Here is a 54,186-nt window from a genome sequence, read left to right on the forward strand (position 1 = left end):
AGGGACTACGGTGAGCATGGGCGTGCCTTCCCGACCGACGCGCCAACGTCGGCCTTGCTTGAGGATCAGCAGATCATCGGGAAGGTACGCCCCTTCCCAACTCATCCACAGATTTCAAGCATTGCTCCGGCTCGGGGTTGTCGACGTGTGGGGAGGCTCCTATGTCTGCCGTACCTTCGGACGAAGTCTTCGAAGTTCCTGCTGCCTCTCCGCTCCACCTCGTCAGAGGATCCGCGCCCGGCCTGTTCTGGTACCTCACCGAGCCCACCCGCTGCGCCCTCGACGTGGGCGAGTTCGTCGCCACGCGGTCGATGCTCAAAGGAGCGCCCGCCGGTGACGGCCATCCCGTGCTGGTGTTCCCCGGTCTCGGGGCCGCCGACTCGTCGACGGTGATGCTGCGCCGATTCCTGTCCGGTTTGGGCTATCGGGTGGTTCCGTGGGGCCTGGGGCGCAACATCGGCCCGACCCGGCGCGCGGTCGACGGAATGCACGCCCTGGTGAAGAAGGCGTCCTCCGAGCACGGCGGCCCGGTCTCCATCGTGGGCTGGTCGCTCGGCGGGATCTTCGCGCGCGAGATGGCACGCGACCACCCGCACCGGGTGCGTCAGGTGATCACGCTCGGCTCGCCGTACAACATGTCGGATCCCGTGCAGTCACGGGCGATGCCCGCCTTCGCGTTGTTCTCGCGCCTGCACATCCCGCGCGAGGAGTTCCCGCCGCTGGAGTCGACCAGGCCGCCGATCCCGGTGCCCGCCACGTCGATCTACTCCAAGACGGACGGGATCGTGTCGTGGGAGTCGTGCATCGAGGAGCCGGGGCCGCGGCGGGAGAACGTCCAGGTGTCGTCCTCGCACCTGGGATATGGCTTCAACTCGAGCGTTCTGTGGGTCGTGGCCGACCGGCTGGCGCAGGCGGAGGGCACGTGGGCGCCCTTCGCCGCGCCGCCGGGGATGGCCCGCCTGTACCCGCGGGCCGCCTGAGGCCTACTTCGTCATCGGCTTGCCGTTCGCCGTGACGTTGGTGAACTTCAGGCCGTCCACGTTCTTGACGGTGTTGGTGGTGGAGCCGACACCGTTGAACTTGCTGTCCCGGACCTCCAGGCCCTTCACGTGCTCCTGCGGCAGCCCGGACACGTCGAGGACCTTCGACGCCTTGGTGCAGCTGGAGTTCGAGATGACGAACGGCCCGAACTTGGGAACGTTGTTGCCCGTCTGCGAGTTGTAGGTCGTCGTCACGTAGACGAACGCGCGCGCGAAGACGCCGGACACGCTGTCCAGGTTGATGTTCTGCGAGAAGCCGCCGCGCTTCGTGTTCGACTTGACGTACAGGGCGAACTTGGTGGCGTTGACGCAGTTCAGCTTGTAACCGTAGACGTTGCGGATGCCGCCGGTCTGCTCGGAGCCGCACGTGATGGCGCCCCAGTTGCCGTTCATGCGGCAGTTGACGACGACGATGTTCTGGCACGGGACGTTGAGCCGTCGGCCGTCCTCGTCGCGGCCCGACTTGATGGCCACGTTGTCGTCGTGGGCGCCGAGGTCGCTGTTGGAGATCACGACGTGGTCGCACGACTCCGGGTCGCACGCGTCGGTGTTGTTAGCGGCCGTTGACGGGTCGGTGTGCACGTCGTCGACCGTGACGTTCTTGCAGAGCGTGGGGTGGATCTGCCAGAACTTCGGGTTCTTCAGCGTGACGCCCTGGATCAGCACGGTGTCGCACGAGTAGGGCTCGATGAACGTCGAGCGCATGTTCTTGCCCGAGCCGGGAACCACGCGCTTCTCGGGCGGGGTTCCCTTGGCCACCAACGACTCCAGGTACGAGCGGTCGCTGCCCTTGTTCCACGAACCGGTGGCGCCCGCGTCCAGGGTGCCGCGGCCGGTGATCGCGATGTTGGTCTGCTTGTACGCGTAGACCATGGGGGAGCGGTTCATGCACTCGATGCCCTCGTAGCGCGTCAGCACGGTCGGGAACTTCGAGGCGTCACCGGAGAACTTGAGCAGCACGCCGTCCTCCAGGTGGAAGTCGACGTTGCTCAGCAGGTGGATCGCGCCTGTCACGTAGGTGCCGCGCGGCACGATCACGTGGCCGCCGCCCGCCGCGTTGCAGGCGGCGATGGCCTTGCGGAACGCTTCGGTGTTGTCGGTCTTGTTGTCACCCTTGGCGCCGTACGCGGTCGCGTCGAAGTTCTTGTCGGGGAACGACGGGAGCTTCGTGTTCCGCACGATCTCGTTGGCGGCCGGCCAGGGCAGGTCGGGCACAGCGACCGCGAGGGCGGCCGGGGTCAGGACCGGGGTGGCGATGGCGGCCACGACGGTGGACATCATGAGCAGCCGACGGGTGATCCTGCCGTCCATTCGACGTCCTCTTCCTCGAGGCGAACGGCGGCGTTGGAACAAGACTGTAAACGTTTGCGGCGCGCCTCACAACAGCCGGAAAGCCGCCAGGGCGAGCTTCACCCGTGCCAGGTCGGCGACGTCCAGGACCTTGCCGATCTGCTCCAGGCGGCGCGAGACGCTGCTGTGGTGCAGGTGCAGCAGGTCGGCGGCGCGGCGCAACGAGCCGGTGGCGCAGTAGGCGTCCAGGGTCTCCAGATCTTCGGCGGACAGCGCGGCGACGGCGGCCACGTCGGCGTTCGCGCGCAGGCTCGCGACGGGCACCTCGACGACCGGCTGACGACGTGGTCGGCCCGGCACTTCACCGAGACTCCCTGGTACAACCGCGCCAAGGCCGTCCAGGCGTGGGAGCACTACCTGGGCGGGCAGCCCGCGACGCCGTACGCGGCACCCGCGCGCGCCGAGGACCTGTCGGACCTGCCGCCCGCCTACGTCGCGACCGCCGAGTTCTGCCCGAACCGCGATGAGGACATCGCCTACGCCATCAGGCTCATGCAGTCGGACGTGCAGGTCGAGCTGCACCAGTGGCCGGGCACGTTCCACGGCTCGCAGGCGCTGCTGTCGGCGGACGTCTCGCAACGCCAGTTCGCCGAGATCGGCGACGTGCTGCGCCGGGCGTTCGCATGAGGGCCGCGCTGGAGGCGATCCACCACGCCGGAGTTCCCGGCGTCTGGGCGGAAGTGCGGGACAACGGCCACGTGTGGCGCGGCGCCGCGGGCGAGGCCACGCCGGACATGCGGCACCGGGTCGGCAGCGTCACCAAGACGTTCACCGCCGCCGCGATCATGCAACTGGTGGAACGCGGCAAGATCGGCCTGGACATGCCCGTGCACGGCGAGGCCACCGTCCGGATGCTGCTGAACATGACCAGCGGCCTGGCCGACTACCGGTTCCTCGCGTTCCCGTCGCTGCTGGAGGGATCCGCGCAAAGCCTGGAGGACAACCAGTTCCGGCACTTCTACCCGCGCGAGCTGATCGAGCTGGGCACCGGAGCACCCGCTGTCCCGCCCGGTGTGTACTCCAACACCGGCTATCTGTTGCTGGGACGGCTCATCGAGTCGGTCACCGGCATGACGGCAGAGCGGTGGATCACGCGCAACGTCATCGAACGCGCCGGGCTGCGCAACACGATGTTCCCGACGGGGACGCGGATCGAGGGCCCGCACCCTCCCATGTACGAGGCGTTGTTCGGCCTGCTCGACCCGCCGCGTGACTACAGCGTCTACGACATGTCCTGGGTCGGCGTGTCGGCGTCGCTGATCTCGACCGTGGAGGACCTCAACCTCTTCTTCGCCGCACTGCTCGACGGCAAGATCGTGTCGCCGGAGTCGTTGGGGGAGATGCAGAAGACCGGTCCGGTGGTCGCCTTCGACGGCTCGACGATCGAGTACGGGCTCGGGCTGCACCGGCACGGGGACTTCTGGGGGCACGACGGTTCCGTGTGGGGCGGGGGCACGTGGTCGTTCCACAGCGTGGACGGCAAGCGCCAGGTGTCGCTCGCCGTCAACCTCCAGCGCTGGAACAACAAGGCGATCGACGAGGCGGTAGCGGCCTTTCAGCGGAAGGCGTTGCACGACCGGACGGTGCCACAATCGACCGATGGACGCCGATGACTTCCGCCGACGGCTCGTCCCGGGTGCCGATCTCCGCGGAATCACCTTTCCCGCCTACGACGACCTGGCCGGTGTAGATCTGCACGGTGCGGACCTCCGCGGCGCGGACCTCCGTGCGGTCAGCAGGTACGGCGACTGCAACGTGGAGCTCACCAACGCCAACCTGTCCGGTGCGGACCTTCGCGGGGCATGGCTCGGAGCACCGGACTTCGAGGGTGCCAACCTCAGTGGCGCCAACCTGTCGGGGCTCGACTTCAGGCGAACGCAGTTCGGTGAGGCGAACTTCAACAGGGCGGATCTCACCGGGGCCGACCTCACCGGGGCCGATCTCAGCCAGGCCGTCCTGACGTCCGCGGACCTGCGCGGCGCGAACCTCGCGGGTGCCGCGCTGCCCGACCTCTCGGCGCTCGACGGTGCCCGCTTCGACTCGTCCACGCGGTGGCCTCGGACCATCCCCGCGGCCAACGTGAACGAAGCGGACGGCACCTACGTGATCACCGCACCACCCCCGCCCGCGAGGGAGCCTCGGCGCACCCGCCGCGGGTCTCCTGACGAGACCCGCAACTCCATGACCTGGTAGTCAGCTGTAGATGGTGACCGTCAGCCGCGGGTTGGAACGAAAGTCGATCGGCTCGTAGGCGACGCGGGCGAGAGGCATCGAGCCGGCCGCCGCCGTCAGCGTCGTCTCGATCTCGTTGCGCTCGTCCTCGGTCAGGTACGGCCAGAACGAGCTGTGCCAGATCACCGTGTACGTGCCGCGCTCCTCGGGCGGCACGAGGTTCTCCCGCAGCCACCGCCCGGCGGGCGACCGCGCGACCTTCACGCCGACCTTGGCTGCGACCTCGATGGCGTCGTCGAGGTCCCACCGCAACGAGTCGTGCTCCGGCGGGATGAACGAGTGCAGGATCATCGCGTGCTTGGGGTCGCTCGGGTCACGCGGCTGCAGATCGCAGCCCGCCCGGTCGACGATCTCCAGCTCGGGCGGCTGCGGCCCGACCGCGGCCAGTCGCACCGGCGAGTCCTTGTCGCCCCACTCCCAGCCGAGGCCGAACCAGCGGTAGCGGTCCAGGATGAGGTTCAGCCCCGCGCAGGCACCGAGTTCGAGCAGCCGGACCTTGGGCGCCCCGATCATCGTCAGCCCGCGCAGGAGGAACCCGGCGGTCTTGGGTTGGTGCTGCTGCACCGTGCGGTCCAGCGCCGCCAGGATCTCGCCCGCGTTCTCGACAATCGCCCGCCGTGCCGCGAGCCACGCCAGCAGCGCCGTGGAATCGGACTCGCCCGCCATCGCGGCGGCGTGCGCGCTGGCGAACCGCTGGCTCAGCTCCGGCGCCTTTCCCGACAGCATCAGCAACCGCACACCCGCGAGCGCCTGGATGCCGAACAACGGACTGTGCACGGCGCTGTGCGAGCAGAGCAGCTCGGCCACCGGCCCGCCGCGGTCGAGCTCACTCGCGAGTTCCGAGAGGATGCGTGCCGACACGGGCGCGCTGGTGCGCAACCGCACCGCGAACGTGCGCAGTGTGGAGGCGCCGATGCCTGCCGCGGTCACGCTTCCCCCCTTCTTCGGCAAGGGACCTTACAAGGGCGTGAACGCATTCTTCCCATCCGAGACCGGGCGTGGCGCCAGAAGACGGTGGGTATCGTGCGGCCTGTGAGCGAGTTCCTGGAGCTGTCCGCGGCCGGTCCGGTCGCCACGTTGACGATCAACCGGCCGGCCAAGCGCAACGCGATGAGCTACGAGATGTGGTCCGCGCTGCCGGGGCTGATGGCTGAGGTTTCCGCTGATGAGCGCGTCAGGGTGCTGGTCATCCGGGGCGGCTCGCACTTCTCCGCCGGTGCCGACATCGCCGAGTTCTCGACGTTGCGACGGGGTGCTGCCGGGGCTGCTCACTACGGCGAGGCGGTGCACAACGGGGAACGCGCCGTTGCCCAGCTGGACAAGCCGACGATTGCCGCGATTTCCGGATTCTGCGTCGGCGGTGGGTGTGAGATCGCCCTCGCTTGCGACATTCGGGTGGCGTCTTTGGATGCGCAGTTCGGCATCACGCCCGCAAAACTCGGCATCGTTTACAACTTCACGTCCACCAAGGCGCTCGTCGACGCGGTCGGGCCGGCGTGGGCGAAGCAGATCCTGTTCTCGGCCGATTTGATGGACGCTTCGACGGCGCTGCGGATCGGGTTGGTGAACGAGGTCGTGGAGTCTTTGGACGCTCGGGTGAAGGAACTCTCCGAACAGATCGCGGGGCGTGCGCAGGTGTCCGTGCGCGGGGCCAAGAAGATCATCAACTCGATCACCGATGGTGGGCACGAGGACGACTTCGTGCGGGCGCTGTACGCGGAGGCCGCCTCCAGTGCGGACTACGAGGAGGGCGTGTCGGCGTTCCTGGAGAAGCGGCCGCCGAGGTTCTGATGGCTTCCCCTGTGCCACAGCCGACTTCGCGTGAGCCGCTGCAACCGATGCCGCGCAAGGTGATCGCTCTCGTGGCGACCGGAATCGCTCTCGTCACCATCGTGCTGGTGGTCGTGCTGTGGTGGTGGGGTACGGCCGGTCTCTCCGGCAAGGAGCTCGTCACCGCTCGGCTGGACGCGTTGCGCACCGGGTTGAGCATCGGGATCGGTGGTGGCGGGGTCTTCGCGTTGTACCTGGCGTGGCGGCGGCAGCACGCCACCGAGGTCGGGCTGGTGCAGAAGGAGCTCGACCAGGCCGATGTGGCACGGGCGTACGAGCTGCAGCGTGAAGTGGCCGAGCACAACCGCCTGCATGCGGAACGAGTCGCCGCGGCCACGGAGAAGGACGCCGCCGACCGGCGGGTCACGGAGCTGTACACCAAGGCGAGCGAGCAGCTCGGCTCGGACAAGGCGCCGGTCCGGTTCGCCGGTATCTACGCGCTGGAGCGGTTGGCGCAGGACAACCCCGAACATCGTCAGACCATCGTCAACCTGCTGTGCGCCTACCTGCGGATGCCCTACCCACCGCCCGGCGACGAGAACGACGCCGACCACCGCGAGCGGGTTCAGGAGTTGGAGGTCCGCCGCACCGCCCAGCACGTTCTCTCGTCCCACCTGCGCCCTGCGGCCGGTGTGACGTTCTGGGGCGAGGCGCAGGAAGTGAACCTCAACGGGGCCACCCTGGTCGACGTCGACTTCAGCGGCTGTCACTTCGGCGAAGCCGACTTCGGCGAAGCCGTGTTCGTCGGTACCGCGAACTTTGTGGGAGCCGCGTTCACCCGGCTCGCTTCGTTCAACCGCGTCGTGTTCGAGGGCTTCGCGCAATTCGTGGACGTCAAGTTCGACGCGGTTTTCTTCGTGAACGCCACCTTTCACGGGACCAACTTCATGAACGCCGCGTTCCGCCTCGCGCAGTTCGACGGCGCCAGGTTCCGCGCGGCTGTGCGTGCCGAAGTCGCCGAGGTCCACCATCCTCGCCATGGAGGAAGCGACCGCCCAGGCGACTACTTCAACACCGCCCACTTCCGGGAGCTGGGGAACTTCCGGCGGGCGTCCTTCGACGCCGGCGTCGACTTCAGCGATGTCACCGGCAGCGGACTGGAGTTCGGCGGGGCTTGCTTCGGGGGAGTCACGAAGTTCAACCGCACGACCATCCTGGCCGAATGCCTGGTGGATGACGGCGCTGGTCAGTTCATCCACGCCCAGGTCTCAACCGGCGATGTCGCCACCCGCTCGACCTGGCCCGAGAACTGGGTTGTCGGCGAGGACGGTGTGATCACAGAGCGGCCGGTTGAGACCTCGGCGAGCGACTAGAACACCTCGGCGGCGATCGTCGTGTCCGGCCCGTGGCCCGTGTGCACCACGGTGTCGCCGGGCAACGTCAACAGCTTCTCCCGGATGGACTTCTCGATCGTCGGCCGGTCCGAGAACGACCGCCCGGTGGCCCCGGGCCCGCCCTGGAACAACGTGTCCCCGGTGAACACCGCCCCCAGCGAGGGCACGTAGAAGCACACCGCACCAGGCGAATGCCCGGGCGTGTGCAGCACGTGGATCTCCTCGCCCGCAACGGTCAGAACCTGCCCGTCCTCCAAGGCCTGGTGCGGGATCACGCCGGTGTGCGTCAGCGACCACACGATGTGGTCGTCCTGGTGCAGGGCGAGAGGCGCGCCCGTGGCGTGGGCGAGGTCCGGGGCGACGCGGACATGGTCGTCGTGGGCGTGGGTCAAGAGAATCGCCACGACGCGACGGCCATCAACAACCTTCAAGATGGCATCGACGTCGTGCGGCGCGTCGATGACGACGCACTCCGACGAGTCCCCGATGACCCACACGTTGTTGTCGACGTCGAAAGTCTCGCCGTCCAGCGAGAAGGTGCCGGACGTGACGGCGTGGTCAACACGAAGCGCCATCAGAAGACCACGACCGATCGCAGCACCTCGCCGTGGTGCATCTTCTCGAAGGCGCCCTCGACGCCGTCCAGCGAGATCTCCTCGGTGACGAACGCGTCCAGGTCGAAGCGGCCCTGCTGGTACAGGTCGACGAGCATCGGGAAGTCGCGTGAGGGCAGGCAGTCGCCGTACCAGGAGGACTTCAGCGAGCCGCCGCGCGAGAAGAAGTCGATCAGCGGCATCTCGAGCTTCATGTCCGGCGTCGGAACGCCGACCAGGACCACGGTTCCGGCGAGGTCGCGGGCGTAGAAGGCCTGCTTCCAGGTTTCGGGGCGGCCCACGGCGTCGATCACCACGTCGGCGCCGAAGCCGTCGGTCAGGTGCTGGATCTCGGTGACCACGTCGTCGACGTCGCGGACGTTGATGGTGTGGGTGGCACCGAAGCCCTTGGCCCACTCCAGCTTTCGCGGGTCGGTGTCGACGGCGATGATCTTCGCGGCGCCGGCGATGCGGGCGCCCGCGATGGCGCCGTCACCGACGCCGCCGCAGCCGATCACGGCCACCGAGTCGCCGCGGGTCACTCCGCCGGTGTTCATGGCGGCGCCCACGCCGGCCATGACGCCGCAGCCCAGCAGGCCCACGGCTGCGGCTCGTGCGGAGGGGTCGACCTTTGTGCACTGTCCTGAGTGGACCAAGGTCTTTTCGGCGAACGCGCCGATGCCCAGTGCCGGCGAGAGCTTGGTGCCGTCGGTCAGCGTCATGGGCTGGGAGGCGTTGAACGTCGAGAAGCAGTACCAGGGCTTGCCGCGCTTGCAGGCGCGGCAGGTGCCGCAGACGGCGCGCCAGTTCAGCACGACGAAGTCGCCGGGCGCGAGGTCGGTGACGCCGGAGCCGACGGACTCCACCACGCCCGCGGCCTCGTGGCCCAGCAGGAACGGGAAGTCGTCGTTGATGCCGCCCTCGCGGTAGTGCAGGTCGGTGTGGCAGACGCCGCACGCCTGCACGCGAACCACGGCCTCGCCCGGACCGGGATCGGGCACCAGCACCGTGGTCAGCTCTACCGGCCGACCTTTTCCTCTGGCGACAACACCTCTGACCTCTTGCGCCACGCTGCGACTCCGTTCCTACCTGATCAAAGTCGTGCCTTCGAACTCGCCGAGCTCTTCCCGGTAGAACTCAATCCCTACACCGTTGGGGTCGCGGATGTACAGGCTGTCCTCGACGCCCCGGTCGGGGCCCAGGTACTCGATGCCCGCGTCGTCCAGTTTGGCCTTGATCTCGTCGAACCGCTCGGGGGACGTGGACAGCGCCAGGTGCTGCACGGCGCCGATCGTCTCCATGAACTCCGGGTGGTCGTGACCGGGGAAGTCGAAGAACCCCAGCAGGTTCTTGCTGCCGAGGTCGAAGAAGAAGTGGCTGGAGCCGCGGTAGTCGCGGTTCTCCACGAGCTCCACCAGCGGGAAGCCGAGGAACTCCTGGTAGAACTTGATGGTCTCCTCGACGTCCTTGCAGATCAACGCGATGTGGTGGACGCCGCGGGTGGGTGAGCCGCCGCGCTCGTCGAGCGGCTTCACGTACTTGTCGCGCAGCTCGTCGCGCTTGGACCTGATCGCGTCGAGCTCGGCACCCTCTGGCTGTGGCATGCGAGTGAGAATAGTTTAGTTTTCAAACTCTCGCAGGCTAACCAGCGACGCCCTCGAACTCCAGAACGCGCTCTTCCTGAAGCAGTGTGGCCTGCAGATATGCCAGGCTCGTCTCACGATCCAGACGAGTGTCGCACTCGAACCGCGCCAGGGAAAGATCACCCGGTTGCCGCGCGTAGACCTTCAGCGACGTGATGTCGTGCAGGCCGAAACCGTCCTCGATTCCCCACTGCCCGAGGTTCACCGCGCTCATCAGTTGTTCGGCGTCGTCGAGCGACGGTGCGGTGAAGAAAAGCCTGCCGTGCGCGTAGACGCCACGCGCGCCGCTCGGTGCGATGATCGTGATCGGGGTGCCCGCGCGGCAGGCCAGGAAGTGGAACGCGATGCCGCCGCCGCGTGAGCCGATCACCGTCGCCGCGGGCAGGCCGCTCCACGTCACGGGTCGTTTCGCGAACGCTTCGGCCTGGCCGAGCAGGAACTCGCGGTAGCTCTGCGGGTTGAGGTCCTGCAGGTAGTTCCACATCCGGAAGATGTGGTGGTAGCCGAGCTTGCCGGCGAGCTCCAGCGCGGCGCGGAACGCGAGCCGCCCGGCGTAGGTGTACTCGTCGCACGGGGGAATTCGTCCCGCGCAGAACAGGTATTCGCCGTCGTGGGCGTAGGTGATCGCCTTGTGCTCACCGGATTCGACGCCCCGCGAGCTGGTCCAGACCTCGGCGAAGCCGCTCCGCTCGTCGGCCAGGTGCACGGTCAGTTCCGGGTGACCGGCCCGCAGCACCGGGTTGAACGACGTGCCGGCGAACCGCACGACGCCCAGCCGGGAGCGGGCCGCGTCGTCCGGAACCGCGGTCAGCGGCTCGAACCTCGAGGAAAGCGCACGAGCCCGCAGCTGACGAGTCATCACTGGCCCTTTCGCAGGCAACCGGGCCAGATTAAGTCGCCAAACGATTGGTGTGTACCGCTGTGTCTCGTTTGGATGTTCGGCGGAACCGGTTACGGGTGCCGATCAATCCTCTTCGTCGCCGGGCCATTTGCCCGTCAGCTTCTGATATCCCTTGGCTCCGCCGCGGTCGATCGCGGCCTTGACCAGGCCGAAGATGGCTCCCTGCAACGCCGCGGCCAGCAGGACCTCGCGCCAGGTGCGGTTCCTCATCGTCGCGCTCGGCGCTTCCTTGTCGCCTGCCACGACTTTCCACACCTGTCCGAAGATGGCGGTCGCGACGAAGCCTCCCAGCGCGCCGAACAGCATTCCCAGTGGGCGGTAGAGCAACTTCATCCATTCCTCCTGGAAATTTTCCAGATGACGAGGACAAGTGCGATGAGCACTGCCGCGATGGCCGCCGGATGCCGGCGCGCCTTCTCGACCTGCTCCGCCACCGGCTCCGGCAGCGACTCGATCGCCTCGCTGGTGGCCCTGGTCATCCTGACCTTGGTGTCGCGCGCCTGCTCCTTCACCCTGCCGGGCACGTCGGCCTTGTGCGCCAACGCTTCCACGGTCTCACCGAGCTCGCGGCGGGTGCGCTCGACGTCGCGCTGCAGCTCTTCCCTGGGATCGCTCATCGGTGCGCACGCTCCTTGATCGTCGCGATGTCCTCCTGGACGTTGTCCATCGCCTGCCTCGGCACCGGCGGGGTGGCGCGCCGGACCTGTGAGCGGCCCATCAGCGCCACGACACCCGCGATCGCGAAGAGGACGGCCGCGACGATCAGTGCGGACGCCCACGCGGGTAGTACGAGGTTCAGGGCGAGGATGATGCCCGCGACGACGCTGAGCCCGCCCCACCACGCGAACACGCCGGCCGCGCCGAACATCCCGGCGCCGACACCGGCGTGCTTGCCCTTGTCCTTCAGCTCGGCGACCGCGAGACGGATCTCATCGCGGGCGAGCCTGCTCACCTGCTCGGACAGCTGGTTGACCAGCTGTGCGGTCGACGTGTCGGTGTTCATGCACGTCAGGTACCCACAGCTGATCTGGGTCAATCAGCCCTGCTGGGCTTCCTTCACCTTGGCGTGGACCTCTTCCATGTCCACGTCACGCGCCTGCTGGATCAGGCTGTCCAGCGCGTTGCCGGGCAGCGCACCCGGCTGTGCGAACAGCACGACACCCTCGCGGACGATCATCAGCGTCGGGATGCTGCGGATGCCGAACGTGGCCGCCAGCTCCTGCTGCGCCTCCGTGTCGACCTTGCCGAACACGAGATCCTCGTGCTTCTCCGACGCGGCCTCGTACGTGGGCGCGAACGCGCGGCACGGGCCGCACCACTCGGCCCAGAAGTCGACCAGGACGATGCCGGATCCGCCGACCACCTCGTCGAAGTTCTCCGTGGTCAGCTCGACCGTCGCCATGTGGTCCTCCTCGTTTTTCTGGGGGTACCCACTCCAACGGAGCAGACGTCAACGGAATTCCCTGGATGCGCGCGGCCACTCACGACTTCAACTTTTTGTGGACGTGTTCAACTCAACGTTGTACGGTCCCCGCCATGATGCCGCGCCTGCTCGTGACCTCGCTGCTCGTACTGGGGCTCGCCGCCTGCGGGTCCACGTCTGACCCCGCGCAGACGTCCACGCCGCCCTCGTCGGATCTGTCGTCGGTCAAGAAGGACGACAAGCTCGCCGCGCTGGTGCCGCCCGAGATCGCGTCGGCCGGCAAGCTGCGGGTCGGGTCGAACATCCAGAACCCGCCCAACAACTTCTACGACCAGGACGGCAAGACGCCGATGGGCTCGGAGGTCGACCTGATCAAGGCGATCGCCGCGAAGCTCGGGCTCAAGGCCGAGCACAGCGACATGGCGTTCAGCTCGCTGATCACGAGCCTGGAGACCAAGCGCGTCGACGTGACCATGGCGGCGATGAACGACACCGCCGAACGCCAGCAGAAGATCGACTTCGTCGACTACTTCACCTCCGGCATCACGATCATGGTGCAGAAGGGCAACCCGCAGGGCGTCAAGGGACCGGACGACCTGTGCGGCAAGGGCGTGGCGGTGAACCTCGGCAGCTCGCAGGAGCAGTTCGCCAAGGAGCAGAGCCAGAAGTGCCAGGCCCAGGGCAAGCCCGAGGTGCAGCTGAGCGTCACCGACAGCGACACCGGCAACCAGAACCAGCTGCGCACCGGCAGGGTCGCGGCGATCCTCAACGACCTGCCGACCGCCGTGTACGTCGCGAAGACCGCCGGTGACGGCAGCTACTTCGAGGTCGTCCAGCTCCCGCCGATCAACGGCGGCCCGTACGGCATCGGCGTCAACAAGGAGAACGCCAAGCTGTCCGAGGCGATCAAGGGCGCCCTGCAGTCGCTCATCGACGACGGCACCTACGACAGGATCCTCACCACCTGGGACATCAAGCAGGGTGCGATCGCGAAGGCCGCCATCAATGGCAAGTGATCTCGCCCAGAACGACCTCCGGGAAGAACTGGTCGTCGTGCCGCTGCGCCACCCCTGGCGGTGGTTCAGCGGCGCGCTGATCGTGCTGGTCATCGCGGGTCTCGGCTGGGCGATGGCCGAGGCGCAGATCCAGTGGGAGGACGTGCCGGGGTTCTTCACGCACCCCGTGATGCTCGAAGGCCTGCTCAACACCATCGTGCTCGCCGTCTGCGCGCAGGGCGGCGCGATCGTGCTGGGCGTGGTGATCGCGCTGATGCGGCTGTCGGCGAACCCCGTCGCGCGGTGGTTCGCCGTCGGCTACATCTGGCTCTTCCGCGGGCTGCCGGTGCTGCTGCAGATCCTGATCTGGTTCAACCTCGCGCTGGTGTTCCAGAACATCAGCATCCCGATGCTGTTCTCGGTGCCCACCAACGTGGTCATGACCGCGTTCGTCGCGGCACTGCTCGGCCTGGGGCTGAACGAGAGCGCCTACATGGCCGAGATCGTCCGCGCGGGCCTGAGCAGCGTCGACTCCGGCCAGACCGAGGCGGCCAAGTCGATCGGCATGACACCCATGACGACGCTCAGAAGGGTCGTGCTGCCGCAGGCGATGCGCGTGATCATCCCGCCGACCGGCAACAACTTCATCAACATGATCAAGGGCACCTCGATGGCGTCCGTGATCGCCTTCCTGGAGCTCATCCACGCCGCGAACAACATCTCGTCGCGCAACCTGGAGATCATGGAAACCCTGTTCGCCGCCGCGGCCTGGTACCTCGTGATGGTGTCCGTCGCGTCGATCGGGCAGCACTACCTGGAGCGTGCTTATGGCCCTCGTTGAGGCGATCGGGGTGCGCAAGTCCTTCGGCCACACCGAGGTGCTGCGCGGGATCGACCTGGAGGTCGAGCGCGGCGAGGTCGTCTGCCTGCTCGGGCCGTCCGGTGCGGGCAAGTCGACGTTCCTGCGCTGCGTGAACCACCTGGAGACCATCGACGCCGGCCGGATCTGGGTCGACGGCGTGCCGGTCGGGTTCCGCGCGGCCGGAGGCAAGCTCCACGAGCTGCGCGAGCACGAGGTCGCCCGGCAGCGGCGCGACGTCGGCATGGTGTTCCAGCGCTTCAACCTGTTCCCGCACCGCACCGCGCTGGAGAACGTCATGGAGGGCCCGGTCCAGGTGCTGCGGCGCGACCGCTCCGAGGTGCGGGCGGAGGCGTTGGCGCTGCTGGAACGGGTGGGCCTCGCGGAGAAGGCGGGCGCGTACCCGGGCCAGCTGTCCGGCGGCCAGCAGCAACGTGTCGCGATCGCGCGCGCTCTGGCGATGAAGCCCAAGCTGATGCTGTTCGACGAGCCCACGTCCGCGCTGGACCCGGAGCTGGTCGGCGAGGTGCTCGACGTCATGACCTCGCTGGCCCGCGACGGCATGACGATGATCGTGGTCACTCACGAGATCGGCTTCGCCCGCTCGGTCGCCGACCGCGTGGTGTTCCTCGTCGACGGCGCCGTGGTGGAGAGCGGCACACCGGCCGACGTGCTGGACAATCCACAGCAGCCGCGCACGCAACAGTTCCTCGCAAAGGTGTTCTGAGTTGACCGACTCCTCGTACCTCGCCCAGTTCCGTGAACCGGAGGGGTACCTCGACTTCGCCCGCTTCGGCCCGCCGTCGATCCCGGTGGTGCAGGCCACCTCGCGGCTGATGGAACAGGCCTCGCTCGCCGGGCCCTCCACAGTGGACACGCTGATGCGCGAGGAACAACGGGTGAAAGCCGCCGTCGCCCGGCTGTGCCGCTCCGACACCGACCACGTGGCGCTGGTGCCCAGCACCTCGATCGGCCTGTTCCAGGCCGCGTTCGGGCTGTCCGGGACCGTCATGTACTCGGAGTCGGAGTTCCCGGCCAACACCTATCCGTGGGTGCGGGCGGGACTCCCCTCGATCGTCTTCGAGGGTCCGGTGGCGCCGGCCGCCGTCGCGACCCGCCTGACGCCCGAGGTGTCCGCGCTGTCGGTGTCCGCTGTGGACTTCCGCACCGGCTACCGCGCGGACCTGGCGGCGTTGCGCGAGGTCGTCGGCGACCGGCTGCTGATCGTCGACGGCATCCAGGGCTTCGGCGTGGTCGACGAGCCGTGGGAGTTCGCCGACGTGCTGGTCGTCGGTGGGCAGAAGTGGCTGCGGGCCGGGTGGAGCACGGGTTTCGTCGTGCTGTCGGACCGGGCCTTGGAGCGGCTTTCGCCGGTGCTCTCCGGGTGGACGGGCGCGGTCGACGCCGGGCTGTTCGACAACTCGGTGCACGACGTGGCCCCGGACGCCGCCTCCTGGAACATCACGAACCTCTCGCCGGTCGTCTCCGGCGCTTTCGCGGAAGCGTTGGAGCTGGTCGAGCTCGCCGGGGTCAGCTCGCTGGAAGCGGCGGTGGCGGAGGTGGTCTCCGAGCTGGAGGAGATCGTGCTGTCGTGCGGCGGCAAGATCGTGTCGGCTCGCGAGCGGCGGGCCGGGATCCTCGCGTTCACCATGCCGGAGGCGGCTTCCGTGGTCGGGGAGGCCTTGAACGCCTTCGGAGTCACCGCGACCGTGCGGCCCGAGCACGTCCGGTTGTCGCCGCACGCCACGACCACGCGCGGGACGCTGGAACGGGTGCGGGCCGCGTTGAAGTCGCTGTCCGGGCCCTCGGTCTCCGAGGTTCCGGCGGCGTTGTCGGCGCTGGTGCCGACGGTCGACAGCCTCGCGTCGGCGCTGGGACCCGACACCGAGGTCGTCGTGCACGACCTGTCGCGGCTGCCGAACTCGATCATCGCGATCGCGGGCTCGCTGACCGGGCGGCAGGTGGGCGGGCCGATGACCGACCTGTTGCTGGGGCTGGTCCGGCGCGGCACGACCACCGACATGCCCGGCTATGAGACGTACGCGCCCGATGGGCGGGCCATCTGGTCGTCGACCACTTTCGTGCGCGATGCGGCCGGTGTGGCCGTGGGGTGCTTGTGCGTCAACAAGCTGGCGGCGCACGAGGCTTCCGGGCCCGTCGAGTCGTTTCCACAGGACGTGGACACGCTGCAGCGGGTGCTGGTCGAGAAGGCGATCGCCGATGTCGGTGTGCCGGTCGAACTGATGAAGAAGGTGCACAAGTCACAGGTCGTGCGCGTGCTGGACGAAGCCGGGTTCTTCCTGATCCGCGACTCCGTCGACCATCTAGCGGGTGTCCTGGAGGTCACCCGCTACACGATCTACAACTACCTCAACGAGAACCGAGGTACCTGATCAGGCTTGCCCAAGCGGGGGACGAGAACGCGAGCACGTCGCCACTCGCGTTCTTCGAGTCCCGCACGAATGCGTCCTGGGCCAGCGACACCTCCACACAGGCGCCGCTTTCGCTGCCACCGCTGTAGCTGCTCTTACGCCAGGTCCGCTTCTCCGTCATGAGGTTCCTCTCGAAGTCGGCTGACGTACTCCGCCAGCTTGCGCTTCGATTGTTCCTCATCCAATGCCAGCTCATCCAGTCGCTTGAACAGGCTGGTGGTGCGATCGACGGCGAGGCTGTCCTGCGCGAACACCTGGGCCAGGTCGGTTTCGCTGTAAGCGAGCGTGGGCGCTTTGTCGAACTCCAGCAACGCACAACCCGCCATCAGAGTGATGGCGTCGTCGGGGACGATCCGCAGAATGTGCGTGTTGAAGAGCATGCGGAGGTACTGGTCCTCCATGACCTTGTCGCTGCCGACACGTGTCTGCAAGACGCGTTCGAGGACGTAGAACCGGCATTCCGGCCTGTTGACACGGCGCAGGATCGACTGGCGGTCCATGCGGAACTTGACGCACCCCGCGATCTTTTCCTCGGGTACGAGGCCAGCTTTGCGGTACAGGGCGTCGGCGTACTCCCGAGTTTGGATGAGGCCGGGGACGGCGAGCACGTCGACCCACGTGATCTTCGTGGCCATCGACTCGGCCATGGCCAGCGTGCGCAGATCGTCCGGGACTTGCGCGATGTACGGGTCGAAGGCGTTGCGGTACCGGGTCAGGAAGTCGTTGAAGTAGTCGATGTCCTTGCCGCACGCCGTGAGATATTGGACCAGGTCGATCTCGCTCGCGCGCGCCTTGCCGTGCTCGATGTTGGACACCTTGCTTGGATCCCATCCAAGCAAAATCGCGAACTTGCGGCCGTTGAGCGTGGAGCACCGCTCGCGCAGGAGGCGCAGTTCCTCGCCGAGATCCCGGCTGTAGGCGGTGGATGTCGTCGCGGTCATGTGTCAACGCTATGGGTTGTTTCCGGTTCAAGGTACGGGCTCGTTCGGGTGAAAACGTCGCTTGTTCAAACAGACGTCCGCCGCTTACCGTTCGAGGTGTGAGAGCGCTCTCAAAGGTGAGATGGCTGGCCGGACTGGCCGCCGCAGCGATTGCCCTGTCGTCATTGGCGTCGTCCACCGCCGCGTCCGCGGCCGAGGACTACACGCAGAACGTGACGGCGCTGGACTCCACTCAGGCGAGGATCGACTTCACGCCGACGACCCCTGCCCTGTACGTCGACGTGCACTACTTGATCACCGGTGTTCCGCAGCAGAACTTCCGCATGACCAACAACGGCGGTGTCTGGCAGAAGACCGTCGGTGGGCTGTCATCGGGCTCTGTCATCGAATACTGGTTCACCTACGAGAAGAGCGGACCTCAGTACGACACGCCGCACTTCACCTACACACACGGCAGCACGCAAGCTCCCGTGGCCACGCCAACCTTCAGTCCGCCGGGTGGGGCGTACACGTCCGCCCAGACCGTGACGATCACGACGGCCACCGCCGGCGCGTCGATCCGGTACACAGTGGACGGTTCCACGCCGACCGCCGGCTCTCCGCTCTACACCGGGCCGATCTCCGTGCCCACCAGCCGCACGATCAACGCGATAGGCATCAAGGCCGGGCTCGCGAACTCGTCGGTGGGCAGCGCCACCTACACGATCGGCACGCAGCAGGGCTGCGTCCAGTCCGACAACCCGAACTTCGGGCCGAACACGCGCATCTTCGACCCGTCGATGTCCGCTGCGAGCATCCAGACGCAGCTCGACGCGGACTTCAACATGCAGAAGGACACGCTGACGGCGCAGATGGCGCCGCGCCGGGTCGCGCACCTGTTCAAGCCGGGCACGTACAACGGCATCCACGACGACGTGGGCTACTACACGTCCGTTTCGGGTCTGGGGCGCAACCCCGGAGATGTTCTGATCAACGGTGACATCACCGTGGACGCCTTCAACGAGTCCGACAAGGGCGTGGCGCTGCAGAACTTCTGGCGCTCCGCCGAGAACATGGCGGTCAACCCGAGCAACGGCACCAACCGGTGGGCCGTGGCGCAGGCGGCACCGTTCCGCCGCATGGACATCCGCGGCAACCTCGCGCTGTACCCGGCGTCGTACGGCTTCGCCAGCGGTGGCTACACGGCGGACACCCGCGTGACCGGTCAGACGGCATCGGTCTCGCAACAGCAGTGGTACACGCGTGACTCGAACTACGGCAGCTGGAACGGCGGCGTGTGGAACATGGTGTTCTCCGGGACGCCGGGCGCACCACCGACCACGTTCCCGAACCCGCCGTCGACGAACCTGGCGACCACGCCGGTCTCGCGTGACGTGCCGTACCTGTACCTCGAAGGCAACCAGTACCGGGTGTTCCTGCCTTCGTTGCGCACCAACGCTTCCGGTGCGTCGTGGATCAACGGTGGCACGCCGGGCACGTCGTTGCCGATGAGCCAGTTCTACGTCGTGAAGGCCGGTGACACCGCGTCGACGATCAACGCGGCGTTGGCGCAGGGCTGCAACCTGTTCTTCACGCCCGGCATCTACCACGTGAACCAGACGATCAACGTGACCCGGCCGAACACCGTGGTGCTCGGCATCGGCTACGCCACGATCGTGCCGGACAACGGGGTCAACGCGATGCAGGTCGCGGACGTCGACGGCGTGCGGATCAAGGGCATCCTGTTCGACGCCGGGACGACGCGATCGGACGCGTTGCTGACGGTGGGGCCGGCGGGCTCGTCGGCGTCGCACGCGGCGAACCCGACGACGTTGCAGGACGTGTTCTTCCGGGTCGGCGGGGCGATCGCGGGCAAGGCGACCAACAGCCTGGTCGTCAACAGCCACAACACGATCATCGACCACACCTGGGCCTGGCGCGCCGACCACGGCAACGCGGGCACCTGGGGCTGGACCGAGGCGGTCGGTGACACGGGCGTCGTCGTGAACGGCAACAACGTGCTGGCGACCGGTTTGTTCGTCGAGCACTACCAGAAGTACCAGGTGATCTGGAACGGCCAGGGCGGGCGGACGATCTTCTTCCAGAACGAGATGCCCTACGACGTGCCGAACCAGGCCACGTGGATGAGTCCGAACGGGCTGGCCGGCTATGCGGCCTACAAGGTCGGCGACAACGTCACCACGCACGAGGCGTGGGGGCTCGGCAGCTACTGCTTCTTCAACGTCAACCCGTCGGTGCGGGCGCATCACGCGTTCGAGGTGCCCGACCGGCCCGGCGTGCGGCTGCACAACCTGCTGACCGTGTCGCTCAACTACCAGGGAACGATCACGCACGTGGTGAACGAGGTGGGGGCGGTGACGCCGCCGGGCACGGTGCCGGTGAACGTCGTCAGTTACCCGTAGTGCGGAAATGCGGCCCGTCACCGAGGTGGCGGGCCGTACCCTCGCGTGGTGAGCAGGACGACGACGGTCTCGGTGGAGGACCAGGGCTTCTGGGTGTTGGACGACGCCCTCGCCGTGTGGCTCGGTTACCTGATCGACCAGGCCGAGCGCGTGGCTGACCCGTGGCTGGCGGAGCGCGCCGAGGACTGGCGGGGCACCCCTGGAATGCCTCGACGTGGGGGAAGTCCTTCGTGGGCTGACCCCGGAACAGTCGCGTCTGCTGCTGGAGATCTCCCTCGAGGCACGACGGTGCGCCCGCGGGGCCGGTGACGTGCCGCGTGATTTCACGCGAACTGGAAAGGACCACGTCGAGGTCGGCCGGATCCTCGAAGTGGCCGACGGGTTCGTGGAACTGCTGGACGGCACGTTTCCCGCCGACCCGCCAGGGGGCGCGTGGTTCCTGGGCACCGGCGAAGGCTGGGCTGTGATGCGATACCACGGCCACTGCCTCAACAAGCCGCGGTTCGCGGAGTGAGAGGCTGATTTCGTTTCGCGCGCGCGGCATTGCATGATGCGTGCCATGTCGATCGAGCGGGGCGCAGAGTTCGCCGAGTTCTGGACCGAGCGGCACCTGTGCACGCTGTCCACCGTGCGTCCGGACGGGACGCCGCACGTGGTGCCGGTGGGCGTGACCCTCGATCGTGAGAACGGTGTGGCGCGGATCATCACGCACGGCGCGTCGTGGAAGGTCAAGCACGTCCGCAAGGCCGGGTACGCCGCTGTGTGCCAGGTGGACGGTCGCCGCTGGTCCACGTTGGAGGGTCCCGCTGTCGTTCGCGATGACGTGGAATCCGTGGAGGACGCCGTGCGCCGGTACGCCGAGCGGTACCGGCAGCCGCGGGTCAACCCGGAGCGCGTGGTGATCGAGATTCAGGTGCAGCGTGTCACCGGAACCGTCTGACGTCGTCGTCGTCGGCATCGGGGCCGACGGGTGGGACGGGCTGTCGCCTGCCGCGCGGAAGGCCGTCGCGGGGGCGAAGGTGCTGATGGGGTCGAAGCGGCAGCTGGACCTCGTGCCCGGGGAGTTCGAGCGGGTGGCGTGGCCGTCGCCGCTGGTCCCGGCCTTGCCCGCGCTGTTCGAGAAGTACCGCGACGTGTGCGTGCTGGCGTCGGGCGACCCGATGTTCCACGGCATCGGCACGACGTTGGTGCGGCTGCTGGGCTCGCGCGTCACCGTCATCCCGCACCCCTCGTCGGTGTCGCTGGCCTGCGCGCGGCTCGGGTGGGCGTTGAACGAGGTCGAGGTCGTGTCGCTCGTGGGCCGCTCGCCCGACCTGCTGCGACCTGCGCTGACGCCCGGCCGCCGAATTTTGGTGCTGGGTGGTGATCCCGCGACCGTTGCGGAAATGGCTGGGCCGATTACAGTGCTCGAACAGTTGGGTGGGCCCGCCGAGCGGGTCTACCAGTGGTCCGGAGAGAGTGCGGATCCGTTGTGCGTCATCGCTGCCGAGTACGCCGGGAGCGCCTATTCGCGGGTGCCCGGGCTGCCGGACGACGCTTACGAGACTGACGGCCAGTTGACCAAACGTGAGGTGCGGGCTATTTCGCTGTCGACGTTGGCGCCGTTGCCGGGGCAGCTGCTGTGGGACGTGGGTGCCGGGTCGGGGTCGATCGCGATCGAGTGGGCACGGACGCATCCGACGTGCCGGGCGATCGCGGTGGAGCAGGACGTCGTGCGCGCTGAACGGATTCAGCGCAACGCCGCCGCGCTCGGCGTGCCCGGGATCGAGGTTCATCTCGGCCGCGCGCCCGAGGTGCTGGAGGGACTGGAGAAGCCCGACGCGATCTTCATCGGTGGCGGGCTGACCGTGCCCGGTGTGATGCAGACGTGCTGGGACGCGCTGGGCGCCGGCGGGCGGCTGGTCGCGAACGCGGTGACGCTGGAGTCCGAGGCCGTCGTGGCGCAGTGGTACGAGCGGCTCGGCGGCGACCTGGTGCGGATCGCGGTGAACCGCGGTTCGTCCGTCGGCAAGTTCACCGGGTGGCGGCCGCACATGCCCGTGACGACGTGGAGCGTGACCAAGTGACCGTGCACTTCATCGGCGCCGGGCCCGGTGCCGCTGACCTGATCACCGTGCGCGGGCGTGACCTGATCGCCGCTTCGCCGGTGTGCCTGTACGCGGGGGCGCTGGTGCCGGTCGAGCTGCTGGACTTCTGTCCCGTCGGCGCGCGGAAGGTCGACACCGCCGAGCTGACGCTGGACGAGATCATCGCTGAGCTACAGGCGGCTCACGAGCAGGGCTTGGACGTGGCGCGGCTGCACTCCGGGGATCCGGCGGTGTTCAGCGCGATGGCCGAGCAGATGCGCCGGCTGGACGCGCTGGAGATTCCGTACGACGTCACGCCAGGCGTGCCGGCGTTCGCGGCCGCGGCGGCGTCGTTGCAGCGTGAGCTGACGGTGCCGGGGGTGGGGCAGACGGTGATCCTCACGCGGACTTCGCAGCGCGCGACGCCGATGCCGGACGGTGAGGACCTGGACACGTTGGGCCGCAGCCACGCGACTCTCGTGCTGCACCTGGCCGTGCAGCGGGTCGAGGACGTGGTCGCGGAGCTGGTGCCGAACTACGGGCCGGACTGCCCGGTCGCTGTGGTCGCCTACGCGTCCCGTGCCGATGAAGTGGTGCTGCGCGGGACGTTGGACGACATCGCGGACCAGGTGCGGGCCGCCGGGATCAAGCGGACCGCGGTGATCATCGTCGGGAACGTGCTGGGGGCGACCCAGTTCCCCGACAGCCACCTGTACTCGGCCACTCGCGTTCGATGATCCTGATCCTCGGGGGGACGGGAGAGGCGCGGGAGCTGGCTCGGCACGTCCCCGCGATCTCGTCGCTCGCCGGCCGGGTGAGCAACCCCAAGCTGCCTGAAGGCGAGGTCAGGGTCGGAGGGTTCGGCGGGGTGGACGGGCTGACGCAGTGGTTGCGGGACAACGACATTCACGCCGTCGTCGACGCCACCCACCCGTTCGCGCGGCAGATCACCGCCAACGCGTTCGAGGCCTGCGCGCGAGCCGGGGTTCCGTTCCTCGTCCTGCGCCGGCCCGGTTTCACGCCCGCCGAGGGATGGCATTGGGTGGACAGCGTCGCCGATGCCGCGCGGCACCTGCCGGGGGAGCGGGTGTTCCTCACGACCGGGCGTCAGGATCTCGCGGAGTTCGCCGGCTGCCGGCAGTGGTTCCTGGCGCGGATGGTCGAGCCACCGGAGCCGCCCATGCCGCAACGGATCGAGGTGCTGCTGTCGCGCGGTCCGTTCACTGTGGACGGTGAGCTGGAGCTGATGCGGTCGCGGGAGATCGACGTGCTGGTCACCAAGGACAGCGGCGGCTCGATGACGTCGGCCAAGCTGGAAGCCGCGCGGCAGCTGGGGATTCCGGTGGTGGTCGTGCGCCGGCCGCCACTCCCGCCCGCGCAGGTGGTGGCGACCGTGGAGGAAGCTCTCACGTGGCTGGAGAACCCCAGGACGGGCGCCAGGCCTTCGGCGTGAGCGGTGGCAGGTTCCGCAGGTGGTTGATGATCGGCCGCAGTCCCGGATGCGCGTGCTCCGGGAGCAGCAGCGACAGCGGGTAGACGAGCACCGGGTCCACGATCGGGATGCGGCGCAGTTCGTAGCTCGCGGGCCAGACGTACCGGTCGCGCGCGCCGACGAAGGTGGCCACGTCGGCGGACTCCGCGAGGGTGTCGAGGAGCACCTCGTCGCCGAAGTGCGGGCCCGCCCCGTCCAGGCGCAGGTCGAAGGCGGTGACGAGCTGGTCGTAGAACTCCGCCCACTCGCTGCGGGGCGCGATTCCCGGCACCCAGATCCGGTGCCCGCGCAGCTGGGCCGGGGTCAGCGTGCGGGCGGAGGCCAGCGGGTGCCGAGGGCCGACGAGGAGCTCCAGCGGGGAGTCGAAGGCGTGGATCATGCGCACGCCGGGCGGCAGCGCGGCCGGATCGGTGACGGTGCGGAACGAGGCGTCGACATCACCTGCCTGGATGGCGGTGACCACCGTGCGCGGGTCGTTGGCCTTGAGAGTCACCACGTCGAGGTGGACTCCCGGATGTGATCGCCAGTAGTCGTGCAGCACGACGGCCTGGGCGCTGCGGAAGCCCAGCACGTCGACGCGAAGGGCGCGCGAGCCCGGCGTGACCGCGGTGACGGCGCGGTCGGCGCCCGTGACGATGCCGCGCGCGTGCGGCAGGAACGCCTGCCCGTCCAGCGTCAGCTCGACACCTCGGGCGGTGCGGGTGAACAGCTGGACGCCGAGCTGCCGTTCCAGCGTGGCGATCCGCTTCGAGACGGCCTGTTGCGTCACGCCCAGCTCGTCGGCCGCGTGTTGCAGCTGCCCGAGCTCGGCCGCGCGGACGAAGGATCGCACTGCCTCGGTGTCCATGGGGACGCAGCCTATGCATGCCCAACCGATCGTTGTGGCTCGCCGGGAGACGGTTGTTTGATCTTGCCGCGGTGCAGGGGATGTGATGCGGCGCATGCGATTGGGGCACAACTTCCGGTGGTTGTGGTCGGCTTACGCCGTCAGCACTTACGGCACGTGGATGGCGTTCGGGGCGTTGCCGCTCATCGCGGTCCAGGTGCTGCATTCAACGGCGTTCGCCGTGGCGCTGCTGGAAGCGGCGGGGCTCGCCGTCGCGGCGGTCGTCGCGTTCCCGCTCGGGCCGTGGGTCGACCGCAGGGCCAAGCGGCCCGTGATGATCGCGATGGACCTTGCCAGGTTCCTCGCGATGGCAAGCGTCCCGCTCGCGTACTTCTGCGGCTCGTTGTCGTTCGGTCAGCTGCTGGCCGTCTCGGTCGTCTCCGGAACCGCGAGCATCGCCTTCACCGCCACGTCCGGCGCGTACCTGAAGCACCTCGTCCGCGGCGACCAGCTCCTCGTCGCGAACGGGAGGTTCGAGGGCACGAGCTGGGTGGCGACCGCGGCCGGTCCTCCACTGGGCGGTGCGCTCGTCGCGGTGCTCGGCCCGGTCGTCACCGTCCTCGCCAACGCGCTCAGCTACCTGCTGTCCGCGCTCGGGATCCTGCGCCTGCGGGGCAGTGACGTCGCCGCACCCGCAGCAACACGGGAATCCGGCTTTCTGGCGGGCTGGCGGTTCATCGTCGGCGACCGCGCGCTGCGGCGGCTGTTCCTCAACGCGATCCTGGTGAGCGGCCTGATCATGGCGACCGTGCCGGTGCTGTCCGTGTTGCTGCTCGGCCAGTACCACTACCCCGCCTGGCAGTACGGTCTGGCGTTCGGCCTGCCGGCACTCGGCGGCTTCGCCGGTGCCCGTCTTTCCGCCCGGCTCTCCGCCCGCTACGGCCGGCACCGGGTGATGATCGTCTCCGGCTGGTCGCGCTCGTTCTTCCCGCTCGGGCTGGCGCTGGTCCAGCCCGGCCTGCCCGGACTCCTCACCGTGATCGTCGTCGAGGGCCTGCTGATCACGTGCATGGGCGTGTTCAACCCGATCCTCGCGACAGAACGCCTGCGCCGCACTCCCGCGGACCGCGTCGCGCAGGTGCTCACGACGTGGAGCGTCAGCAGCAAACTCCTTCAGGCCGCCCTGATGGTGATCTGGGGCGGCCTGGCGACACTCACCAGCCCGCTCACCGCGATCACCCTCTCGGGACTGTTCCTGCTCGCGACCCCGTTGCTGCTCAGGACGGGTAGCGGCGCGGCGTGAACACCACGCCCGCGTCCGTCACGACTGTCTGCGACGAGCCGATGATCAGCAGGCAGCGCATGTCGATCGTGTACGGGTCGAGGGTCTTCAGCGTGGCGACGCGGATCTCCTCCTCGGGGCCGCCCACGTCGCGGCCGACCACCACCGGGGTGTCCGGGGCGCGGTGCCGGAGCAGCAGGTCGCGCATCTCGTGGACCTGGTGCGTGCGGGCCTTGGACGCCGGGTTGTAGATGGCGATGACGAGGTCGGCCTTGGCGGCGGCGGTGAGGCGTTCGGCGATGACGTCCCACGGCTTGAGGCGGTCGCTCAGCGAGATGACCGCGTAGTCGTGCCCGAGCGGCGCGCCCGCCTTGGCCGCCACGGCGTTCGCGGCGGTGACTCCGGGGATGATCCTGACCGGCACGTCCGGTTGTTCGGCGGCTGCTTCAAGAACCGCCGTGGCCATCGCGAAGACGCCGGGGTCGCCCGACGACACCACCGCGACCCGCCTGCCCTGGCGCGCCAGGTCCAGGGCGAAGGCGGCGCGTTCCGACTCGACCTGGTTGTGGGAGGCGTGCTTGGTCTGGCCGGGCCGGTCGGGGACGCGGTTGAGGTAGGTGGTGTAGCCGACGAGCTCGTCGGCGGCTTCCAGCTCCTGGCGGGCTTCCGGCGTCAGCCAGGCGGTGGCGCCGGGGCCCAGGCCCACGACGGTCACCTCGCCCTTGCGCGCCTTGGGCTTGGAGTGACTGGGCAGCAGCGCCAGCGAGAAGTACGGGACGGTGTCCGGGTCCACGTCGGCGAGCGGCGAGGTCTTCTGCCGGCCCGTGGTGGCGCGCTCGACGTACCAGGCGTTGCCGAGCCGGCCGGAGGCTTCGAGGGCTGCCTTGACGTTGCCGAAGGTGCGGCCCAGCTTGAGGATCGCGGCCGAGTCGGTGTCGGCGAGGCGGGCTGCCAGCTCGGCCGGCGGCAGGGTGCCGGGCAGGATCGTGAGGACCTCGTCGCGTTCCACGAGCGGGGTGCCGAGGACGGCACTCGCGCCGCTGACACTCGTCACGCCGGGAACGACCTCCCACTCGTAGCGGTCGGCGAGGCGTTTGTGCATGTGCATGTAGGAGCCGTAGAAGAACGGGTCGCCCGCGGCCAGGACGACGACGTTGCGGCCGGCGTCGAGGTGAGCGGCGAGGCGGGCGGCGGCCTCCTCGTAGAACTGGTCGATCTCGCCCTGGTAGTCGTCCGTGTCCTCGGTCGTCACCGGGTAGACGAGCTGTTCGGTGATCTGACCTTCGCGGAAGTAGGGCTCCGCAATGGTTCTGGCCACTGAGCGGCCGTGGCGGGCGCTGTGGAACGCGACGACGTCGGCTTCCCCGATGAGCCGCGCGGCCTTGACCGTCACGAGTTCCGGGTCGCCAGGACCCAGGCCGACGCCGTAGAGCTTGCCCGTCATTCCTCTTCGCTCGCAATCGCGTTGATAGCTGCTGCCGTCATGGCGCTGCCGCCGCGCCGGCCGTGCACCACCAGGTACTCCAGATCCGTTGCGGCCAAAGCTTCCTTGGACTCCGCCGCGCCGATGAAGCCCACCGGGATGCCGAGGACGGCGGCAGGCCTCGGGGCGCCCTGCGCGATCAGGTCGAGCAGGTGGAACAACGCCGTCGGCGCGTTGCCGATCGCGATCACCGCGTCCTGGAAGCGGTCCGCCAGCAGTTCCAGCGCTGCCGCGCTGCGGGTGTTGCCGATGCGCTTGGCCAGCTCGGGCGTGCGCGGGTCCTGCAGGTAGCACAGGACCTCGTTGTCCGCGGGCAGCCGGCGGCGGGTCACCCCGGCCGCGACCATGTTGGCGTCGCAGAGGATGGGCGCGCCGTCGAGCAACGCGGCGTGGGCGTGCCGCACGACGTTGGGGGAGAAGGCGATGTCGTGCGTCAGGTCGGTCATGCCGCACGAGTGGATCATCCGCACGACGACCCGCGCGACGTCCTGCGGGAAGCCGGCGAGGTCCGCCTCCGCGCGAATGGTCGCGAAGGAGCGGCGGTAGATCTCCGCGCCTTCCTTGATGTACTCCGTCACCTGGTCTCCTCGTAGCCGTCGCCGGTCGCGACGAACTCGATCACATCGCCGGTGGGGCGGCCACACCGGCGTGAGCAACCCGACCAGTGGACCGGTTGGCCACGAGAAATGTCAGACCTGCTCACTAGAGTTGAAATTGGGGGAACCCCGGCCGGAGCGTGTGTGTGGTGGGCCGCGTCTACCCAAGCGCGCGCGTCGGCCCGTACGTCGCTGAGTGACTTCGCGCAGCCGGGGCGGCCGGTGCAGGCGCTCACGCCGTGCCAAGGGGAGGCCGGGTCGGTGATCAGGCCGGACGTGTCGGTACCCGCCGGCACGACGAGGCTGCGCCACGGCGTCAACCGCACCGGCACACCCGCGAGGAGATGCGCATCCAGCCGTCCCAGCGGCACACCCGGTGTGGTCGGCGAAGGTGCGACAGGCGTCACAGCCGGAGTGATCCGCGATCCGCCGGTGGCACCGAAGTGTTCGGTGATCTTCCGCACACCGCCGTCCACTTCGGACAGGCGCCAGGCGGCCCCGCGCATCTCCTGGAAGAGACGGGCGGCGGTCACGAGAGCGTCCACGGGGTCCTGAACACGCACACCCGTGTCGGTCCCTGCGAGCAGCAACACGTCGTCGACCAGCCCGAAGTCGCCGCCGAGGCCGCTGACCGACGCGCCAACCGTCACCAGGAAACGCCCGGGTAGCGAGGCCAGCGCGGGGTCCGCGCACAGGGCCGCGTCCAGCGCGTCGACCAGGGCCTGGTTGGCCTCCAGCGGCGCCGCGATGATGTTGCGGATGCGCTCGTGCGTGTCCGAAGGCAGCAGGCCTGCCGCACGCAGCCGCGCACCCAGTTCCAGACCGTCCGCGAGGCCCCTGATCTGGAGGTTCGCCCGCGAGGTCAGCTCCAGCGAGCCGGTGCCGAGTTCCAGGGCGGCGAGCCGCACGACGTCCCACTGAGCTGCCGTGAGGGTGCCGCCGGGGACCCGGATGCGCGCGAGGCCGCCGTCAGCCGCCTGGTGCAGCTCGACGGCGCCTGGGCAGGCATCCGGGTGAGTACGCATAGGTCGGACTGTAACCCGCCGGTTAGGGTGAGCCCGAACGACGAAGCGCAGGAGGAAGCCGGTGTGAATCCGGCGCGGTCCCGCCACTGTGACCAGCGAACCGCTGGGAGTCAGGAACTCCGCTTCGTCTGTCACCCGCAACCTGGGGCGAGGACCCCACGAGGGATGGAGCCTGCGTGATCCTGCTGCTGTCGACCTCCGACACCGACCTGCTGTCGGCCCGGGCGAGTGGCGCCGAGTACCGGCTCGGCAACCCCGCGCGACTGACCGTCGACGACCTGCCCGCGCTCGTCGAGGGCGTCGACCTGGTCGTGGTGCGCATCCTCGGCGGGCGGAGGATGTGGGAGGAGGGGCTCGACTGGCTGCTGGCCTGCGGGCTGCCCGTGGTGGTGCTCGGCGGTGAGCAGCAGCCGGACGCGGCGCTCATGGAGCTGTCGACGGTGCCCGGCGGTGTCTGCGCCGAGGCCCACCTCTACCTGGCGCACGGCGGGCCGGTGAACCTCACCGAGCTGCACAAGTTCCTCGAGGACACGATCCTGCTGACCGGGCACGGGTTCGCGGCGCCCGCCGCCACGCCCACGTGGGGTGTGCTGGAGCGCGAGCCCGCGCAGGACGGCCCGACGGTCGCGGTGCTCTACTACCGGGCGCATCACGTCGCGGGGAACACGGCGTTCGTGCACGCGTTGTGCGACGCGATCGAGGCCAAGGGCGGGAAGCCGCTGCCGGTCTACTGCTCGTCGCTGCGCACCGCCGAGCCCGAGCTGCTGGAGACGCTGGGGCAGGCCGACGCGCTCATCGTGACGGTGCTGGCGGCCGGTGGCACGAACCCCGCCAAGGCGAGCGCAGGCGGGGACGACGACGCGTGGGACGTCGGGGCGCTGGCGGCGCTGGACGTGCCGATCCTGCAGGGGTTGTGCCTGACGTCGAGCCGCGAGTCGTGGGACTCCAACGACGATGGACTGTCCCCTTTGGACACCGCGACGCAGGTGGCGATCCCGGAGTTCGACGGCCGGATCATCACGGTTCCGTTCTCGTTCAAGGAGATCGACTCCGACGGCCTCACCGTCTACGTGGCGGATCCCGAGCGGGCGCTGCGCGTCGCCGGCATCGCGGTCAGGCACGCGCGGCTGCGGCACGTCCCGGTCGGTGAGCGCAAGATCGCGGTGATGCTGTCGGCGTACCCGACCAAGCACTCCAGGATCGGCAACGCGGTCGGTCTCGACACGCCCGCCTCGACCGTACGGTTGCTGAAGGCCATGCGGGAGCACGGCTACGACATCGGCACCGAGCTGCCGGGCGTCGACGAGCAGGACGGCGACGCGTTGATCCACGCGTTGATCGCCGCCGGTGGGCAGGACGCGGACTGGCTCACGCAGGAGCAGTTCGAGAGCAACCCCGTGCGCATCGCCGCGGCGGAGTACCGGGAGTTCTACGAGACGCTGCCCGAGGACTTCCGCGAGTCGATGCAGGAGCACTGGGGCGACGCGCCCGGCTCGCTGTTCGTCGACCACTCGCGGTCCAAGGACGGCGAGATCGTGCTGGCGGCGCTGGAGTCCGGCAACGTGGTCGTGATCGTCCAGCCGCCCCGCGGGTTCGGTGAGAACCCGATCGCGATCTACCACGACCCGGACCTGCCGCCGTCGCACCACTACCTCGCGGCCTACCGGTGGATCGAGTCGAGGTTCGGCGCGGACGCCGTGGTGCACGTCGGCAAGCACGGCAACCTGGAGTGGTTGCCGGGCAAGACCGTCGGCATGTCGGCGTCCTGCGGCACGGACGCGGCGCTGGGCGATCTGCCGCTGGTGTACCCGTTCCTCGTCAACGACCCCGGTGAGGGCACGCAGGCGAAGCGGCGCGCGCACGCCACGCTGGTCGACCACCTCGTACCGCCGATGGCCCGCGCCGACAGCTACGGCGACATCGCGCGGCTGGAGCAGCTGCTCGACGAGTACGGCAACATCTCCGCGATGGACCCGGCCAAGCTGCCGGCGATCCGGGCGCAGATCTGGACGCTGATCCAGGCCGCGAAGCTCGACCACGACCTCGGCCTGGACGACCGGCCGCACGACGCGGAGTTCGACGAGTTCCTGCTGCACGTCGACGGCTGGCTGTGCGAGGTCAAGGACGTCCAGATCCGCGACGGCCTGCACGTCCTCGGCGAGGCGCCGACCGGTTCGGTGCGGGTCAACCTCGTGCTCGCGATGCTGCAGGCACGTCAGATGTGGGGCGGCCAGGTCGCCGCGCTGCCGGGCCTGCGCGAAGCACTCGGACTCACCACGACGACCCGCGAAGACGTCGACGCCGTCGAGGAACAGGCTCGCGCGCTCGTCCAGGCCATGGAAGACGCGGGCTGGGACGCTTCCGTGGCACGGACTCTGCACGAGTCGGCCGACGTGCAGAAGATCCTGGAGTTCGCCGCCGTCGAGGTCGTGCCCCGGTTGGCGCGCACCACGGACGAGATGACGAACGTGCTGCACGCGCTGGACGGCGGCTACATCCCGGCCGGTCCGTCGGGCTCTCCGTTGCGCGGCCTGGTGAACGTGCTGCCGACCGGCCGCAACTTCTACTCGGTCGACCCGAAGGCCATCCCGTCGCGCCTCGCGTGGGAGACCGGTCAGGCGATGGCCGACTCGCTGCTCGCCCGGTACCGCGAGGAGAACGACGGCGAGTGGCCGCCCTCGGTCGGCCTGTCGGTGTGGGGCACGTCGGCGATGCGCACGGCCGGCGACGACATCGCCGAGGTGTTCGCGCTGCTGGGCGTGCGGCCGGTGTGGGACGACCAGTCCCGCCGCGTCACGGGCCTCGAGGTCATCCCGCTGGAGGAGCTGGACAGGCCGCGCGTCGACGTCACGGTCCGGATCTCCGGGTTCTTCCGCGACGCCTTCCCGCATGTCGTGTCCCTTTTGGACGATGCCGTGCAGCTGGTGGCGTCACTGGACGAGCCGGCGGACCGGAACTTCGTGCGGGCGCACATGGTCGCGGACCTGGCGGAGCACGGCGACGAGCGCAGGGCTACGCTGCGGATCTTCGGCTCCAAGCCGGGCGCGTACGGCGCGGGCGTGCTGCCGTTGATCGACAGCCGCAACTGGCGCGACTCGTCCGACATCGCCGAGGTCTACGCGGTGTGGGGCGGCTACGCCTACGGACGCGGCGTCGACGGTGTTGCCGCGCGCGAGGACATGGAGTCGGCATACCGGCGGATCGCGGTGGCGGCCAAGAACATCGACACCCGCGAGCACGACATCGCCGACTCGGACGACTACTTCCAGTACCACGGCGGCATGGTCACGATGGTGAAGGCGCTGACGGGCAAGGCACCCGCGGCGTACGTCGGTGACAGCACGCGCCCGGAGGCGGTGCGCACGCGGACCCTGACCGAGGAGACCTCACGCATCTTCCGCGCCCGCGTGGTGAACCCGCGCTGGGTCGGGGCGATGCGGCAGCACGGGTACAAGGGCGCGTTCGAGCTGCAGGCGACGGTCGAGTACCTGTTCGGGTACGACGCCACGACCGGTGTCGTCGCGGACTGGATGTACGAGAAGCTGACCGAGACCTATGTGCTCGACCCGGAGACCCGCAAGTTCCTGCAGGCCTCGAACCCGTGGGCGTTGCACGGCATCGCCGAGCGGCTGCTGGAGGCGGCGGAGCGCAAGATGTGGGAGCACCCGGAGCCGGCGACTCTCGACGCACTCAGGTCCGCCTACCTTGAGACCGAGGGCGACCTGGAAGACGGCGCCTGATCCTCAGGCCTGATCCAGCCGAACACAGCAATGTCCTGGTGACGGGTCGAGGTGAGCGGTGTGACTGCTCGCCTCGATCCCGTCCAGCAGCCCGCTGACCAGGCACAGGTTCATCCCGCACACCAGCTGGGTGTGCTTCTGGGCGAGGCTGTGGAACGGGCAGTTGCCCAGCAGGACCGAGTCCCCCTCGGCCTGGGGCTCGAACCCGAGGTCCTCCAGCACCTGCACGACGTCGCCATCCGCCTGCGTCGCCAGGTCCTCGCCCCACTCGTACGCGCGCCGGTTCAGGATCTCGCGCGGCGGCTCCCCGGTGCTCTCCGCCTCGAGCAGTGACTCGGTCAGCAGGTGGCTCGCGGCCTCGTACCGCCGATCGGGCAACGACACCTCGATCTGCTCGTCCGACCGCCGGTACAGCTTCGCCGGCCGTCCGGCGCCGGGCCCGGTGCGTCCGGAGCGCCGCTCGTGGACCACGTCCAGCAGCCCCATCTCGACCAGCTTGTCGAGGTGGAACCCGGCCGTCGTGCGCGGCAGACCGATGGCCTCGGACGCCTCGTCCTTGCTGATGGGCGCGGTTTGGCGCACCACGAAGTCGTAGAGCTTGCGCCGGTTCGGCTCGTCGAGGGCCGCGACGGCGGCGACGGGGTCGGCCATCTCTAAAACCTACTTCGGTTGACGAAAATCTGCCAGTGGTTCTAACGTTAGCGAACGTTGTCGTTAGAAGGAGGAGTCATGGTAGTCCTGACGCGCACGGATCCCGCGACGCAGGCGTTCGTGCTGTTGCGCACGGTCTTCACGGTGGCGCCGATCCTGTTCGGGCTGGACAAGTTCTTCAACCTGCTCGTGGACTGGCCCGTCTACCTGGCGCCGTGGGTCGACTCGATCGTGCCCGGCAGCCCGCAGGCCGCGATGTACATCGTCGGCGTGATCGAGATCGTGGCCGGTGTGCTGGTCGCGCTGCAGCCGAAGTGGGGCGGGCTGGTCGTCGCCGCCTGGCTGCTCGGCATCATCGTGAACCTGCTGACCCTGCCCGGCTACTACGACGTCGCGTTGCGCGACGTCGGTCTGCTGGTCGGCGCGCTCGCGTTGTCCAGGCTGGCCAGCCGATGACCGATCCCGTCATCGACACGGAGGCGGCCCGGCATGCGGTGACCGACCTGCTGAAGGCGCTGGGAAAGGACCCGTTCTCGGTGCACCTGGCGGACACACCGCGCCGGGTCGCCGAGGCGTACGCGGAACTCCTGACGCCGAGGGCCTTCAACCTCACGACGTTCCCGAACGACGAGGGCTACGACGAGCTCGTGCTGGCACGCGGGATTCCGGTGCAGTCGTTGTGCGAGCACCACATGCTGCCGTTCCACGGTGTCGCGCACGTCGGCTACCTGCCGGGCGAACGAATCCTGGGCCTGTCGAAGCTCGCGCGGGTCGTGGAGATGTTCGCGCGCGACCTGCAGGTGCAGGAACGACTGACCAAACAGGTCGCGGACTGGCTTCAGGAACACCTGCGCCCCAAGGGAGTCGGCGTCGTGATCGAGGCGGAGCACCTGTGCATGGCCTTGCGAGGCGTGCGGGTCAACGGATCCCGCACCGTCACGTCGGCGCTGCAGGGCCTGCTGCGGTCGGACCCCGCGTCACGTCAGGAGTTCTTCACCCTCGTGCATGCTTAGAGTCGACGCCGCCGCCGGACGGGAGACTCTGATGGGTGTGTTCGATGTACCGCTGGACGGGGACCGCGTACAGCTCGAAGCGTTCATAGAGGACTGTCGCAGCGCCATCGAGGCGACTCTTCACGGTCTCACCGAGGAACAGGCCCGCCGCCGGCTGGTCCCGTCGGCGACCACGTTGCTCGGGCTGCTCAAGCACGTCACGTGGATGCAGCGGGTGTGGTTCGAGGAGTGCGTCGGTGGCACGTCGCGCCGGGAGCTCGGCCTGGTGCAGAGGCCGGACGAATCCTTCCGGCTCGACCCCGGCGACACCATCGCCTCGGTCACGGCGGCCTACCGGGAAGCCTGCGCCACCGCGAGAACCGCGGTCGCGGACCTGCCGCTGGACGCCGTCGTGACCGGCCACCGGTTCGGGCCGCGCACGCTGCACTGGGTGTACCTGCAGGTGCTGCGCGAGCTGGCGCAGCATTGCGGGCACGCCGACATCCTGCGCGAACAGGTGCTCGCCTAGCCTGCACAGCATGGGGAAGATTCACGCCGGCGCCACGCTGACCCCGTCGTTCCGCGACTTCCTGCCCGCCTGGCTGGCGGGTCAGCCGTGGTACGACGGAAAAGGCTCACCGCGGCCGGTCGGTTTCCTCCGCTTCGAGGACCCGGCCGGCCAGGTCGGCGTGGAAACACACGTGCTCCGGGACGGCGAGGCGGTGTACCAGGTGCCGCTGACGTACCGTCCCGCGCCGCTCGCCGGAGGCGCGCTCGTCACGACCGCCGAACACAGCGTGCTGGGTACGCGGTGGATCTACGACGCGGTGACGGATCCGGTGTGGATCGCCGCGATCCTCGGCCTGGTCGCCACCGGCGGGACATCGGATCCGGCTGCCCGCAGCGGGTTCGGTCCGGCAGAGGCGCGCGGCCGGCTGATCCGTGCGCCACTCGTCCCGGAGGCGGTCACGATCGACCTGGACCGGCGGATCGTCCCGGAAAGCACGCCGGGGGACGCGATCGGCGTGGTCACCGGCTCGTGGCACGAGGACGGTTCGGTGAAGTCCGGTCGTCTCGCCGTGCTCCGTCAGACCGGCCCGAAGACGTAGGTGCCGGCGGCGTCCGGGTCGTCGCCGGCCCAGAACTCCAGCCACAGACGGGCGAACTCCTCGCGCGAGAGCCTGCCGTCACCGTCGGAGTCCAGCGCGGCGAAGTCGGTGACGCCTTCGTGGCCGAGCCAGGCGGTGATCATCGTCTGGTACTCGGACCGCGAGATGTAGTCGTCGTGGTTCTCGTCGACGGCGGCGAACATCGCGTCGGCGGTGTCGGTGACGGCTTCCGGCGTCTTCGGGAGCGCGTCCACGATGCTCAGCACGTTGTCGATGGTCACGCGGTTCTGGCCCGCGATCGCGTGCAGCGTCGCCCACCAGCCCATCATCACGCCGGACAGCAGTTCCTCGTCGCCGCCGCGCAACGACACCCAGCGCGCGGTGAGGGCGCGGAAGTCGGTCTCGTCCAGGTAGCCGTCGCCGTTGGCGTCCATCGCGCCGAACACCACCGACACCTTGCGTCTTTGCAAGTCGCTCGCCATGAGCAGGACCATAGGCCGATCGTCGTAACAGAAACTATCGGCCGAACGGGTCCGAACCAGTGTGACCATCGAGTGCTTCCGAAAGCTGCAAACGGCTGGAGACGCCCAGTTTGCGGCAGATCCCGGAGAGCACGCCCTCGACGGTGTCCGCGGGCATCAGCAACGTCGAGGCGATCTCCTCGTTGGACCGTCCCCGTGCCGCCAGCGCCGCCACCTGGTGCTCGGCCGGGGTCAGCGCGGTCGGACCGGTCTGGCGCAGGCGGCGGGGGCCGGCGCCCGTCGCGACCAGTTCGGAGTACGCCCGCGCGGCCATCGCGGAAGACCCGCACTTCTGCGCGAGATCCAAAGCCTCACGCAAACTGGCGCGCGCACCGGACGTGTCGGCCTGACGCCGCAGAACAACACCAAGGTCTACCAACGCGCGCGCCAGCTCCAAACGGGCGGGGGAGGTCCGAAGCACCCGCACGGCCTCTTCCAGCAACGTCCGACCGGCGGTGCCCGCGGTGACCCGGCCCGCCGCGCGCAATGCCATGCCCAGCGCGCGCGGCGCACCCCACGCGCGTGCCAACGACACCTCTTCGTCGGCGAACTTGCGCGCTTGTTCGCCGTCACCCAGTGCCGCATAAGCCAAGGCCGCTCCGGAACGCCACGCCAGCGGTGCGGGATTGCGGTAGGGCCACGCCTCGCAGTGCCGTCCGGCGGCCAGGAACGACTCCAGCGCTTCGTGGTCGTCGCCGCGCACGGTCTGCATCCGGCCGCGGATGGTCAGCAGGCCGCCGTACGTCCACATCTGCCGAGCCTCGTCGGTCGACGCCGCCGCGATCACGGCGGCGGCCTCGTCCGTGCGGCTCTCCTCCAGCAGGATGTCGGCGAGCAGCGCGGCGTGCCAGGTCGACACCGCGAGCCAGCGCCCGTCCTGCCGCAGGTGGTCGCCGGCGAGCGTCAGGTCGGCGCGGGCGGAGACGAGATCTCCCTTGCGGCGCTGGACGTTCGCGCGCATCACGTACGTCAGGGCGCGCAACGCCGGTGCCTGCGCGCGGTCCACGTCGTCGAGCACGGTCAGCGCCGAGTCCAGCGCGTCGGCCAGGTTGAGGATCATCGCGGACGCCAGCGCGGACATCGTGCTGTCGGCCGACACCAACGAAACAGCCTCTTCCGCGCTGATGTCACCGACCATCACGTGGTGCAGCACCCCGGCGGGCGTGTCCAGCGACACCGACGACGGCACGGCTTCCTGCCACGCCAGCCCGTGCACGGCGAGGTGGGCCTGCGCCCACGGCGAACCGCCCGAGAGCACCGCCGCCAGCTCGGCGGGCTTTCCCTCTGCGTGCAGGGCGTAGGACAACGCGACGGCGGACTCCTCATCGTCCTCATCGGACTGGAACGCCTCGCGCAGCCGGGCGGTCGCGCCGGGAAGATTGCCGACCAGCTCGGCCACACCCAGCAGCCGCAACGCCCGCGACGGGTTCGCCACCGGTTCGCGCAGCGCCCGCCACAGCAACCGCGCGGCACCGGGCGTGTCGCCCTGGTTCACCGCCTCCTGCGCGGCCCGGTCGAGCACCTCGCCCGCCCACTGTTCCAGCCCCGGCGAGGTCTCCAGCAGATGATCGGCCACGACCCGGTCCGACGCGCCGTGCGCGCGCAGCGACCGTGCGGCCCGCAGATGCAAAGCAGCCCGCGCGGGTCCGGGCATGTCGTGGAGAACCGCCGGCCCGGCCACGCCCAGCAGCTCGACCGTCCGAACGGACTCGGTCAGCTCGACCGGGCCCAGCCCGGTCAGCTCCGCCAGCACGCCGGGATGCGGCGACGGTCCCAGCACGGCGATGCACTGCGCCGCCGCCACCACAGCGGCGGGCCGACGGCGCAGCCAGTCCGCCATGACACCGGCGGAGACCTCCGCACCGCGCTGGGCCACCTGCCACGCGGCCTCGGCGGTCGGCGGCACCCCGTCCTCCTCCAACGCCGCGAGCAGCCGCGTCACGGTCAGCGGGTTGCCACCGGTCGCCTCGAAGCAGGCGGCGACGAACTCGGGGGCGGGTGCCGGAGTGATGAGCCCGGCGATGGCGTCCGCGGACAGGTTGGTCAGCGTCACGCGACGACACGTGGCCATGATCTCGCCATAAGAAGCGTCGTCACATCGCTCACCCGCACCCACGGCCAGCACCAGGGCGATGGGCAGACGCTGGACGCGCAGAGCCAGGTAGGCGAGCCAGCGCAACGACGCGGCATCCGCCCAGTGCGCATCGTCCACCGCGATGAGCAGCCCTGACGTGCCCGCGAGCGCCGTGGCCAGCCGGTACACGCCGTGCAGCACGGCGAAGTCGGCGGCCGGCGCGGTCAGCTGGAGCGCCCCGAGAGCCTCCGGTGGCACGAGAGCGGGGTCGGCCATGTCGAAGAGCTGGGCCACGATCCCGAACGGAAGATCGCCCTCGAGGGCACTGCCGCGCGCCCGCACGACCTGCCTGCCGCAGGCCTCCCAGCGCGCGGCGAGATCGTCCACCACCGCGGTCTTGCCCGTCCCGGGAGCGCCTTCCAGCACGGTGGTCGTGCCCGGCGTCACCTGGTCGCTGATTCCGGCACACCACACTTTCAGCCGGTTTTTCAAGATCTCCCCGCAATCCGGTGGTGAATGGATCAGCGGAATTGATGCTAGGAGAAACAGCGCCACTTGCCCAGGTAGAGGTTCTTACGCTATGGGCGTCTCAACACGTCTGCGGCCCGTATGATCCGCCGGGCAACTACTCGAACGGGTAGCGGCAGCCGGGAAGCGGCCTCACCTGGTCATCCGGACGGCCTAGGGAGACCGCCTCAGGGCTGGTCGCGGTACGGGCGTTGTGGTAGTGCAGCGTGTGTTCTCCGCCGCCGCGGAGCGAAAGGAAAAATGGGTGTCGGGGAATCGGGACGGGGTGTTCCGCGGCCGTGAGGGAGAACGAGAGCTCCTGAACGGTGTGCTGGAAGCGGGCACCGGTGTGGTCTTGGTCGACGGCGCGGCGGGAACCGGCAAGACGCGGTTGCTGGCCGAGGCCGCCGCGGTCGCCGCACGCCGCGGTTTCGACGTCGCCACCGCGCAGGACGAGCTGGATCAGCCGTTTCTGCTGGCCCGTCTGGCAGAACGTGAACCGGACGGTCCCACCCTGGTCGTGCTCGACGATCTCCACCTGGCCGAGCCAGGCACCCTGGCCGCGTTGCGCTCGCTGCTACCGGCCTCCACCCACGAGAAGGTCGTCTGGCTGCTCGCCCGCCGCTGCGGCGAGGGCGCGGACCGACTGTTCGCGGCCGCCGCCGCGCGCGGTGCCGTGCGGATCGAGCTGCGCCCGTTGACGGACAACGTGATCGCGGAGCTCGTCGCCGACCTCACCGGCGGAATCCCGGATCACGATCTCCGGGCACTGGCCTCGACGGCGCAGGGAAATCCCGCCGCCTTGATCAGTCTCTTCACCGCCCTGCGCGAAGACGATCAGGTCGAGGTGTCGGCAGAGCACGCGTCGTTGCGCTCCGACCGGTTGCCGCGCCGCACCGAGGCGTTGCTGCGCGACCGCGTCAGTTCGCTGAGCGGCAAAGCGAGGCACCTGCTGCAGGTCGCGTCGGTGCTCGGCCCGCGCTTCGAACCCGGTGACGTCGCGGAGATGCTCGCCTCCAGCACGGCGATCCTGTTGCCGGCGCTGGACGAGGTCATCGGCGCGGGCGTGGTGACGTCGCTCGACGACCGCCTGGCGTTCCGGCACGAGCTGGTGTGGCGGCTGGTCGCCGACTCGGTGCCGCCACCGGTGCGGCGGGCGCTGCACCGCGAGGCCGGAGAGATGTTGCTCGGGCGCGGGGACTCCGCGGTCGTGGCGGCCCAGCACCTCCTGCACGGCGCCCAGCGCGGTGACGTGCGGTCGATCGACGGCCTGGTCGCCGCCGCGAAAGCCGTGCTGTGGAACGCGCCGGACGCCGCCGCCGAGCTCGCGGTCCGCGCACTCGAGCTCACCGACCAGGCGTCGGGTTCGCTGGTGCATCGAACGGTCATCGCGGTCCGGGCGTTGATCGCGGCCGGGAAGCTCACGGCGGCGCAAGCGCTCGCGCAGGACGCGTTGTCCCGCCAGGTTCCCCCGGCGCCCGCCGCCAAGCTGCGGCACTGCGTGGCCATGACGACGGCGCTGGGCGCGCAGCACGCCGAGTCGGCCGAGATCTGCGAGGCGTTGCTGGACGAACCCGATCTGCCGCCGGAACTGGCGCCGTGGGTGGAGATCACCCGGATGATGGCGTTGCTCGGCCACGACCGGCAGCGCGCGGAGGAACTGGCCGAGACGGTCGTGCGCACCCACACGGGCCTGCCGGACGACGTGCTGGCCACCGCGCTGGCGGTGCTCGCGGCGATCGCGCGGGACACCGGACAGCCAGGCGCGGCACTGGAGCTGGCGCGCGAGGCCGCGCAGTCCGTGACCTCGTACGACCTGTGCGCGTATCCGCAGCTGCTGCTGGCGACGCTCCACTCCGGCCTGCGGGAGTTCGCGGAGGCCGACAGCGTGGTGCGGCGGGCGCGCAGCGGGCCGTCGTCGGCGGTGACCAAGGAGCTCATGACCTCGGTCGTGCAGGCGCGGATCCTGTTGCAGGCCGGGCGGATCGAGGAGGCGTCGGTCGAGGCGCGCAACGCGCTGTCGGTGGCGGAGGAGACCGGGCACACCGCGCTGGTGGCACCGGCGCTGACGGTGCTCGCGATGGTCGCGATCCACACCGGTGACCTCCCCGCCGCGATCGAACACGTCGAGCGCTACCGCGGGCAGGTGCCGGTCGACGGGATCGTCTTCTCGCGCGCCTACTACCAGTGGGCCGACGTTCTCGTCTCCCACGTGGGGTTCGGGCTCGACAAGGCGATGGCGAAGCTGACGGACGAGTATCCGGGCCTGGTGTCGTCGGGCCTGTTCGCCGAGGAACCCCGTGCGGCCGGGTGGTTCGTGCGCCGGGCCGTGGAGGCGGGGGACGAGCGGCTGGCCAAGGCCGTCGTCGACCGCGTGGAGCGGCTGGCAGAGGAGAACCCCGGGTTCCGCGCGGTGGCGGCGGCCGCGATGCACGCGCGCGGCCTGTTCGACGGTGACGCCACGCTGCTGGAACTGGCGTCGCAGCAGCACCGCGACCTGTGGGCGCGGGCCAACGCGTCCGAGGACCTCGGTGTGCTGCTGACGACCTCCGAGCGTGCCGCGTCGGTCAAGGCGCTGGAGAACGCGCTCGAGCTGTACCGGGAGATCGGCGCGTCCCGCGACAGCGCGCGGGTGCTGGGACGGCTGCGCAAGCTCGGCAGGCGCAGGAGAGCGGCACCGGTGCGCCCCGCGTCCGGATGGTCCAGTTTGGACGACACCGAACGGGCGATCGCGAACCTCGTGGCGAAGGGCCAGACGAACCGGCAGATCTCCACGCAGCTGTTCATGTCACCGCACACGGTGAACTTCCACCTGCGCAAGATCTTCCGGAAGCTCGAAATCAGCTCTCGCGTCGAGCTGGTGATGAGGTCGAGGGACGACCAGTGAGCCGTTTCGCCTGACGCCGCAACTGCAGGATGCGGGCCGCGCCCACGGTCGCGACCAGCACCGCACCGCCGATCGCCGCGAACAGCAGTGCCACGCCCAGCGGAAGGCTGAACTGGCCCCACATGATGCGGATGGTCGTGGTGCCGCCGTTCTGCAGGATGAAGACGAGCAGGAAGATCAGCACGACGATCGCGATCAGCACGGCGATCCAGGTGCCGCTGATTCTCGTGGGCCGCAGCTTCTTCGGTGCGGCTTCGCTTCCCGACACCGGCACGGGCTTGGTGATCGGGTCTGACGTCTCGTCGTTCGGGGTCGCCACGATCTCATTATCGGCGACCCCCGGTGATCCTGCTCGTCGGCGAACGGGTGGCTACCACCGGCCCTAGAGACGACGCAGACCGGACAGGACGCGTTCGAGCAGCGACAGGTTCGGCTGGGCGCTCGGCTCGTGCACGGCGACCAGGCCGAGCGTGATCAGGTCGCTGAGCAGCACCCGCGTGACACCCAGCGGGATCTTCATGAGCGCGGAGATCTCGGCGACCGACCGCGGTTGCAGGCACAGCCGCATCATCGCCGCCTGGTCGTTGTTCGCGCGGTACAGGCGGTCCTCGTCCGTGGAGAGCAGCGTTTCCAGGCGCAGGTCGTGACGGGCCGCCGTACGGCCGCCGGTGCGGGCGTACGGACGAACGAGAGCGCTGTCCCGCGCGGGGACATGGGGTGGTTCTTCTTCCTGCATCGGCCACTCCGGTGGCGGTTCCGGCGGGCGTTGGCGCAACGGTTGCTGACGGGGCAGTTGTTGCGTCTCCGCACCGCTCGTGTCGTGAGTACGTTCGGCGCGCAGTCGTCTACGGGTCGCCGGGGACCCGAAACGCGCCCCCGTGTAACCGATTTCCGTCGCTTCCTCGTCGTGCACGTGCTCAAGCTATAACGAACACGCCCGAATGTATGTCGATCACGTTGCCTTTTTGTTGGCCAGATCGAATCTGACCTGGATTGCGGTCCCGGACGACGTCGTTTGGGTGCGCACAAGGTCCGCCAAACGGTTCACCAGCAACAGACCGCGACCGCCTGGTTCGTTTGCGTGAACAGGGGTGCGGCCGGCCAGCACATCGGTGATGTGCCCGTTGTCGTTGACTTGGCAAACAATACTTTCACTTTCCGCCCAGACCCGGACGGTGCTCTCGCCGCCGCCGTGCCGCACGCTGTTCGTCGCGAGCTCGGTCACCGCGAGGGCGAAGTCGTCCACCCGGTCCTGCGCGAGCCCCAGCTTGAAGGCCTGCTCACGTGCGAACGCCCGCACCGCCGCCATCGCTCCGGCCGCGGCCGACGTGCTCGCCGCGTCCACCGGTGTCTGCAACGGCAGCGAGTGCGCGGCGAGGACGACCCGTGCGGGATGGAAGTGGTCGCTGGGACGGTGGCCGCCCGCGTCGATCACGATCGGGTGGGTCTTCTCGGCATCGGCCAGGACGTCGTGGCGCAGCACCGAGGTGTTGTACGGGCAGAGAATGCTGAGGTCACGGCCGCTGAACGCGTAGTTCACCAGCGCCTCGTGCAGCGCGCACGCGGGGTACTCGACCTCGGTGCGGTGGTTCCACACCGGTTCGCTGATGATCCGCACGGCCCCGCGCTGCCGGTCGGCGAACGCGCGGAGCTCGGGGATGATCCGGCCGGGGTTGCGGCCGGTGTCTGTCATGTCGATGAACGTCACGAGGTGCGCGAACCTGCTGAGAGCGTCCCTGAGCAGGGTCAGGTTGTGGCTCGGCACCGCGATGGCGACGGGCTCGGCGTTGGCCAGGCCTTCCACGACGAACGGAACAGTCCCGTCGATGTAGGACTCCTCGTCGGAGTAGAACAACGCCGGATGTGCGAACGTCATGTGCCACCTCTCGTCAACGCCCCAGGATGCGCACCCGGTGCGTTGCTCAAACCATCATTTCTTGACCCTGACACCGTGTCAGCCCCTACACAGGAGCAGTCATGTTCACCATCGGAGACTTCGCCCATCTGGGGCGTGTGTCGGTGCGGATGCTCCGCCATTACGACGCGGTCGGGCTGCTCCCACCGGCCCACGTGGACCCGTCGTCCGGCTACCGCTTCTACACCGCTGCGCAGCTGCGGCGGCTCAACCGGCTGGTCGCGTTGAAAGATCTCGGTCTGACGCTCGACCAGGTAAAAATCGTGCTCGACGAAAAGCTTTCCGTTGAACAGTTGCACGGAATGCTTTCGTTGCGGCGTGCCGAGCTGAGGCAGCAGATTCTCGCGGACGAGTCGCGGTTGCGGCGGGTTGAAGCACGTCTCCGCGCCATTGAAAGGGAAGGCGCAATGCCCACTGACGACGTTGTTGTGAAGCCGGTCGAGGCTGCGCGGATCGCCCGTTTGACGGCTACCGCCGCGTCGTACGGGCCCGAGGACATCGGGCCCGTGATCCAGCCGCTGTACCCGGAGCTGATGGCGCGCCTGGAGCGCGCTGGGGTGCCGATCACCGGGTACGGGATCGCCACGTACGAGCCCGCCGAGGGGGATCAGGTGCTGGTCCACGCGGGGATGACGGTGTCGGCCGACCCGTCCCCGGCGTACGACTTCGAGGTCGTGGACCTGCCGGCGCTGGCGGAGGCGGCGACCATCGTGCACCGGGGCACGATGGACGACGTCGACGTCACGTACCAGGCCGTGGCGAAGTGGGTCGAGGCTCACGGCTACCAGCAGAACGGGTTCGCCCGTGAGGTCTACCTGAACTACGGCGTGGGCGACCCCGCGGACTGGGTCACCGAGCTGCAGCTGGAGATCACCAAGCCGTAAGAGCGATCACCGCGGCCAGGCCGAGCAGCCCGGCCGGCAGCGAGGCGAGCGAGGCGAGCCCGCCCACCAGGAGCGGGCCGCCCGCGTCGCCCAGTTCCCTGCCCACCTCGGCGCTGCCCATCGTCTGGCCCAGGCGTTCCTCCGGCGTGGCGGTCGCGAGCGCCGCGAACGCCAGCGGGGTCACGGCTCCTGATCCGGCGCCGATCAGGAGGGCGGCCACGAGCGCGCCCGCGAGTCCGGGGATCACCGCGGCGGCCACGAAACCCGCCGCGGCGGTGAGTACGCCTGCGCGGATGCCCGGGCGGGCCGTGACGCGTCCGGCGTCCAGCGCCCTGCCGAGGCGCGGCTGGACCAGTGCCGCGGTGATCGCGAGGAGCGACACCGCGGCACCGGTGACGATCGGGCCGTGCTGGGCGGCTTTCACCGGCAGGAAGCCCACCGCGGTGGCCAGTGCGGCCGCCGACGCCGCCAGTGCCGCCGTTGGCCTCAGAAAGTCGCTGTGGGACAGGCGCTTCGCGAGGTCGGCGAGGGTCTGCCGGTGGCGGGGCAGCGGTTTCAGGGCCGGCACCGTCAACACCCATGCGCCCACCGCCGCCGCGAGTGCGGCCATGGTCAGGAACAGCAGGTCGAAGCCGCCGAGATGGATCAGCACACCACCGAGCAGAGGTCCGGCCGTGTAGCCGACGCCCTTCCACGCGCCGTACCGGCCGAACGCCTTGCCCTTGGCGCCCGCCGGGGTGAGGCGGGCGACCATCGCGCCGGCGGCGGGGGAGAACGCCGCCGCGGCCACGCCCTGCCCGAACCGCGCGACGGCGATGTTGTCGATCAGCACGAACGCGGCGCTCGCGACGACGAACGCCACGAGGCCGCCCAGCAGCACCGGGCGGGGGCCAATTCGGTCGGCCAGCGAGCCGAAGACCGGCTTGAGAACGATCTCCGCGCCGTCGTAGATCGCGAGCAGGAGCCCGAGCGCGAGCAGGTTGGTCTGCAGAAATCCCAAACCGGATGCGACGCCGTGAGCTCCGAACGCGGTCACGAAACCCGCGGCGCACAACGGTAGGACGTTTTTCACGCGAGCCAGAATATGTTGGCTCCCTTGGGTTCGCGGGAAGCCCTCGGTCATGAACAGCAAGCGAATCGTGACCATGTCCGCGCTCGCCTGTGCCGGCCTCTTGGTTCCACTGGCCGGAACCGCCGCGGCTGCCGATGGCGAGCTGACCATGACCGTGACGCCGCAGAACACCAGCGCTGCGGCCGCGTACTCGCTCACGTGCAACCCGGACGGCGGTGACCACCCGAGCGCCGACGCCGCGTGTGCCGAGATCGAGGCGGCGAACGGCGACTTCGCGGCGTTGCCCGGCGAACCAGGCCTGCTGTGCACCTACATCTACGACCCGGTGACCGTGTCGGCGACCGGCAGGTGGATGGGCCACGAGGTCAACTACCAGGAGACGTTCCCGAACACGTGTGAGCTGATCCGGGAGACCGGCTCGGTGTTCGTGCCGGAGATCAGGTAACCATCCGTCCGGCGCGGCGGTCCTCAGGGCTGTCGCGCCTCGTCCTGGTGGATCCTGCGGTGCAACGACTCCATGCGTTCGTCCAGCTGCGCCGCGATCATCGCCGAGGACATCAGCTCGTCGACGAAGTCGGCGGGCGGGCTGTCGTCGTACTTGTAGAAGAGCTTGTGCTCCAGCGTGGCCCAGAAGTCCATGGCGATGGTGCGCAGCTGCACCTCGACCTTCACGTGCTCGACCCGGTCCGACAGGAACACCGGAATTCGCACGATCAGGTGAAGACTGCGGTAGCCGTTCGGCTTCGGCACGGCGATGTAGTCCTTGGTGCGCAGGATCTCCACGTCGTGCTGGCGCGCCAGCATCGCCGAGACGCGGTACACGTCGGACACGAACGGGCAGATGACCCGCACACCGGCGATGTCGTCGAGCACCTCGCCGATGGCGTCGACGTCGAGCGGCAACCCCTTGCGCCGCAACTTCTCCAGAATGCCTTCCGGCTTCTTCACCCGGTTCGTGATGTGTTCGATCGGGTCGTGCCGGTGGACGGAGTCGAACTCCTCGCTGAGGATCCGGAGCTTCGTCATCAGCTCTTCGATCGCGAACTTGTAGACGAGCAACCGCCGTTCGAGGTCGCGAAGCAGGCTCAGGTCGTCGGCCAAGTCGGTCACGTCACCAGGGTACTGATCACGCGGGGGCGACCTCGCGGCGGTCACGCAGCGCTACGGCCGGGCCAGCCACTCCGGCTCGCGCGCGACCCACTCGCGCAGGTCGTGCAGGTTGTCCTGCAACGGGTTGCGGACGCCGCGGAACGGCAGCCGCAGCGCGCCGGGCAGCGTCTCCGCCCAGAACTCCCGGTACCGTCCGGATTCGGCGAGGTCCAGCTCGCCCGCCGCCAGGCCGACGATCCGGTCGAAGAGCCGCGACGGCGGGTGCGGCCGCCGATCCACCCCGCGCGGGGTCGTCGCGAGCAGCCTGGCGCAGTGGTCGCGTCGGATCTCCTCGTCGTCGGTCAGCACCCACCCTAGATCCTGACGTGGAGGTCCTCCAGCGCGAAGGCGTCGGCGATCAGGCGCAGGAAGTCGAGGAAGACACCGCCGCCCGTGCCGCCCGCGACGGAGAACGCCACGAAGACGTTGCAGGGCAACGACTTCGTGACGATCTCCGAGGGCAGCGGGATCCGGACGGCGGACGGCCTTTCCCGCAGCGTCTCGAACAGCGCGGTCCTCCCGACGGCCGGCAGCTGGCAGGCGCCGAGGGCGAGCGGACCGATGAGCGGCTCGCCCGGTGGTGGTGGCAGCCACCCCACCGCGGACTGCGCCGCGCCTTGACACAGGCTGCGCGCGACCTCCGGACAGGTGCCGAAGCTCGTCGCGAGGCGAATCCTCACCGCCGCGGCAGGAAGGTCGTTCTCGTTGAGGTCCGCATACAAGAACTGAACGCGAGAGGGCAGCTGGTCCGGCGGGAAGTGCTCGCGCAGCCCGCGTTCCAGCTCGGCCCCGACGCGACAGCCGGTGCCGCCCAGTCCGACGTACAGCGTGGGCCGGTAGATCCGCATGAGCTCAATTCACTCAGGCCGGGCCCGGCCTGATGAACGGAAACCATGGACAAAACCTGGCCAACTGTCAGAACTGCGCGACGGCCTCCCGCGCGTAGCCGTAGAAACCCGGCAGTCCACCCGTGTGGAGGAACACGACGGGGACGTCGCAGGCGGGCGCGAGACGGGCGAACTTCACCGCGGCCTTGCCCGTGTAGACCGGGTCGAGGATGACACCCTCGGTCCGGGCGAACAGCTTCAGCACGTCCCACACGTCCTGGGTCGGCACGCCGTAGCCGGGGCCGATGGTGTCGTCGGTGACGGTGACGTGGCCGAGCTTCGGTTCGCCCGTGCCGAGCAGTTCGGCGGCGTCACCGGCGAGCTGGCGCAGTTCCCGCTCGGCGTCTTCCTCGCTGTGGGAGACGCTCGCGGCGTGGACGGTGCCGGGCCAGCCCAGGAGCTCGGTGCCGAGCGCGATGCCCGCGGCCGTCGCGCCGCTGCCGTGGGGCACGACGATGGTGGCGTTGTCGATCCCACGGTCGGTGAGCTGTCCGACCAGCTCGGCCGCCGCCGCGACGTAGCCCAGCGTGCCGAGATCGTTCGAGCCTCCGACGGGCAGTGTGACGGCCTTGTCGTGGTTGACTTTCTCGTACGTCCGCACGGTCTCCTCGGCGTCCGCGCAGACGTGCACGTTCGCGCCGAACATGTGGTCCAGCACGACGTTGCCGGACTTCTCGTACGCGTCGCCCGACATCGGCACCTTGGCGGTGAGGACGAGCTCGCACCGCAGCCCGAGCTTGGCGCAGGCGGCGGCGGTCTGGCGGCCGTGGTTGGTCTGCAGCGCGCCGAACGTGATGATCGTGTCCGCGCCCTGCTCGATCGCCTGGCCGAGCAGGAACTCGAGCTTGCGCAGCTTGTTGCCGCCCGCCCCGAGGCCGTTGACGTCGTCGCGCTTGATCAGGACCGGCGGGCCGCCGAGCGCGGCCGTGAGCCTCGGTGCCTCGTCCAGCGGGGTCGGCCAGTTGCCCAGTGCGACTCGGGGGAACGCGCTCAGATCCATGCCGCGAGCTTATGTGCTTCCCCTGGCAGCGGGTCCGGGCCGAGGCCGTGCAGGACGTGGGCGAGCACCTCGATGCCGCGCACGACGCGAGGGCCCGGCCGGTTGTAGTAGGACGGACCGTCGAGCACCCAGGTCTCGGGGAGTGGCTCGGCGGGGAGTTCCCGCAGGGTTCGTTCCGGCGGGAAGCCGCAGGGCATCAGCAGGACGACGTCCGGGTTCGCGTCGTGGACGGCCTGCCAGGTGATCGGCTTGGTGTGTTCGCCCTTCTCGGCGAGCAGGGGGACGCCACCGGCCTTCGCGATCTGCTCCGGGACCCAGTGCCCGGCCGGCCAGACCGGGTCCAGCCACTCGATGGCGGCGACTCGCGGGTGGTCGAGGTCCCTGGTCTGCTGTTCGATCCGGTCGACGCGGTGGTGGAGCGCGGCGATCCTGTCCGTGCTGTCCACGCCGAGCGTGTCACCGACGGTCTTCAGGCAGCCCAGCACCTCGTCCAGTGTGGAAGGTTCGAGGCTCAGCACGGTCGGGCCGACGTCCATCATGCGCACCGTGTCCGTGACCCCGCGGTAGGAGATCGCGCAGACGTCGCACAGGTCCTGGGTGAGGATGACGTCGGGTTTGAGGTCGTCGAGCAGCGCGGTGTCCAACCCGTACAGCGACGACCCGCGGTGGACGGTCGCCGAGATCTCCCTGCTGCTCAGCGTGTTCTGGTCGATGCCGGTGCTGGTGACGACCGGGACGCCCGCCACCCCGGCCGGCCAGTCGCACTCGTGGGTGCGGCCCACGAGGTGGTCGAGCAGACCCAGCTCGGCGACGATGTCGGTGGCGGCGGGCAGCAGCGAGACGATCCGCATCAGACCTCCCGCCCGAACTCGGCGTAGAACGTCGTCCCGGCGTCGAGAGCCTTCAGCGCCAGGGTCAGCCTGCGGTGCAGCGACGGGTAGATCCGCGGCCTGGCCTCGTCGAGGCTCAGGTAGACCACGGCCTCCAGCTCGTCGTCGTGCGGGCTGGCGTCGTCGACGATCCCGCCGTCGAACACGAACTGGTGACAGTCGCGCCACACGCCGTTGCGCGGCGTCCAGTCCACCACGAGCAGCGGTCCCAGTTCGACGTCGAGGCCGAGCTCCTCGCGGATCTCGCGGATCGTCGCCGCCTTCGGCGACTCGTTCTCGTCGGTCATGCCTCCCGGGATGTCCAGCACCGGCTTGTACGTCGGCACCACGAAGAGCACACGTCCGGTGGAATCACGGATCAGGGCGCCGCCGGCGGACGTCTTGCCGGGCCTCCTGGCGGCTATGCCCGGCTCGTACTCGACCTCGGCTGGTCCCTCTTCGAGGACGTCGGCGGCGAAGGCTGCGGGGTCTCCCGCGTGCTGTGCTGACACGAGTTGATGATCACACCACAGGGTGAATCCCGCACGGGCTGTGCCGTGGTCAGCGCCTGGTGGGCGGTGATGCCGACGATGACGGAACGCAACCGAACGACCAGGGAGTACGCTTGTGGGTTGTAACTCCGTGCGATCAATCGCCGATGTCCACGGCAACATCGGTGGAGGTGACGCCAATGGGGGCAACCGGTGCCGCCAAGCGCAGAAGCGATGGTAGATCGGCCCCGTGGTCGGTGGTCGGGCTCACTGTCGTCTTCGTCGTGGTGGCCCAGGTCCAGTTCGCCATCGCGGTCGCGGAATCGGTCTGGTGGCCGGTCGCGATCGGGGTGCTGCTGCTGGCCGCGGCGGTCGCGTTCGTGAAGACGGCGCGCAGGCTGCGTTGGGAAGACAGCGACCCGTACGAGGCCCCGCCCGAGGTGGCCGAGCCGCTTCCGGCCGAGTACGAGCGCCACGTCGACGCCGACGGAAGCCTCGCGCGTGCGGTCGGCGAAGTGGTCCACGCGTCGCGGCGCTGGAGGGCCTGACAGCCTCGCAGAGCGGAGACCGGGCCAGGCAGGGTGGCCCGGTCATGTCGCCCTGTTCGGGACAATGGCCTCATGCCGACGCCGGAACAGTGGCTCGAAGTACGCGCTCACCTGCAGCGACACCGCCACGCGCTGGCGTCGAAGGCCGCCGGGGAGTATCCGGACGTGCCGAAGGTCGCGGGCACGCCGTTGCTCACGTCCCCGCACTGGATGCCCGCCGCGCCGGTCCCGCTGGCCGATCTCTCGCTGGAACTGGCCCGCTCGTCGCCGCTCCCGGGTTTCACCTCGGACCTGCTCCCCGACGGCTTCCGCAGCTACTCGGACGCGATGGCCGCCCTCGCCGCGCCGGCCGTGTTCGAGAACCGCGAGACCTACCGCCTGCTCGGCTTCACCGACCGGCGGCTGACGTTCGGCATCGGCTCGTACTTCGACGGCATCGACGTGGGCGAGGCGTGTGCGCACGAGTACGCGGCGCGCGAGCTCGGGCATACCGACGCGTTGCCGTCGCGTGCTGCTGTGGGCGACCCGTGCGACCCTTCGCGGCGGCCCACCAACGTCGCCATCAGCACCCTCACGATCCGGCACGACCAGGCGACGGGCGAGGCGACGTTCTTCCTGCACTGGCGTGATCCGAAGCGGGTCGGGCACGCGGGCGGCATGTACCAGGTGCTGCCCGTCGGGGTCTTCCAGTCCGCCGGTTACGACGACTTCTCGTTGTGGCACAACATGATCCGCGAGTTCGCCGAGGAGCTGCTCGGGGTGCCGGAGGTGCGCGGCGCCGACTACCGGACCTGGCCGTTCGCGCGGCGGCTGACGTCGGCGGCGCGGGTGTCGTACCTCGGCATGGGGGTGGATCCCTTGACGTTCGCGACCGACATGCTGACCGTCGCGGTGATCGAGGCCGGGCAGTTCGACTCCCTCTTCGGCGACCTGGTGTCCCACAACGACGAAGGCCGGGTCCTGGAGGGACTTCCGTTCACCGCCGCGAACGTCGAGCGCTTCGTCCACGGCGAACCGACCCAGGCGGCCGGCGCGGCGCTGTTGTCGCTGGCGTGGCAGCACCGGGAGTCGTTGTTGTGCGCTTGATCCACGATCACGGGCTGAAGGGGTTGGGCAGGTAGGCCCAGGCCGTGGTCTTCGGGTCGAGCCGCATCAACGTCAGGGGCTTGGCGGGCAGCGGGTCGTGCAGCAGCGCTGGTCGGTCCGGGGTGTCCGGGACCGCCTTCGCCACCGTTCGCCAGAGTTCGCCGGCCGGTGCGTCGAGCGCGGTCACGAGGCCGGTCAGCGCGGTCGAGAAGAATGTGGCGAAAGCCTTGGTGCGCAACGTCTCCCGGTTCGCGTGGAGGCGTTCGGGGAGGTCCTCGCGCGGGCTGACGCGGATGTCGGCCAGGTCGCGGTAGATCACCCGGCGCGGTCTGCCGTTCACGAGGCCCACCAGCAGGTTCTGCTCGTGCGCCTCCAACGCGACACCGCGCGCGAGCAGCGTCATCAACGGTGGCACGGTCAGTTCGGCGAACTCGCCGAGCCACTCGACCGGATCGCCGAGCGCGCGGATCGGGGGAGGGCCGCCGTCGGCCGGGCGGGTGGTCAGTGCGGCCAGTGGCAGCAGGGTTTCGTGCTCGTGTGGAACCGGTTTGTCGCGCAGGATGACGCCCAGTTCGCGGTTCGGTTCGCCGTTCGTGACGACTGCGGCGGAGGCCCGGTTGTGCTGCAGTTCGATGCCCTCGACGACCTGAGCGAGGAAGTCGGAGACCGTGGTCGCGGTGGTGATCGAGCTGCCGGAGATGTCCCGCACGGCCGAGGTGATCTGGGCGCTCAGCGTCGTTTTGACGTGCCAGCCGCCGGTCGAGAGGGTGCGCAGCGCCATCAGCGGGCTGGCGTCGAGCGTGCCGGCGCTGGGGAGGTTCAGGCGGCCGGCCTGCCACGGGTGCACCGGGAGCAGGATCGCCTTGCCGTCCCTGAGTTCGGAAGGCCAGTCGCCGTACACGACGTGGTCTTGCGCGGGGAGCAGGCGCAGCGCGACCGTGGGGCGGTGTTCAGGTCCGTACGCCAGGTGGTCGTGGGCGGTGAAACCCGTGCGGTTGCGGCAGCACGGGTGCAGCGGATGGCCGTCGACGACGCTCTGCTCGTGCTCCTCCAGAGTGCGGTCGAGGAACGGGGTCGTGAGCGGGCTCGTCGTGCGGGACAGCGCCAGCCCGGCCACGCTGTGGGCCACCTCGGCGATCAGGTTCGCGGAGCCCGGCCAGCGCAGGGCGATGAGGAGGCCGACCGGATGGGCGTACTCGGCTTCGGCGGCGCCGACCTGGGGCAACGGTTCGATCGCGAGGGCTCTGCGCAGGCGCGCGAGGACGGCCGCGCGGGCTCCTGGCAGTGCCGCGAGGAAGCGCTCGGCACGCTCGCCGTCCAGTGCCGCGGCGAATTCGGCCTCGATCGGCGTCTCGGTCAGAATGATCAGATCCTGACACATCGCCCCAGGGAAGCGGACACCGGTGGAAGCGACCTCTGATCCCGACGGCATCACCTCGACCGCCCTGCTCAACTGCCTGCGGCGCGAGGTCGGCCAGGTGGGGGAGGACGGCACGATCCGCCTGCCGCGGACCGGCGTCCTGCTGCGCGCACGGCAGGGCCGCTGGCTGTCAGATCCCGAGGTGTTCACCGGTTCGTGGCAATCCCTGTCGTGGCAGGAACTGGCTCTGCTGATCACCAAGGAGCTCGGCGACCCGCCGATCGGCTTCCTCGACGAGATCGCGGGCTCCCGGTCGGCCATCGCGGCGATGCTGGGCGCGCGTCCCGCTCCGCCCGCCGACCTCTACCAGCGCTCCGAGCAGGCGCTGGTCGCCGGTCACCGCTACCACCCGGCGCCGAAGGGCCGCGGTGGCCTGCCCGCGGCGGAGTGGCTGCCGTACTCGCCCGAGGTGCACGCGCGCTTTTCGTTGGTGCACCTGGAAGGTGAGTTCGCCGACGACGGCGACGTGCCGCTGCCGCCAGGAGTGCTGCCCGCGCATCCGTGGCAGCTGTCGTTGCTCGGGATGTCCGGGGTGGTCGCCGACCACGAGGTCTGGCCGACGTCGTCGGTGCGCACGGTCTACGACCCGGCCGCCGACCTGTTCTACAAGTTCAGCCTCGACGTGCAGATCACCAACGACGTGCGCCGGCTGTGGGCACACGACCTGCGCTGGATCCCGCCGCTCGCACGGGTGCTGACACCCGTGTTCGCGGACATCGCCTCGACCTATCCCGGTACGGCTTTTCTGATCGATCGCGGTTACCGGACGTCGCCGGACTGCTTCGAAGGGCTCGCGGTCGTGGTGCGCGACGGCGTGCGGCGGCACACGTTGCCCGGCGTCACCCCGTTGCTGGCGGCCGGAATCAGCGAGGGTTTCGAAGGCAACCCGCTGGACGGCCTGGACCGGGACGGTGCGCTGCGGTGGTTCCGGAAGTACGTGTCGGTCGTCGTTCCCCCTGTGCTGCACGCGTTCTTCGCGCACGGTGTCGTGATGGAGTGCCACCTGCAGAACGTCCTGGTGGGCGTGGACGCCGCCGGGATGCCGGTGCAGGCGTTCTACCGCGACCACGAGGGAATGCGTTTGCTGCCTAGGCATGCCGCACTTCTGTCCGAAGTGGATGGTGCGAGCGGGTCGCGCGGTGTCTCCGAGGCGAAGGGCTGGGAGCGGCTGCAGTACTGCCTCGTGGTGAACCACCTCATGGAGATCGCGGGCGCGGTGCTGTCCCGGCACCCCGATCTCGGCGTGTGGGCGGAGGCGCGGGCCGTTTTCGCCGGGTACGGGTCGTTTCCGTTGCTGACGTCGTTGCTGGAGAGCCCGGTCGTGCCCGCGAAGGCCAATCTGTTGCTGCGCTGGACCCGTGCGGAGGGTGCGGCGAGCCGGTACGTCGACTGCCCGAACCCGTTGTATCGGAACTAGCCGGGGCCCTCGCCGAGGATCCTGCGCAACGCGTCGGTGATGGCGCGCTCGTCACCGGGGTCGAGCGCGGCGTAGATCAGCGCCTGGACGGACGCCACGAACAGGTCCCGGTTCTCCCTCGTGTCGTCGCCGGTGCCCGCGATGTGCTGCGCGAACCCCGACGTCTGCGCCGACACCATCGAGCTGAGCATCCTCGCGGTGATGCTGGGCCGGAGCCGGACG

60 protein-coding genes and 1 riboswitch (1 of these 61 only partly in view) are annotated in these 54,186 nt (G+C 69.3%); of the genes, 28 read left to right on the plus strand and 32 right to left on the minus strand.

What is annotated here, in order from left to right:
- Nucleotides 1-161: 161 nt before the first annotated feature.
- Nucleotides 162-980 carry an esterase/lipase family protein gene (locus ABFX45_RS33170; RefSeq protein ID WP_109637465.1) on the plus strand — a complete coding sequence of 273 codons (819 nt, stop codon included), beginning with the start codon at nt 162-164 and terminating at the stop codon, nt 978-980.
- Nucleotides 981-983: 3 nt separating this feature from the next.
- Here the strand turns inward: ABFX45_RS33170 and ABFX45_RS33175 are convergent, their stop codons facing one another.
- Both ABFX45_RS33175 and ABFX45_RS33180 read right to left on the minus strand, forming a co-directional pair.
- Nucleotides 984-2,351: a glycoside hydrolase family 28 protein gene (locus tag ABFX45_RS33175; protein WP_346134286.1), complete on the minus strand. Its 1,368-nt coding sequence runs from the start codon at nt 2,349-2,351 to the stop codon at nt 984-986.
- 66 nt (nt 2,352-2,417) lie between these two features.
- Nucleotides 2,418-2,552 (minus strand): hypothetical protein, encoded by a 135-nt coding sequence (locus tag ABFX45_RS33180; protein ID WP_346134288.1) that lies wholly within the window; start codon nt 2,550-2,552, stop codon nt 2,418-2,420.
- Here ABFX45_RS33180 and ABFX45_RS33185 point away from each other — a divergent pair.
- From ABFX45_RS33185 to ABFX45_RS33195, 3 genes are read left to right on the plus strand one after another with little or no spacing between them, the layout of a single operon-like run.
- Nucleotides 2,520-3,017 carry an alpha/beta hydrolase fold domain-containing protein gene (locus ABFX45_RS33185; protein ID WP_346134290.1) on the plus strand — a complete coding sequence of 166 codons (498 nt, stop codon included), beginning with the start codon at nt 2,520-2,522 and terminating at the stop codon, nt 3,015-3,017. The genes ABFX45_RS33180 and ABFX45_RS33185 overlap by 33 nt on opposite strands.
- Nucleotides 3,014-4,003 (plus strand): serine hydrolase domain-containing protein, encoded by a 990-nt coding sequence (locus ABFX45_RS33190; RefSeq protein WP_109637472.1) that lies wholly within the window; start codon nt 3,014-3,016, stop codon nt 4,001-4,003. The genes ABFX45_RS33185 and ABFX45_RS33190 overlap by 4 nt, the downstream gene beginning before the upstream one ends.
- The gene (locus tag ABFX45_RS33195) at nt 3,990-4,583 is read left to right on the plus strand and encodes a pentapeptide repeat-containing protein (RefSeq protein WP_109637475.1); all 594 of its coding nucleotides are present in this window, start codon (nt 3,990-3,992) and stop codon (nt 4,581-4,583) included. The genes ABFX45_RS33190 and ABFX45_RS33195 overlap by 14 nt, the downstream gene beginning before the upstream one ends.
- On the opposite strand, the gene ABFX45_RS33200 is transcribed toward ABFX45_RS33195, so the two are convergent.
- Nucleotides 4,584-5,552 carry a DUF2332 family protein gene (locus ABFX45_RS33200; RefSeq protein ID WP_170154979.1) on the minus strand — a complete coding sequence of 323 codons (969 nt, stop codon included), beginning with the start codon at nt 5,550-5,552 and terminating at the stop codon, nt 4,584-4,586.
- Nucleotides 5,553-5,654: 102 nt separating this feature from the next.
- Between ABFX45_RS33200 and ABFX45_RS33205 the strand changes: the two genes are divergently transcribed.
- The gene (locus ABFX45_RS33205; RefSeq protein WP_109637479.1) at nt 5,655-6,413 is read left to right on the plus strand and encodes an enoyl-CoA hydratase/isomerase family protein; all 759 of its coding nucleotides are present in this window, start codon (nt 5,655-5,657) and stop codon (nt 6,411-6,413) included.
- A gap of 47 nt (nt 6,414-6,460) precedes the next feature.
- Nucleotides 6,461-7,765 carry a pentapeptide repeat-containing protein gene (locus tag ABFX45_RS33210; protein WP_346134294.1) on the plus strand — a complete coding sequence of 435 codons (1,305 nt, stop codon included), beginning with the start codon at nt 6,461-6,463 and terminating at the stop codon, nt 7,763-7,765.
- Here ABFX45_RS33210 and ABFX45_RS33215 read toward each other — a convergent pair.
- The 8 genes from ABFX45_RS33215 to trxA all read right to left on the minus strand — a co-directional run bounded on the left by ABFX45_RS33215 (nt 7,762) and on the right by trxA (nt 12,325).
- Nucleotides 7,762-8,361, minus strand: a complete 600-nt coding sequence (locus ABFX45_RS33215; RefSeq protein ID WP_109637486.1) for an MBL fold metallo-hydrolase — start codon at nt 8,359-8,361, stop codon at nt 7,762-7,764. The genes ABFX45_RS33210 and ABFX45_RS33215 overlap by 4 nt on opposite strands.
- Nucleotides 8,361-9,449, minus strand: coding sequence for an S-(hydroxymethyl)mycothiol dehydrogenase (locus ABFX45_RS33220; protein ID WP_346134296.1), 1,089 nt, complete (start codon nt 9,447-9,449; stop codon nt 8,361-8,363). The genes ABFX45_RS33215 and ABFX45_RS33220 overlap by 1 nt, the downstream gene beginning before the upstream one ends.
- A 15-nt stretch (nt 9,450-9,464) precedes the next feature.
- Complete coding sequence (locus tag ABFX45_RS33225) at nt 9,465-9,983, minus strand: VOC family protein (protein WP_109637490.1); 519 nt, start codon at nt 9,981-9,983, stop codon at nt 9,465-9,467.
- A 37-nt stretch (nt 9,984-10,020) separates the two neighbouring features.
- Nucleotides 10,021-10,881 carry a chorismate transformation FkbO/Hyg5 family protein gene (locus tag ABFX45_RS33230; RefSeq protein ID WP_346134298.1) on the minus strand — a complete coding sequence of 287 codons (861 nt, stop codon included), beginning with the start codon at nt 10,879-10,881 and terminating at the stop codon, nt 10,021-10,023.
- 105 nt (nt 10,882-10,986) lie between these two features.
- Entirely contained in the window at nt 10,987-11,256 is a 270-nt protein-coding gene (locus tag ABFX45_RS33235; protein WP_112227932.1) for a DUF4235 domain-containing protein, read from the minus strand.
- Nucleotides 11,253-11,540 (minus strand): DUF3618 domain-containing protein, encoded by a 288-nt coding sequence (locus ABFX45_RS33240; RefSeq protein ID WP_109637497.1) that lies wholly within the window; start codon nt 11,538-11,540, stop codon nt 11,253-11,255. Before ABFX45_RS33240 ends, ABFX45_RS33235 begins: the two co-directional genes overlap by 4 nt.
- Nucleotides 11,537-11,926, minus strand: coding sequence for a phage holin family protein (locus ABFX45_RS33245; protein WP_346134300.1), 390 nt, complete (start codon nt 11,924-11,926; stop codon nt 11,537-11,539). The genes ABFX45_RS33240 and ABFX45_RS33245 overlap by 4 nt, the downstream gene beginning before the upstream one ends.
- Nucleotides 11,927-11,959: 33 nt before the next feature.
- Nucleotides 11,960-12,325 (minus strand): thioredoxin, encoded by a 366-nt coding sequence (gene trxA / locus ABFX45_RS33250; RefSeq protein ID WP_109637499.1) that lies wholly within the window; start codon nt 12,323-12,325, stop codon nt 11,960-11,962.
- A gap of 134 nt (nt 12,326-12,459) precedes the next feature.
- Here trxA and ABFX45_RS33255 point away from each other — a divergent pair, with 134 nt between their 5' ends.
- Genes ABFX45_RS33255 through ABFX45_RS33270 form a run of 4 tightly spaced genes read left to right on the plus strand, consistent with a single transcriptional unit; the run spans nt 12,460 to nt 16,593 of the window.
- Nucleotides 12,460-13,362 carry an ABC transporter substrate-binding protein gene (locus ABFX45_RS33255; protein WP_346134302.1) on the plus strand — a complete coding sequence of 301 codons (903 nt, stop codon included), beginning with the start codon at nt 12,460-12,462 and terminating at the stop codon, nt 13,360-13,362.
- Nucleotides 13,352-14,182 carry an amino acid ABC transporter permease gene (locus ABFX45_RS33260; RefSeq protein ID WP_346134304.1) on the plus strand — a complete coding sequence of 277 codons (831 nt, stop codon included), beginning with the start codon at nt 13,352-13,354 and terminating at the stop codon, nt 14,180-14,182. The genes ABFX45_RS33255 and ABFX45_RS33260 overlap by 11 nt, the downstream gene beginning before the upstream one ends.
- Nucleotides 14,169-14,927 (plus strand): amino acid ABC transporter ATP-binding protein, encoded by a 759-nt coding sequence (locus ABFX45_RS33265; protein ID WP_428834264.1) that lies wholly within the window; start codon nt 14,169-14,171, stop codon nt 14,925-14,927. Before ABFX45_RS33260 ends, ABFX45_RS33265 begins: the two co-directional genes overlap by 14 nt.
- A gap of 1 nt (nt 14,928) precedes the next feature.
- Complete coding sequence (locus ABFX45_RS33270) at nt 14,929-16,593, plus strand: aminotransferase class V-fold PLP-dependent enzyme (protein WP_346134307.1); 1,665 nt, start codon at nt 14,929-14,931, stop codon at nt 16,591-16,593.
- Here the strand turns inward: ABFX45_RS33270 and ABFX45_RS33275 are convergent.
- Together ABFX45_RS33275 and ABFX45_RS33280 are read right to left on the minus strand one after the other, a co-directional pair.
- The gene (locus tag ABFX45_RS33275) at nt 16,571-16,753 is read right to left on the minus strand and encodes a DUF397 domain-containing protein (protein WP_109637512.1); all 183 of its coding nucleotides are present in this window, start codon (nt 16,751-16,753) and stop codon (nt 16,571-16,573) included. The genes ABFX45_RS33270 and ABFX45_RS33275 overlap by 23 nt on opposite strands.
- Nucleotides 16,728-17,573 carry a helix-turn-helix domain-containing protein gene (locus tag ABFX45_RS33280; RefSeq protein ID WP_109637514.1) on the minus strand — a complete coding sequence of 282 codons (846 nt, stop codon included), beginning with the start codon at nt 17,571-17,573 and terminating at the stop codon, nt 16,728-16,730. Before ABFX45_RS33280 ends, ABFX45_RS33275 begins: the two co-directional genes overlap by 26 nt.
- 125 nt (nt 17,574-17,698) lie before the next feature.
- On the opposite strand from ABFX45_RS33280, the gene ABFX45_RS33285 reads away from it, so the two are divergent.
- The 6 genes from ABFX45_RS33285 (at nt 17,699) to ABFX45_RS33310 (ending at nt 23,494) form a co-directional block, all read left to right on the plus strand.
- Complete coding sequence (locus ABFX45_RS33285) at nt 17,699-19,975, plus strand: chitobiase/beta-hexosaminidase C-terminal domain-containing protein (protein WP_428834266.1); 2,277 nt, start codon at nt 17,699-17,701, stop codon at nt 19,973-19,975.
- Between the two features lie 214 nt (nt 19,976-20,189).
- On the plus strand, nt 20,190-20,489 hold the full coding sequence (locus ABFX45_RS33290) for a hypothetical protein (protein WP_346134312.1): 300 nt from the start codon (nt 20,190-20,192) through the stop codon (nt 20,487-20,489).
- Between the two features lie 36 nt (nt 20,490-20,525).
- Nucleotides 20,526-20,915: a PPOX class F420-dependent oxidoreductase gene (locus ABFX45_RS33295; protein ID WP_109637952.1), complete on the plus strand. Its 390-nt coding sequence runs from the start codon at nt 20,526-20,528 to the stop codon at nt 20,913-20,915.
- Nucleotides 20,896-22,041 carry a precorrin-6y C5,15-methyltransferase (decarboxylating) subunit CbiE gene (gene cbiE, locus ABFX45_RS33300; RefSeq protein WP_346134315.1) on the plus strand — a complete coding sequence of 382 codons (1,146 nt, stop codon included), beginning with the start codon at nt 20,896-20,898 and terminating at the stop codon, nt 22,039-22,041. The genes ABFX45_RS33295 and cbiE overlap by 20 nt, the downstream gene beginning before the upstream one ends.
- Nucleotides 22,038-22,778 (plus strand): precorrin-4 C(11)-methyltransferase, encoded by a 741-nt coding sequence (gene cobM / locus ABFX45_RS33305; protein ID WP_346134316.1) that lies wholly within the window; start codon nt 22,038-22,040, stop codon nt 22,776-22,778. The genes cbiE and cobM overlap by 4 nt, the downstream gene beginning before the upstream one ends.
- A complete protein-coding gene (locus ABFX45_RS33310; protein ID WP_346134318.1) occupies nt 22,775-23,494 on the plus strand; it encodes a cobalt-precorrin-6A reductase in 720 nt (239 codons plus the stop codon). The genes cobM and ABFX45_RS33310 overlap by 4 nt, the downstream gene beginning before the upstream one ends.
- Here ABFX45_RS33310 and ABFX45_RS33315 read toward each other — a convergent pair.
- Nucleotides 23,448-24,380, minus strand: coding sequence for a LysR family transcriptional regulator (locus ABFX45_RS33315; RefSeq protein ID WP_346134320.1), 933 nt, complete (start codon nt 24,378-24,380; stop codon nt 23,448-23,450). The two genes, ABFX45_RS33310 and ABFX45_RS33315, sit on opposite strands and share 47 nt — an antisense overlap.
- Before the next feature lie 85 nt (nt 24,381-24,465).
- Between ABFX45_RS33315 and ABFX45_RS33320 the strand changes: the two genes are divergently transcribed.
- Complete coding sequence (locus ABFX45_RS33320) at nt 24,466-25,662, plus strand: MFS transporter (RefSeq protein WP_346134322.1); 1,197 nt, start codon at nt 24,466-24,468, stop codon at nt 25,660-25,662.
- Here ABFX45_RS33320 and ABFX45_RS33325 read toward each other — a convergent pair.
- From ABFX45_RS33325 to ABFX45_RS33335, 3 genes are read right to left on the minus strand one after another with little or no spacing between them, the layout of a single operon-like run.
- A complete protein-coding gene (locus ABFX45_RS33325; protein ID WP_346134324.1) occupies nt 25,637-27,085 on the minus strand; it encodes a precorrin-2 C(20)-methyltransferase in 1,449 nt (482 codons plus the stop codon). The two genes, ABFX45_RS33320 and ABFX45_RS33325, sit on opposite strands and share 26 nt — an antisense overlap.
- Nucleotides 27,082-27,702 (minus strand): precorrin-8X methylmutase, encoded by a 621-nt coding sequence (locus ABFX45_RS33330; RefSeq protein ID WP_109637537.1) that lies wholly within the window; start codon nt 27,700-27,702, stop codon nt 27,082-27,084. The genes ABFX45_RS33325 and ABFX45_RS33330 overlap by 4 nt, the downstream gene beginning before the upstream one ends.
- A complete protein-coding gene (locus ABFX45_RS33335; protein ID WP_346134326.1) occupies nt 27,699-28,745 on the minus strand; it encodes a hypothetical protein in 1,047 nt (348 codons plus the stop codon). Before ABFX45_RS33335 ends, ABFX45_RS33330 begins: the two co-directional genes overlap by 4 nt.
- A gap of 26 nt (nt 28,746-28,771) precedes the next feature.
- Nucleotides 28,772-28,913, plus strand: a riboswitch (adenosylcobalamin (AdoCbl) riboswitch).
- Between the two features lie 8 nt (nt 28,914-28,921).
- Between ABFX45_RS33335 and cobN the strand changes: the two genes are divergently transcribed.
- On the plus strand, nt 28,922-32,485 hold the full coding sequence (gene cobN / locus ABFX45_RS33340; RefSeq protein ID WP_346134328.1) for a cobaltochelatase subunit CobN: 3,564 nt from the start codon (nt 28,922-28,924) through the stop codon (nt 32,483-32,485).
- Between the two features lie 3 nt (nt 32,486-32,488).
- On the opposite strand, the gene ABFX45_RS33345 is transcribed toward cobN, so the two are convergent.
- The gene (locus ABFX45_RS33345) at nt 32,489-33,136 is read right to left on the minus strand and encodes a helix-turn-helix transcriptional regulator (protein WP_109637544.1); all 648 of its coding nucleotides are present in this window, start codon (nt 33,134-33,136) and stop codon (nt 32,489-32,491) included.
- A 78-nt stretch (nt 33,137-33,214) separates the two neighbouring features.
- Between ABFX45_RS33345 and ABFX45_RS33350 the strand changes: the two genes are divergently transcribed.
- Genes ABFX45_RS33350 through ABFX45_RS33365 form a run of 4 tightly spaced genes read left to right on the plus strand, consistent with a single transcriptional unit; the run spans nt 33,215 to nt 35,237 of the window.
- Entirely contained in the window at nt 33,215-33,592 is a 378-nt protein-coding gene (locus tag ABFX45_RS33350) for a DoxX family membrane protein (RefSeq protein WP_346134331.1), read from the plus strand.
- A complete protein-coding gene (gene folE / locus ABFX45_RS33355) occupies nt 33,589-34,149 on the plus strand; it encodes a GTP cyclohydrolase I FolE (RefSeq protein WP_109637549.1) in 561 nt (186 codons plus the stop codon). Before ABFX45_RS33350 ends, folE begins: the two co-directional genes overlap by 4 nt.
- Nucleotides 34,150-34,180: 31 nt before the next feature.
- Nucleotides 34,181-34,657 (plus strand): DinB family protein, encoded by a 477-nt coding sequence (locus ABFX45_RS33360; protein ID WP_346134332.1) that lies wholly within the window; start codon nt 34,181-34,183, stop codon nt 34,655-34,657.
- A 10-nt stretch (nt 34,658-34,667) separates the two neighbouring features.
- Complete coding sequence (locus ABFX45_RS33365) at nt 34,668-35,237, plus strand: maltokinase N-terminal cap-like domain-containing protein (protein ID WP_112227944.1); 570 nt, start codon at nt 34,668-34,670, stop codon at nt 35,235-35,237.
- On the opposite strand, the gene ABFX45_RS33370 is transcribed toward ABFX45_RS33365, so the two are convergent.
- Nucleotides 35,216-35,719, minus strand: coding sequence for an EF-hand domain-containing protein (locus tag ABFX45_RS33370; protein WP_346134334.1), 504 nt, complete (start codon nt 35,717-35,719; stop codon nt 35,216-35,218). The genes ABFX45_RS33365 and ABFX45_RS33370 overlap by 22 nt on opposite strands.
- Before the next feature lie 34 nt (nt 35,720-35,753).
- Nucleotides 35,754-38,324: an AAA family ATPase gene (locus ABFX45_RS33375; RefSeq protein ID WP_346134336.1), complete on the minus strand. Its 2,571-nt coding sequence runs from the start codon at nt 38,322-38,324 to the stop codon at nt 35,754-35,756.
- 280 nt (nt 38,325-38,604) lie between these two features.
- Here ABFX45_RS33375 and ABFX45_RS33380 point away from each other — a divergent pair, with 280 nt between their 5' ends.
- A complete protein-coding gene (locus ABFX45_RS33380) occupies nt 38,605-41,226 on the plus strand; it encodes a helix-turn-helix transcriptional regulator (RefSeq protein ID WP_146231591.1) in 2,622 nt (873 codons plus the stop codon).
- On the opposite strand, the gene ABFX45_RS33385 is transcribed toward ABFX45_RS33380, so the two are convergent.
- The 3 genes from ABFX45_RS33385 to ABFX45_RS33395 all read right to left on the minus strand — a co-directional run bounded on the left by ABFX45_RS33385 (nt 41,180) and on the right by ABFX45_RS33395 (nt 43,102).
- Nucleotides 41,180-41,545 (minus strand): LapA family protein, encoded by a 366-nt coding sequence (locus tag ABFX45_RS33385; protein ID WP_407656947.1) that lies wholly within the window; start codon nt 41,543-41,545, stop codon nt 41,180-41,182. The two genes, ABFX45_RS33380 and ABFX45_RS33385, sit on opposite strands and share 47 nt — an antisense overlap.
- Nucleotides 41,546-41,608: 63 nt before the next feature.
- A complete protein-coding gene (locus ABFX45_RS33390; RefSeq protein WP_346134339.1) occupies nt 41,609-42,139 on the minus strand; it encodes a DUF742 domain-containing protein in 531 nt (176 codons plus the stop codon).
- A gap of 39 nt (nt 42,140-42,178) precedes the next feature.
- The gene (locus ABFX45_RS33395) at nt 42,179-43,102 is read right to left on the minus strand and encodes an anti-sigma factor RsbA family regulatory protein (RefSeq protein ID WP_346134341.1); all 924 of its coding nucleotides are present in this window, start codon (nt 43,100-43,102) and stop codon (nt 42,179-42,181) included.
- Between the two features lie 101 nt (nt 43,103-43,203).
- Here ABFX45_RS33395 and ABFX45_RS33400 point away from each other — a divergent pair, with 101 nt between their 5' ends.
- On the plus strand, nt 43,204-44,025 hold the full coding sequence (locus ABFX45_RS33400) for a MerR family transcriptional regulator (RefSeq protein ID WP_346134342.1): 822 nt from the start codon (nt 43,204-43,206) through the stop codon (nt 44,023-44,025).
- Here ABFX45_RS33400 and ABFX45_RS33405 read toward each other — a convergent pair.
- Entirely contained in the window at nt 44,012-45,097 is a 1,086-nt protein-coding gene (locus tag ABFX45_RS33405) for an MFS transporter (RefSeq protein WP_325051057.1), read from the minus strand. The genes ABFX45_RS33400 and ABFX45_RS33405 overlap by 14 nt on opposite strands.
- A gap of 49 nt (nt 45,098-45,146) precedes the next feature.
- Between ABFX45_RS33405 and ABFX45_RS33410 the strand changes: the two genes are divergently transcribed.
- Complete coding sequence (locus ABFX45_RS33410; RefSeq protein ID WP_346134345.1) at nt 45,147-45,542, plus strand: SSI family serine proteinase inhibitor; 396 nt, start codon at nt 45,147-45,149, stop codon at nt 45,540-45,542.
- Between the two features lie 23 nt (nt 45,543-45,565).
- Here the strand turns inward: ABFX45_RS33410 and ABFX45_RS33415 are convergent, their stop codons facing one another.
- From ABFX45_RS33415 to ABFX45_RS33440, 6 genes are all read right to left on the minus strand, one after another.
- The gene (locus ABFX45_RS33415) at nt 45,566-46,207 is read right to left on the minus strand and encodes a GTP pyrophosphokinase (protein WP_233439600.1); all 642 of its coding nucleotides are present in this window, start codon (nt 46,205-46,207) and stop codon (nt 45,566-45,568) included.
- A 51-nt stretch (nt 46,208-46,258) separates the two neighbouring features.
- Complete coding sequence (locus ABFX45_RS33420) at nt 46,259-46,555, minus strand: hypothetical protein (RefSeq protein ID WP_109637570.1); 297 nt, start codon at nt 46,553-46,555, stop codon at nt 46,259-46,261.
- A gap of 5 nt (nt 46,556-46,560) precedes the next feature.
- Nucleotides 46,561-47,094 (minus strand): tubulin-like doman-containing protein, encoded by a 534-nt coding sequence (locus ABFX45_RS33425; protein WP_346134347.1) that lies wholly within the window; start codon nt 47,092-47,094, stop codon nt 46,561-46,563.
- 67 nt (nt 47,095-47,161) lie between these two features.
- Nucleotides 47,162-48,133 (minus strand): D-cysteine desulfhydrase family protein, encoded by a 972-nt coding sequence (locus ABFX45_RS33430; RefSeq protein WP_346134349.1) that lies wholly within the window; start codon nt 48,131-48,133, stop codon nt 47,162-47,164.
- Nucleotides 48,124-48,984, minus strand: coding sequence for a cobalamin-binding protein (locus ABFX45_RS33435; protein ID WP_109637575.1), 861 nt, complete (start codon nt 48,982-48,984; stop codon nt 48,124-48,126). The genes ABFX45_RS33430 and ABFX45_RS33435 overlap by 10 nt, the downstream gene beginning before the upstream one ends.
- Entirely contained in the window at nt 48,984-49,514 is a 531-nt protein-coding gene (locus ABFX45_RS33440) for an NUDIX domain-containing protein (RefSeq protein WP_233439602.1), read from the minus strand. Before ABFX45_RS33440 ends, ABFX45_RS33435 begins: the two co-directional genes overlap by 1 nt.
- A gap of 179 nt (nt 49,515-49,693) precedes the next feature.
- On the opposite strand from ABFX45_RS33440, the gene ABFX45_RS33445 reads away from it, so the two are divergent.
- Together ABFX45_RS33445 and ABFX45_RS33450 are read left to right on the plus strand one after the other, a co-directional pair.
- Complete coding sequence (locus ABFX45_RS33445) at nt 49,694-50,041, plus strand: hypothetical protein (protein ID WP_146231592.1); 348 nt, start codon at nt 49,694-49,696, stop codon at nt 50,039-50,041.
- 72 nt (nt 50,042-50,113) lie between these two features.
- The gene (locus ABFX45_RS33450) at nt 50,114-51,127 is read left to right on the plus strand and encodes a hypothetical protein (RefSeq protein WP_346134352.1); all 1,014 of its coding nucleotides are present in this window, start codon (nt 50,114-50,116) and stop codon (nt 51,125-51,127) included.
- Nucleotides 51,128-51,134: 7 nt separating this feature from the next.
- Here ABFX45_RS33450 and ABFX45_RS33455 read toward each other — a convergent pair whose 3' ends face one another.
- The gene (locus ABFX45_RS33455; protein WP_346134354.1) at nt 51,135-52,508 is read right to left on the minus strand and encodes an IucA/IucC family protein; all 1,374 of its coding nucleotides are present in this window, start codon (nt 52,506-52,508) and stop codon (nt 51,135-51,137) included.
- 22 nt (nt 52,509-52,530) lie between these two features.
- On the opposite strand from ABFX45_RS33455, the gene ABFX45_RS33460 reads away from it, so the two are divergent.
- A complete protein-coding gene (locus ABFX45_RS33460) occupies nt 52,531-53,964 on the plus strand; it encodes an IucA/IucC family protein (RefSeq protein ID WP_109637586.1) in 1,434 nt (477 codons plus the stop codon).
- On the opposite strand, the gene ABFX45_RS33465 is transcribed toward ABFX45_RS33460, so the two are convergent.
- Nucleotides 53,961-54,186, minus strand: the final stretch of a protein-coding gene (locus tag ABFX45_RS33465; protein WP_346134356.1) for a hypothetical protein. The gene runs 632 nt beyond the window's last position; 226 of the gene's 858 nt are visible here — the last part of the coding sequence; its start codon lies beyond the right edge, outside the window; the stop codon is at nt 53,961-53,963. The genes ABFX45_RS33460 and ABFX45_RS33465 overlap by 4 nt on opposite strands.

This window comes from Lentzea roselyniae (assembly GCF_039537795.1).
Classification (GTDB): Bacteria; Actinomycetota; Actinomycetes; order Mycobacteriales; family Pseudonocardiaceae; genus Lentzea; species Lentzea atacamensis.

Excerpts from the sequence above, each read along its gene's own strand:
- ABFX45_RS33170 (WP_109637465.1), top strand. The coding sequence starts at position 162 with ATGTCTGCCGTACCTTCGGACGAAGTCTTCGAAGTTCCTGCTGCCTCT.
- ABFX45_RS33175 (WP_346134286.1), bottom strand. The coding sequence starts at position 2,351 with ATGGACGGCAGGATCACCCGTCGGCTGCTCATGATGTCCACCGTCGTG.
- ABFX45_RS33190 (WP_109637472.1), top strand. The coding sequence starts at position 3,014 with ATGAGGGCCGCGCTGGAGGCGATCCACCACGCCGGAGTTCCCGGCGTC.
- ABFX45_RS33195 (WP_109637475.1), top strand. The coding sequence starts at position 3,990 with ATGGACGCCGATGACTTCCGCCGACGGCTCGTCCCGGGTGCCGATCTC.
- ABFX45_RS33210 (WP_346134294.1), top strand. The coding sequence starts at position 6,461 with ATGCCGCGCAAGGTGATCGCTCTCGTGGCGACCGGAATCGCTCTCGTC.
- ABFX45_RS33215 (WP_109637486.1), bottom strand. The coding sequence starts at position 8,361 with ATGGCGCTTCGTGTTGACCACGCCGTCACGTCCGGCACCTTCTCGCTG.
- ABFX45_RS33225 (WP_109637490.1), bottom strand. The coding sequence starts at position 9,983 with ATGCCACAGCCAGAGGGTGCCGAGCTCGACGCGATCAGGTCCAAGCGC.
- ABFX45_RS33230 (WP_346134298.1), bottom strand. The coding sequence starts at position 10,881 with ATGACTCGTCAGCTGCGGGCTCGTGCGCTTTCCTCGAGGTTCGAGCCG.
- ABFX45_RS33235 (WP_112227932.1), bottom strand. The coding sequence starts at position 11,256 with ATGAAGTTGCTCTACCGCCCACTGGGAATGCTGTTCGGCGCGCTGGGA.
- ABFX45_RS33240 (WP_109637497.1), bottom strand. The coding sequence starts at position 11,540 with ATGAGCGATCCCAGGGAAGAGCTGCAGCGCGACGTCGAGCGCACCCGC.
- ABFX45_RS33245 (WP_346134300.1), bottom strand. The coding sequence starts at position 11,926 with ATGAACACCGACACGTCGACCGCACAGCTGGTCAACCAGCTGTCCGAG.
- trxA (WP_109637499.1), bottom strand. The coding sequence starts at position 12,325 with ATGGCGACGGTCGAGCTGACCACGGAGAACTTCGACGAGGTGGTCGGC.
- ABFX45_RS33255 (WP_346134302.1), top strand. The coding sequence starts at position 12,460 with ATGATGCCGCGCCTGCTCGTGACCTCGCTGCTCGTACTGGGGCTCGCC.
- ABFX45_RS33260 (WP_346134304.1), top strand. The coding sequence starts at position 13,352 with ATGGCAAGTGATCTCGCCCAGAACGACCTCCGGGAAGAACTGGTCGTC.
- ABFX45_RS33265 (WP_428834264.1), top strand. The coding sequence starts at position 14,169 with ATGGCCCTCGTTGAGGCGATCGGGGTGCGCAAGTCCTTCGGCCACACC.
- ABFX45_RS33275 (WP_109637512.1), bottom strand. The coding sequence starts at position 16,753 with ATGACGGAGAAGCGGACCTGGCGTAAGAGCAGCTACAGCGGTGGCAGC.
- ABFX45_RS33280 (WP_109637514.1), bottom strand. The coding sequence starts at position 17,573 with ATGACCGCGACGACATCCACCGCCTACAGCCGGGATCTCGGCGAGGAA.
- ABFX45_RS33295 (WP_109637952.1), top strand. The coding sequence starts at position 20,526 with ATGCGTGCCATGTCGATCGAGCGGGGCGCAGAGTTCGCCGAGTTCTGG.
- ABFX45_RS33310 (WP_346134318.1), top strand. The coding sequence starts at position 22,775 with ATGATCCTGATCCTCGGGGGGACGGGAGAGGCGCGGGAGCTGGCTCGG.
- ABFX45_RS33315 (WP_346134320.1), bottom strand. The coding sequence starts at position 24,380 with ATGGACACCGAGGCAGTGCGATCCTTCGTCCGCGCGGCCGAGCTCGGG.
- ABFX45_RS33320 (WP_346134322.1), top strand. The coding sequence starts at position 24,466 with ATGCGGCGCATGCGATTGGGGCACAACTTCCGGTGGTTGTGGTCGGCT.
- ABFX45_RS33325 (WP_346134324.1), bottom strand. The coding sequence starts at position 27,085 with ATGACGGGCAAGCTCTACGGCGTCGGCCTGGGTCCTGGCGACCCGGAA.
- ABFX45_RS33335 (WP_346134326.1), bottom strand. The coding sequence starts at position 28,745 with ATGCGTACTCACCCGGATGCCTGCCCAGGCGCCGTCGAGCTGCACCAG.
- ABFX45_RS33345 (WP_109637544.1), bottom strand. The coding sequence starts at position 33,136 with ATGGCCGACCCCGTCGCCGCCGTCGCGGCCCTCGACGAGCCGAACCGG.
- ABFX45_RS33350 (WP_346134331.1), top strand. The coding sequence starts at position 33,215 with ATGGTAGTCCTGACGCGCACGGATCCCGCGACGCAGGCGTTCGTGCTG.
- folE (WP_109637549.1), top strand. The coding sequence starts at position 33,589 with ATGACCGATCCCGTCATCGACACGGAGGCGGCCCGGCATGCGGTGACC.
- ABFX45_RS33360 (WP_346134332.1), top strand. The coding sequence starts at position 34,181 with ATGGGTGTGTTCGATGTACCGCTGGACGGGGACCGCGTACAGCTCGAA.
- ABFX45_RS33365 (WP_112227944.1), top strand. The coding sequence starts at position 34,668 with ATGGGGAAGATTCACGCCGGCGCCACGCTGACCCCGTCGTTCCGCGAC.
- ABFX45_RS33370 (WP_346134334.1), bottom strand. The coding sequence starts at position 35,719 with ATGGCGAGCGACTTGCAAAGACGCAAGGTGTCGGTGGTGTTCGGCGCG.
- ABFX45_RS33395 (WP_346134341.1), bottom strand. The coding sequence starts at position 43,102 with ATGACGTTCGCACATCCGGCGTTGTTCTACTCCGACGAGGAGTCCTAC.
- ABFX45_RS33400 (WP_346134342.1), top strand. The coding sequence starts at position 43,204 with ATGTTCACCATCGGAGACTTCGCCCATCTGGGGCGTGTGTCGGTGCGG.
- ABFX45_RS33410 (WP_346134345.1), top strand. The coding sequence starts at position 45,147 with ATGAACAGCAAGCGAATCGTGACCATGTCCGCGCTCGCCTGTGCCGGC.
- ABFX45_RS33425 (WP_346134347.1), bottom strand. The coding sequence starts at position 47,094 with ATGCGGATCTACCGGCCCACGCTGTACGTCGGACTGGGCGGCACCGGC.
- ABFX45_RS33430 (WP_346134349.1), bottom strand. The coding sequence starts at position 48,133 with ATGGATCTGAGCGCGTTCCCCCGAGTCGCACTGGGCAACTGGCCGACC.
- ABFX45_RS33435 (WP_109637575.1), bottom strand. The coding sequence starts at position 48,984 with ATGCGGATCGTCTCGCTGCTGCCCGCCGCCACCGACATCGTCGCCGAG.
- ABFX45_RS33445 (WP_146231592.1), top strand. The coding sequence starts at position 49,694 with ATGGGGGCAACCGGTGCCGCCAAGCGCAGAAGCGATGGTAGATCGGCC.
- ABFX45_RS33450 (WP_346134352.1), top strand. The coding sequence starts at position 50,114 with ATGCCGACGCCGGAACAGTGGCTCGAAGTACGCGCTCACCTGCAGCGA.
- ABFX45_RS33455 (WP_346134354.1), bottom strand. The coding sequence starts at position 52,508 with ATGTGTCAGGATCTGATCATTCTGACCGAGACGCCGATCGAGGCCGAA.